Annotated in this window: 62 protein-coding genes (1 of these 62 running past the window's edge); 28 read left to right on the plus strand and 34 right to left on the minus strand. The window is 44.3% G+C overall.

Going from position 1 to position 57212, the window contains the following annotated elements; translation table 11 throughout:
- Window positions 1-227: 227 nt before the first annotated feature.
- Window positions 228-3461, minus strand: a complete 3234-nt coding sequence (locus tag ABD894_RS25610; RefSeq protein ID WP_345213947.1) for an amidohydrolase family protein — start codon at window positions 3459-3461, stop codon at window positions 228-230.
- A gap of 74 nt (window positions 3462-3535) precedes the next feature.
- Here ABD894_RS25610 and ABD894_RS25615 point away from each other — a divergent pair, with 74 nt between their 5' ends.
- The 9 genes from ABD894_RS25615 to ABD894_RS25655 all read left to right on the plus strand — a co-directional run bounded on the left by ABD894_RS25615 (window position 3536) and on the right by ABD894_RS25655 (window position 14757).
- Complete coding sequence (locus ABD894_RS25615; RefSeq protein WP_345213948.1) at window positions 3536-5431, plus strand: RecQ family ATP-dependent DNA helicase; 1896 nt, start codon at window positions 3536-3538, stop codon at window positions 5429-5431.
- Between the two features lie 454 nt (window positions 5432-5885).
- Window positions 5886-6491: a GIN domain-containing protein gene (locus ABD894_RS25620; RefSeq protein WP_345213949.1), complete on the plus strand. Its 606-nt coding sequence runs from the start codon at window positions 5886-5888 to the stop codon at window positions 6489-6491.
- 137 nt (window positions 6492-6628) lie between these two features.
- Window positions 6629-7351 carry a head GIN domain-containing protein gene (locus ABD894_RS25625; RefSeq protein ID WP_345213950.1) on the plus strand — a complete coding sequence of 241 codons (723 nt, stop codon included), beginning with the start codon at window positions 6629-6631 and terminating at the stop codon, window positions 7349-7351.
- 70 nt (window positions 7352-7421) lie between these two features.
- Window positions 7422-8420: a c-type cytochrome gene (locus ABD894_RS25630; RefSeq protein WP_345213951.1), complete on the plus strand. Its 999-nt coding sequence runs from the start codon at window positions 7422-7424 to the stop codon at window positions 8418-8420.
- 81 nt (window positions 8421-8501) lie between these two features.
- The gene (gene tig, locus ABD894_RS25635; RefSeq protein ID WP_345213952.1) at window positions 8502-9854 is read left to right on the plus strand and encodes a trigger factor; all 1353 of its coding nucleotides are present in this window, start codon (window positions 8502-8504) and stop codon (window positions 9852-9854) included.
- Window positions 9855-10055: 201 nt separating this feature from the next.
- Window positions 10056-10760 carry an ATP-dependent Clp endopeptidase proteolytic subunit ClpP gene (gene clpP / locus ABD894_RS25640; protein ID WP_345213953.1) on the plus strand — a complete coding sequence of 235 codons (705 nt, stop codon included), beginning with the start codon at window positions 10056-10058 and terminating at the stop codon, window positions 10758-10760.
- Window positions 10761-10857: 97 nt separating this feature from the next.
- Window positions 10858-12096 carry an ATP-dependent Clp protease ATP-binding subunit ClpX gene (gene clpX / locus ABD894_RS25645; protein WP_345213954.1) on the plus strand — a complete coding sequence of 413 codons (1239 nt, stop codon included), beginning with the start codon at window positions 10858-10860 and terminating at the stop codon, window positions 12094-12096.
- A gap of 286 nt (window positions 12097-12382) precedes the next feature.
- Window positions 12383-13246, plus strand: a complete 864-nt coding sequence (locus tag ABD894_RS25650; protein WP_345213955.1) for an AMP nucleosidase — start codon at window positions 12383-12385, stop codon at window positions 13244-13246.
- Window positions 13247-13395: 149 nt separating this feature from the next.
- Window positions 13396-14757, plus strand: coding sequence for a pyridoxal-phosphate dependent enzyme (locus tag ABD894_RS25655; protein ID WP_345213956.1), 1362 nt, complete (start codon window positions 13396-13398; stop codon window positions 14755-14757).
- Window positions 14758-14878: 121 nt separating this feature from the next.
- Here the strand turns inward: ABD894_RS25655 and ABD894_RS25660 are convergent, their stop codons facing one another.
- From ABD894_RS25660 to ABD894_RS25675, 4 genes are all read right to left on the minus strand, one after another.
- Entirely contained in the window at window positions 14879-15256 is a 378-nt protein-coding gene (locus tag ABD894_RS25660) for a DMT family protein (protein ID WP_345213957.1), read from the minus strand.
- Window positions 15253-16812: an ArnT family glycosyltransferase gene (locus ABD894_RS25665; protein WP_345213958.1), complete on the minus strand. Its 1560-nt coding sequence runs from the start codon at window positions 16810-16812 to the stop codon at window positions 15253-15255. Before ABD894_RS25665 ends, ABD894_RS25660 begins: the two co-directional genes overlap by 4 nt.
- Before the next feature lie 139 nt (window positions 16813-16951).
- Window positions 16952-18259 (minus strand): UDP-N-acetylglucosamine 1-carboxyvinyltransferase, encoded by a 1308-nt coding sequence (gene murA / locus ABD894_RS25670; protein ID WP_345213959.1) that lies wholly within the window; start codon window positions 18257-18259, stop codon window positions 16952-16954.
- Window positions 18260-18372: 113 nt separating this feature from the next.
- Window positions 18373-19098, minus strand: a complete 726-nt coding sequence (locus ABD894_RS25675) for a DUF4290 domain-containing protein (protein ID WP_345213960.1) — start codon at window positions 19096-19098, stop codon at window positions 18373-18375.
- A 255-nt stretch (window positions 19099-19353) separates the two neighbouring features.
- Between ABD894_RS25675 and ABD894_RS25680 the strand changes: the two genes are divergently transcribed.
- The 3 genes from ABD894_RS25680 (at window position 19354) to ABD894_RS25690 (ending at window position 21531) form a co-directional block, all read left to right on the plus strand.
- Entirely contained in the window at window positions 19354-20412 is a 1059-nt protein-coding gene (locus ABD894_RS25680) for a mandelate racemase/muconate lactonizing enzyme family protein (RefSeq protein WP_345214024.1), read from the plus strand.
- A 446-nt stretch (window positions 20413-20858) separates the two neighbouring features.
- Entirely contained in the window at window positions 20859-21077 is a 219-nt protein-coding gene (locus tag ABD894_RS25685) for a UPF0175 family protein (RefSeq protein ID WP_345213961.1), read from the plus strand.
- Window positions 21070-21531 (plus strand): PIN domain-containing protein, encoded by a 462-nt coding sequence (locus ABD894_RS25690; RefSeq protein WP_345213962.1) that lies wholly within the window; start codon window positions 21070-21072, stop codon window positions 21529-21531. Before ABD894_RS25685 ends, ABD894_RS25690 begins: the two co-directional genes overlap by 8 nt.
- A gap of 67 nt (window positions 21532-21598) precedes the next feature.
- Here the strand turns inward: ABD894_RS25690 and ABD894_RS25695 are convergent, their stop codons facing one another.
- From ABD894_RS25695 to ABD894_RS25750, 12 genes are all read right to left on the minus strand, one after another.
- Complete coding sequence (locus ABD894_RS25695; protein ID WP_345213963.1) at window positions 21599-22972, minus strand: dipeptidase; 1374 nt, start codon at window positions 22970-22972, stop codon at window positions 21599-21601.
- A 334-nt stretch (window positions 22973-23306) separates the two neighbouring features.
- Entirely contained in the window at window positions 23307-23477 is a 171-nt protein-coding gene (locus ABD894_RS25700) for a hypothetical protein (protein WP_345213964.1), read from the minus strand.
- A gap of 37 nt (window positions 23478-23514) precedes the next feature.
- Window positions 23515-23733 (minus strand): hypothetical protein, encoded by a 219-nt coding sequence (locus tag ABD894_RS25705; RefSeq protein WP_345213965.1) that lies wholly within the window; start codon window positions 23731-23733, stop codon window positions 23515-23517.
- A 69-nt stretch (window positions 23734-23802) separates the two neighbouring features.
- Window positions 23803-24018: a hypothetical protein gene (locus ABD894_RS25710; protein ID WP_345213966.1), complete on the minus strand. Its 216-nt coding sequence runs from the start codon at window positions 24016-24018 to the stop codon at window positions 23803-23805.
- A 68-nt stretch (window positions 24019-24086) separates the two neighbouring features.
- Window positions 24087-24302 carry a hypothetical protein gene (locus ABD894_RS25715; RefSeq protein WP_345213967.1) on the minus strand — a complete coding sequence of 72 codons (216 nt, stop codon included), beginning with the start codon at window positions 24300-24302 and terminating at the stop codon, window positions 24087-24089.
- A 64-nt stretch (window positions 24303-24366) separates the two neighbouring features.
- The gene (locus tag ABD894_RS25720; RefSeq protein WP_345213968.1) at window positions 24367-24582 is read right to left on the minus strand and encodes a hypothetical protein; all 216 of its coding nucleotides are present in this window, start codon (window positions 24580-24582) and stop codon (window positions 24367-24369) included.
- 68 nt (window positions 24583-24650) lie between these two features.
- Window positions 24651-24866: a hypothetical protein gene (locus ABD894_RS25725; RefSeq protein WP_345213967.1), complete on the minus strand. Its 216-nt coding sequence runs from the start codon at window positions 24864-24866 to the stop codon at window positions 24651-24653.
- A gap of 69 nt (window positions 24867-24935) precedes the next feature.
- Window positions 24936-25151: a hypothetical protein gene (locus ABD894_RS25730; protein ID WP_345213969.1), complete on the minus strand. Its 216-nt coding sequence runs from the start codon at window positions 25149-25151 to the stop codon at window positions 24936-24938.
- Window positions 25152-25214: 63 nt separating this feature from the next.
- Window positions 25215-25445 (minus strand): hypothetical protein, encoded by a 231-nt coding sequence (locus tag ABD894_RS25735; RefSeq protein WP_345213970.1) that lies wholly within the window; start codon window positions 25443-25445, stop codon window positions 25215-25217.
- Between the two features lie 44 nt (window positions 25446-25489).
- Entirely contained in the window at window positions 25490-25630 is a 141-nt protein-coding gene (locus ABD894_RS25740) for a hypothetical protein (protein WP_345213971.1), read from the minus strand.
- 41 nt (window positions 25631-25671) lie between these two features.
- Window positions 25672-25815 (minus strand): hypothetical protein, encoded by a 144-nt coding sequence (locus ABD894_RS25745; protein ID WP_345213972.1) that lies wholly within the window; start codon window positions 25813-25815, stop codon window positions 25672-25674.
- A 36-nt stretch (window positions 25816-25851) separates the two neighbouring features.
- Window positions 25852-26004 carry a hypothetical protein gene (locus ABD894_RS25750; protein ID WP_345213973.1) on the minus strand — a complete coding sequence of 51 codons (153 nt, stop codon included), beginning with the start codon at window positions 26002-26004 and terminating at the stop codon, window positions 25852-25854.
- Window positions 26005-26326: 322 nt separating this feature from the next.
- On the opposite strand from ABD894_RS25750, the gene ABD894_RS25755 reads away from it, so the two are divergent.
- Complete coding sequence (locus ABD894_RS25755) at window positions 26327-27769, plus strand: tetratricopeptide repeat protein (RefSeq protein ID WP_345213974.1); 1443 nt, start codon at window positions 26327-26329, stop codon at window positions 27767-27769.
- Between the two features lie 21 nt (window positions 27770-27790).
- Here the strand turns inward: ABD894_RS25755 and ABD894_RS25760 are convergent, their stop codons facing one another.
- The 3 genes from ABD894_RS25760 to ABD894_RS25770 all read right to left on the minus strand — a co-directional run bounded on the left by ABD894_RS25760 (window position 27791) and on the right by ABD894_RS25770 (window position 31125).
- Window positions 27791-28075, minus strand: coding sequence for a hypothetical protein (locus ABD894_RS25760; protein ID WP_345213975.1), 285 nt, complete (start codon window positions 28073-28075; stop codon window positions 27791-27793).
- Window positions 28076-28285: 210 nt separating this feature from the next.
- Window positions 28286-28639, minus strand: a complete 354-nt coding sequence (locus ABD894_RS25765) for a helix-turn-helix domain-containing protein (RefSeq protein WP_345213976.1) — start codon at window positions 28637-28639, stop codon at window positions 28286-28288.
- 182 nt (window positions 28640-28821) lie between these two features.
- On the minus strand, window positions 28822-31125 hold the full coding sequence (locus tag ABD894_RS25770; RefSeq protein ID WP_345213977.1) for an ATP-dependent helicase: 2304 nt from the start codon (window positions 31123-31125) through the stop codon (window positions 28822-28824).
- A gap of 371 nt (window positions 31126-31496) precedes the next feature.
- Here ABD894_RS25770 and ABD894_RS25775 point away from each other — a divergent pair, with 371 nt between their 5' ends.
- Both ABD894_RS25775 and ABD894_RS25780 read left to right on the plus strand, forming a co-directional pair.
- Window positions 31497-33509 carry a thioredoxin domain-containing protein gene (locus ABD894_RS25775; protein WP_345213978.1) on the plus strand — a complete coding sequence of 671 codons (2013 nt, stop codon included), beginning with the start codon at window positions 31497-31499 and terminating at the stop codon, window positions 33507-33509.
- Between the two features lie 25 nt (window positions 33510-33534).
- Window positions 33535-34032, plus strand: a complete 498-nt coding sequence (locus ABD894_RS25780; RefSeq protein WP_345213979.1) for an FKBP-type peptidyl-prolyl cis-trans isomerase — start codon at window positions 33535-33537, stop codon at window positions 34030-34032.
- A 76-nt stretch (window positions 34033-34108) separates the two neighbouring features.
- Here the strand turns inward: ABD894_RS25780 and ABD894_RS25785 are convergent, their stop codons facing one another.
- Entirely contained in the window at window positions 34109-34795 is a 687-nt protein-coding gene (locus ABD894_RS25785) for a hypothetical protein (protein WP_345213980.1), read from the minus strand.
- 286 nt (window positions 34796-35081) lie between these two features.
- Here ABD894_RS25785 and ABD894_RS25790 point away from each other — a divergent pair, with 286 nt between their 5' ends.
- The 10 genes from ABD894_RS25790 (at window position 35082) to ABD894_RS25835 (ending at window position 45747) form a co-directional block, all read left to right on the plus strand.
- On the plus strand, window positions 35082-35996 hold the full coding sequence (locus ABD894_RS25790; protein ID WP_345213981.1) for a sugar phosphate isomerase/epimerase family protein: 915 nt from the start codon (window positions 35082-35084) through the stop codon (window positions 35994-35996).
- 141 nt (window positions 35997-36137) lie between these two features.
- The gene (locus tag ABD894_RS25795) at window positions 36138-36683 is read left to right on the plus strand and encodes a gluconate 2-dehydrogenase subunit 3 family protein (protein ID WP_345213982.1); all 546 of its coding nucleotides are present in this window, start codon (window positions 36138-36140) and stop codon (window positions 36681-36683) included.
- A gap of 2 nt (window positions 36684-36685) precedes the next feature.
- Complete coding sequence (locus tag ABD894_RS25800; protein ID WP_345213983.1) at window positions 36686-38404, plus strand: GMC oxidoreductase; 1719 nt, start codon at window positions 36686-36688, stop codon at window positions 38402-38404.
- Window positions 38405-38437: 33 nt separating this feature from the next.
- The gene (locus ABD894_RS25805; protein ID WP_345213984.1) at window positions 38438-39886 is read left to right on the plus strand and encodes a Gfo/Idh/MocA family oxidoreductase; all 1449 of its coding nucleotides are present in this window, start codon (window positions 38438-38440) and stop codon (window positions 39884-39886) included.
- Between the two features lie 56 nt (window positions 39887-39942).
- A complete protein-coding gene (locus ABD894_RS25810) occupies window positions 39943-41094 on the plus strand; it encodes a Gfo/Idh/MocA family protein (RefSeq protein ID WP_345213985.1) in 1152 nt (383 codons plus the stop codon).
- 17 nt (window positions 41095-41111) lie between these two features.
- A complete protein-coding gene (locus tag ABD894_RS25815; RefSeq protein ID WP_345213986.1) occupies window positions 41112-42167 on the plus strand; it encodes a sugar phosphate isomerase/epimerase family protein in 1056 nt (351 codons plus the stop codon).
- Window positions 42168-42249: 82 nt separating this feature from the next.
- Window positions 42250-42750, plus strand: a complete 501-nt coding sequence (locus ABD894_RS25820) for a c-type cytochrome (RefSeq protein WP_345213987.1) — start codon at window positions 42250-42252, stop codon at window positions 42748-42750.
- A gap of 41 nt (window positions 42751-42791) precedes the next feature.
- Complete coding sequence (locus ABD894_RS25825; protein ID WP_345213988.1) at window positions 42792-44042, plus strand: nucleoside permease; 1251 nt, start codon at window positions 42792-42794, stop codon at window positions 44040-44042.
- Window positions 44043-44095: 53 nt separating this feature from the next.
- Entirely contained in the window at window positions 44096-44968 is an 873-nt protein-coding gene (locus ABD894_RS25830; protein ID WP_345213989.1) for a sugar phosphate isomerase/epimerase family protein, read from the plus strand.
- An 11-nt stretch (window positions 44969-44979) separates the two neighbouring features.
- Window positions 44980-45747, plus strand: a complete 768-nt coding sequence (locus ABD894_RS25835; protein WP_345213990.1) for a 3-keto-disaccharide hydrolase — start codon at window positions 44980-44982, stop codon at window positions 45745-45747.
- A gap of 102 nt (window positions 45748-45849) precedes the next feature.
- On the opposite strand, the gene ABD894_RS25840 is transcribed toward ABD894_RS25835, so the two are convergent.
- Together ABD894_RS25840 and ABD894_RS25845 are read right to left on the minus strand one after the other, a co-directional pair.
- Window positions 45850-46254 (minus strand): DUF1761 domain-containing protein, encoded by a 405-nt coding sequence (locus ABD894_RS25840; protein WP_345213991.1) that lies wholly within the window; start codon window positions 46252-46254, stop codon window positions 45850-45852.
- Window positions 46255-46357: 103 nt separating this feature from the next.
- A complete protein-coding gene (locus ABD894_RS25845) occupies window positions 46358-47416 on the minus strand; it encodes a nucleoid-associated protein (RefSeq protein WP_345213992.1) in 1059 nt (352 codons plus the stop codon).
- 99 nt (window positions 47417-47515) lie between these two features.
- On the opposite strand from ABD894_RS25845, the gene mnmE reads away from it, so the two are divergent.
- The 3 genes from mnmE (at window position 47516) to ABD894_RS25860 (ending at window position 50969) form a co-directional block, all read left to right on the plus strand.
- Window positions 47516-48898: a tRNA uridine-5-carboxymethylaminomethyl(34) synthesis GTPase MnmE gene (gene mnmE / locus ABD894_RS25850; RefSeq protein WP_345213993.1), complete on the plus strand. Its 1383-nt coding sequence runs from the start codon at window positions 47516-47518 to the stop codon at window positions 48896-48898.
- Window positions 48899-49281: 383 nt separating this feature from the next.
- Window positions 49282-49848 (plus strand): helix-turn-helix domain-containing protein, encoded by a 567-nt coding sequence (locus tag ABD894_RS25855; protein ID WP_345213994.1) that lies wholly within the window; start codon window positions 49282-49284, stop codon window positions 49846-49848.
- A 2-nt stretch (window positions 49849-49850) separates the two neighbouring features.
- On the plus strand, window positions 49851-50969 hold the full coding sequence (locus ABD894_RS25860) for a tyrosine-type recombinase/integrase (RefSeq protein ID WP_345213995.1): 1119 nt from the start codon (window positions 49851-49853) through the stop codon (window positions 50967-50969).
- A 23-nt stretch (window positions 50970-50992) separates the two neighbouring features.
- On the opposite strand, the gene ABD894_RS25865 is transcribed toward ABD894_RS25860, so the two are convergent.
- The 11 genes from ABD894_RS25865 to ABD894_RS25910 all read right to left on the minus strand — a co-directional run.
- Entirely contained in the window at window positions 50993-51322 is a 330-nt protein-coding gene (locus ABD894_RS25865; RefSeq protein ID WP_345213996.1) for a helix-turn-helix domain-containing protein, read from the minus strand.
- A gap of 138 nt (window positions 51323-51460) precedes the next feature.
- Window positions 51461-51688, minus strand: coding sequence for a hypothetical protein (locus ABD894_RS25870; RefSeq protein ID WP_345213997.1), 228 nt, complete (start codon window positions 51686-51688; stop codon window positions 51461-51463).
- Window positions 51689-51742: 54 nt separating this feature from the next.
- A complete protein-coding gene (locus tag ABD894_RS25875; RefSeq protein ID WP_345213998.1) occupies window positions 51743-52369 on the minus strand; it encodes a hypothetical protein in 627 nt (208 codons plus the stop codon).
- A complete protein-coding gene (locus ABD894_RS25880; protein ID WP_345213999.1) occupies window positions 52369-53148 on the minus strand; it encodes a DUF4099 domain-containing protein in 780 nt (259 codons plus the stop codon). The genes ABD894_RS25875 and ABD894_RS25880 overlap by 1 nt, the downstream gene beginning before the upstream one ends.
- A gap of 1 nt (window position 53149) precedes the next feature.
- On the minus strand, window positions 53150-54313 hold the full coding sequence (locus tag ABD894_RS25885) for an ArdC family protein (protein ID WP_345214000.1): 1164 nt from the start codon (window positions 54311-54313) through the stop codon (window positions 53150-53152).
- Window positions 54270-54488, minus strand: coding sequence for a M23 family metallopeptidase (locus ABD894_RS28230; protein ID WP_425563011.1), 219 nt, complete (start codon window positions 54486-54488; stop codon window positions 54270-54272). The genes ABD894_RS25885 and ABD894_RS28230 overlap by 44 nt, the downstream gene beginning before the upstream one ends.
- A complete protein-coding gene (locus ABD894_RS25890) occupies window positions 54406-54705 on the minus strand; it encodes a M23 family metallopeptidase (RefSeq protein WP_345214001.1) in 300 nt (99 codons plus the stop codon). The genes ABD894_RS28230 and ABD894_RS25890 overlap by 83 nt, the downstream gene beginning before the upstream one ends.
- Before the next feature lie 20 nt (window positions 54706-54725).
- Window positions 54726-55133 (minus strand): hypothetical protein, encoded by a 408-nt coding sequence (locus ABD894_RS25895; protein ID WP_345214002.1) that lies wholly within the window; start codon window positions 55131-55133, stop codon window positions 54726-54728.
- A 19-nt stretch (window positions 55134-55152) separates the two neighbouring features.
- Window positions 55153-55560: a hypothetical protein gene (locus ABD894_RS25900; RefSeq protein WP_345214003.1), complete on the minus strand. Its 408-nt coding sequence runs from the start codon at window positions 55558-55560 to the stop codon at window positions 55153-55155.
- 64 nt (window positions 55561-55624) lie between these two features.
- Entirely contained in the window at window positions 55625-56038 is a 414-nt protein-coding gene (locus ABD894_RS25905) for a hypothetical protein (RefSeq protein WP_345214004.1), read from the minus strand.
- Window positions 56035-57212 carry the 3' portion of a type IV secretion system DNA-binding domain-containing protein gene (locus tag ABD894_RS25910; RefSeq protein WP_345214005.1) on the minus strand. 832 nt of this gene lie beyond the right edge of the window, so 1178 of the gene's 2010 nt are visible here — the last part of the coding sequence; the start codon falls outside the window, past its right edge; its stop codon occupies window positions 56035-56037. Before ABD894_RS25910 ends, ABD894_RS25905 begins: the two co-directional genes overlap by 4 nt.

A 57212-nucleotide genomic window follows, 5' to 3' on the forward strand; every position in this document is an offset into this window, starting at 1 on the left:
TTATTATAATTGGGAAAGACCTCATCAAGGTATTAATGGTAAAAAACCTATCGATATGGCCTCCCTAAACAACAAAAAATAAAAGCTAATTCTGTTACCGAATTACATAACCCTTACAGCAATGACGATGGTTTATATAGGAAGCATAAAACACGATGAGATTACTCACACTTATATAGTTATACAACAAAAAATCCCCGCTTTTCAGCGAGGATTTTAATATCAGGTTAGTCACAATCCTGTGTACCGTACAGGTAAGTTTCAGTATTATTTAGCGGGAGGTTGATCATGTTACCGCCGCGATTCATTTGCCACCAGAAACGCAGGCGCGGTTTTTCGCGGTTGCCGGTTTCATTCATTGATTCGGCATCGTACATGCGGCCGTTCACCATCACGTATTTTATGTTTTCGCTGTTGCGGATATCATCCAGCGGGTTTTCATTCAGCACGATCAGGTCAGCAAGTTTGCCTACTTCCAGCGAGCCTATCTCTTTATCCATGCCTAAATAGTTGGCGCCATTAATGGTGGCGCAACGTATAGCCTGCAATGGCGACATGCCGCCTTGTGCCAGCATCCAAAGCTCCCAATGCGCGCCAAGGCCTTGTATCTGGCCGTGCGAACCCAGGTTTACTTTAGTACCGCCATCGGCAATGTATTTTACGTATTTCGATACATCAATGTGTCCGTAATCACCATATTCTGCAGTGGTGCGGCGGCGCGAGCGGGCATCGATGATCGATGTAGGGGTGAAGCTTAGCAGGTGGTCGTTCTTCCAAACCTCACTGCGATCGTACCAGTAATTTTCGCCGAACTGCGTTCCATAGCTAACAATAAGAGTAGGTGTGTAGCCCGTGCGACTGGCGTTCCATAAGCCCTTCACATCCTTATAAACCGGCCAAACCGGGATGTTATGCTCAATGCCGGTATGGCCATCGAGTATCATATTCATGTTATTGAAATAGGTAGAGCCGCCTTCGGGTACCACTTCCATTTGCAGCTCGCGGGCAGCTTCAATAATTTGCTGGCGTTGCTCGCGGCGTGGCTGGTTGTAGCTTTTAACAGAGAACGCGCCAACGGCTTTCAGTCTGCGTAAGCTTGAGCGGGCATCGTCAATACTGTTAATTACGGCTTTAAAATCGCCATCGGCACCGTATAATATGGTACCGGTTGAATATACTCTCGGACCAACCATAGCACCCGATTTCAGCATTTCCGACTGGCTGAACACCATTTCGGTATTGCTCGACGGATCATGCGCGGTAGTTACGCCATAAGCCAGATTAACATAGTAGTTCCAATCCTGCTGCGGCGAAATACCATCCGGACTGGCATGTAAATGCGCGTGTACATCCACAATACCCGGCATAATGGTTTTACCTGCCAGGTCGTAAACCTTAGCGTCATCGGGTATCTGTATATCTTTACCTATAGCGGTGATCTTGTTTTGGCTGATCACTATGCTGCCTTTGTCAATCACTTCCTCGCCTTTCATGGTAATGATACGCACGTTGGTAAAGGCAATTTTGCCTTCCGGCAGATCAGTTTTCAGGCGCAGACCAATATCAGCGGTAGCGGTGGTATCCAACACCGGTGTTTTATCAGGCGATCCATCCGCGTACGGGAAGGCCGCGTTTAACGCGCGGGCATAGTATTTAGGGCCAAGTGTCCACATCAGGTTTTGGCTGTCTTTACTCCAATGCAGGTAAGTGCCTGCATCGCGGGTAAGTTTTACAAGCGGTAAAGCCTTGTTGCCTGCCGATAGATCCTGCGGGTTACCTGCGCTTACCATCGGGGTGATGTAGCAATTGTACAGTTCGGTAAACGCCATCCATTTGCCGTTAGGACTTGGGGCAAACTGCGTGGCATAAGTTGATGTATATAGCGTACGCTCGTGCGCGCCGCTCAAATCCATTATTTTAAATGCCTTTTTGCCGTTCTCGTCGGTTTGGAAATATAGCTTGCTATCATCTTCGGCAAATTGCGGACGGATACCATAACCAATAATAAAAGTAGGGGTGCCGCCATTGGCCGATATGGTGTAGATACCCGGTTTACGACTGTAAGCAAAGCCCAGCATATCGTTGCCTTCGCCCTTGCGGAACACGATAGCATCGCCACGATTATTAAATTTAGGCGTGTAGTAAAAGCCTTTTTCAATGGTGATACGGGTAACTACTTTGGTAGCGAGGTCTATTTTGTTGATCGCGCCTTTTAGCTCATCGGTCCAGTTTACGTAAACAAGTGATTTTCCATCCGGGCTAAAATCAGGATCATATTCCAGATCGGCAGTGGTGGTAATACGCTCGGGTTTGCCATTCGGCAGGTCTTTTACGTAGATGTATCCGGCAGCGTTAAAGGCTACACGCTTGCCATCGGGCGAGGTAGTCAGTTGCCTGATCATCTTGGCCGAAAACTCATCCTGGTAAACCTTTTGCGGAAAGTGAAGCGCGTCAGACAGGGTTTGCTGCGAAGTAACCTCGAACGGAATTTGAGCCGCGTTTAACGAGGTGATATCCAAATTCCAGATCTTTCCTTTAGCGTAAAAGATAATGTTCTTGCTATCAGGTGTCCAGCCGAAGTTTGGGTATACGCCAAAAATGGCCCATGTTTCCTGCTGATCGTGCGACAGGTCATCGTACACCGGCCACTCTTCGCGGGTTTCTAAATTGTGTATGTATAGTACCGATTTTAAGCGCACCCTTTTTACAAAGGCCATCAGCTTACCATCGGGCGATAATTGCGGACGGCATGCGCCGCCGGTACCACCTGTAACGGTTTCAATTTCGCCGGTTGTGCGGTTAATGCGTTTTATGTTGTATATGCCCGCGTTGGGGTCTTTATTATATTGAAAATACGGGCCGGGCGTAACATCCTCGCTCCAATAAACAAATTTGCCATCGGGCGATATGGTTGGTTCGCCTGCATCCTGCTGATCGTTTTTACGGCTGGTGAGCTGAATACCATCGCCGCCGGTTTTGTAGTACATCCACATTTCGCCTGCACCTAACGAGCGTGAGCCGGTAAAGTGCTTGCGCGCCACCAAATACTGCCCATCGGGTGCCCATGCGGCATTATTTAAAAGCCTGAAGTTCTCTTTAGTGATGGAATGTTTGTTATTACCATCGCTGTTCATTATCCAGATGTTGTCGCCGCCCTCTTTATCGCTGGTGTAGCTGATCTGCTTACCATCGGGGCTAAAGCGTGGCTGTACTTCCCAGGCCCGGCCGCTGGCTAAAATTGTAGCACGGCCGCCTTTAACCGGCATGCTGTAAATATCACCCAAGAGGTCGAAAACGATGGTTTGCCCATCCGGACTTACATCTAAATTCATCCAGGTGCCTTCATCGGTAGTAATGGATACCTTTTTTGGCTGTCCGCCGGTGTTCTCAATATTCCATTTTTGGGCATAAATATTAGCCGATAACAGCGTACTTATAATAATCAGGTAAACTTTCTGCATGACGTAAGACGTTTTATGGGTGCGAATTTAATTATATTGAACCATTTTAATAGTTTTGAGATTGCCATATTTAAATGACTATCCACCGAATACTACAACAATACTGGAAACACGACACATTTCGCCCTTTGCAGGAGGAAATAATCAATTCGGTATTGGATGGCCATGATACACTTGCGCTGCTGCCTACGGGCGGTGGCAAGTCTATCTGTTTCCAGGTGCCGGCCATGGCAATGGAAGGGATATGTATTGTGGTGTCGCCGCTGATAGCCCTGATGAAAGACCAGGTGGAAAACCTGAAAGCAAAAGGTATTGAAGCCGTTGCCATAGTATCGGGCATGGGTAAGCGGGAGATAGATATAGCGCTGGACAACTGCATTTACGGTCCGGTAAAGTTTTTGTACCTCTCGCCCGAAAGATTATTATCAGAACTGGTGCGCGAGCGGGTACGTTACATGAAGGTGAACCTGATCGCTATTGATGAGGCACATTGTATATCGCAATGGGGATACGATTTCCGGCCGCCATATCTGCACGTGGCCGATCTGCGCGAGATACACCCCGAAGTACCTGTACTTGCCCTTACCGCGACAGCTACCGGCGATGTAAAGGAAGACATTCAGCAAAAGTTATTATTCGCTAAGGATGCCAAAGTTTTTCAGAAAAGCTTTGAGCGTAAAAACCTGAGCTATGTAGTACAATATACCGAAGATAAGCTGTGTAAGCTGCTCGATATAGCCAACGGAGTAAAAGGCAGCGGTATTATATATGTACGCAGCCGCAAAGAAACGGCCGAACTGGCCAAGTTTTACAATGACAACGGCATAGCCGCCGAAAACTACCATGCCGGTTTAAGTATGGATGAGCGCTCGCGCAGGCAACAGCTTTGGATGCAGAACCAGGTACAGGTTATTGTAGCCACCAACGCCTTCGGGATGGGTATTGATAAGCCTGATGTGCGTTTCGTGATCCATAAGGACATGCCCGAAAGTTTGGAAGCCTATTACCAGGAGGCCGGGCGTGCCGGTCGCGACGAGCAAAAGGCCTATGGCGTGTTGCTGTATAGTGCGTATGATAAGCAAAAGCAGGAGCGGAAATACCAAAACAGTTTTCCATCGGTAGATGAAATAAAGCAGGTATACCACTACCTTGCCAACCAATACCAGCTGGCCTACGGTGCCGGTGCCGGGTTGAGTTTCGATTTCGACATTACCGCTTTTTGCGCCCGCTTTAAGTTGGACATTTTTAAAACGCTGAATTCCCTGAAGTTTTTAGAGCAGGACGAATACCTGTCGTTTAACGAGAGCGTATTTCTGCCGTCACGGTTCAGGTTTATTATATCCAGCGAACGCTTGTACAATTTTCAGATAGCCAATTCGGGTTGGGATGCCTTTGTTAAAACGCTGCTGCGCTCGTACGGTGGTTCGTTTGAGGATTACGTGCATATAAAGGAGTTCGAGCTGGCCAAACGTACCGGCATGAGCGTACAGCAGGTAATAGAAGGCATGCGCCAGCTGCACGATTACAAGATCATCAGCTACCTGCAACAAACCGATCAGCCACAGGTTACCTACCTGCAACCACGCCTTACCGCCGATGAACTGTTCATCAACAAAGCTTACATAGAAGAGCGTAAAGCCATTTACCGCCAAAAAATAGAAGCCGTGCTGGCTTATGCCATCCACAAAAAATGCCGCAGCCAAATGCTGTTGTCGTATTTTGATGAAGAGAATACCCGCAAATGCGGCGTATGCGATGTATGCCTCGAAGAACGCCGCCAGCAAAACGCCGAAGATATTTTAGATATCATCAGCAACCAGATACTGGAACAGCTAAGCAACGAGCCCTCAACCATCACCGCCCTCATAAAATCGATCAACAAAGGCAACGACAAACAAAAGATAGAAGCGCTCCGCCTCCTGCTGGATGCGGGCAGTATCAAGGCTGATGGTGAGCGGTATTATATATGAGGTTCGGGGTTTCAGGTTCCGGGATCGAGGTTTTAGGGGCGAGGAGTCTGGTTTGAGGTTTCGGGGGTGAGGTTTCGGTATACTGTTTTCAGTGTGAAATGCTATTCTCTAAACTGTCATGTTGAGGAACGAAACATCTATCACCATTCTTTTTTCAGCTTTGACAACTTTTTAAAAGTTGTCAAAGCTATATGTCGTAATAATCCCCCAAAACACAACACCCAATTCTCGAACCGGTAATCTGAAACCTCGATCCTCGCCCCCGGAACCTGAAACCTCAAACCCCGAACTTGTAACTCAATTTTCACCGCCAAAATTACCCTGTTTACCGAGGTGTACAGGCTATACACCTAATAAGCCGAATTTCCTGTAACGTTTTAAAATTGGTGTCGTCTTATTGGTGTATTTAAAAACATAAATAACATAAGAAATTAATTATCAAAATATTACGATCATGAAAACTACAATATTAACCATCGCCACAGTTTGTTCATTAGTATTAGGAACAGTAAATTCAACTAAAGCAAACGACAAAGACACCAACGCTACAGTGTTAGCAGATGTAAGGAACATCAACAAAATAGAAGTACGCGGAAACGTTGAGCTATTCGTATCAGACGGTACCGAAGATCAGGTAAAAGTATACAACCGCTACTATGCCGAAAACGCTTTGGTACAAAACAGCAAAGGCGTATTGCGCATCACATCATACACTAAAGAAAAACTGGTAGTATGGGTTAAAGCCAGCGATCTGCGCGCCATTTCAGCTTATGATAACGCAAGCGTAAAATCATTCGGTAAACTTTCTGCTATCGCTTTGGATGTTGACTTGCACAACACTGCTTCTGCAAGCCTTGCCATCAACACCATCAGCGCTAACGTAACAGTAGCCGATAAAGCAAAGGCCGATTTAAGCGGTAATGTAAACGAGTACGCTTTAAACTACGGCCATGCAACAAGTGTTAACTACGCCAAACTGGTAGCTGCTTCACCTGCTAAGATTCAAAAATCAAACAGCCCGGTAACTAAAGTAATCACCAACGAGTTAGCCGCTCTTTAATCCACGCAATCACCTTTACCAAGGTCTATCATATATCAACAAGAAAGCCGTCAATTGGAAATGATGGCTTTTTTTGTGCAAATTAGTGTAACTTCAAGTCAATAATCATCGTCAAAAAAACAAATACACAATTAACTATGAAAAACAGATACCTCACTTCAATCATTATTGCAGCTGCAATTGCGGCAGGCGCGCTAACCTCATGCAACGTTAATTGCGAAAAAGGATCGGGCAGTATGCACACCGAGGTGCGCACCATGAAAGATTTTAAGAAGATAGATATATCCGGAGGTTACAAAGTTACGCTGAAGCAGGATAGCTCATTAACTGTAGCCATTACTGCCGATGATAATCTGCTGCCATACATTAAAACCAATATTGATGGCGGCACCCTTAAAATTGATACCAAGAAAAGTATTTGCACCGAAGGTGATTTTGAACTGGTGATAGGTGTGCGTAACCTCGAAGCCATACGCACGGCCGGCGCGGTTAAAATAATTACCGACGGTAAACTGAATACCAAAGACCTGGAGATCAATCTGGCAGGGGCGGGCACAGTTGAAATGGACTTAAACGCTGCCGATGTACATACCGAAGGCAGTGGTGTTACTACCCTGAAGTTTACAGGACAGGCTACCTCGCATACCGTAAACTTTAGCGGTACCGGTAAGCTGGATGCCTTTGATTTTGTGGTGGGCAGTTATACCATTGAAACATCAGGTGCCAGCGATAACAAGATCAATGTGCTGCGTACGCTGATGCTTAAAACCAGCGGAGCCGCCAATACCGAATACAGGGGCAACCCCGCTACCATTAAAAATGATGAGTCGGGTTCGTCTACCTTAAAAAAAGTTGACTAACGCTGTAACGACTCATGGGTTTGGTGCGTATTGTACCTAACAATCACAACAATAACAAACCAAACCCACAATGAAAAAAGTAAAGAAGTGGATAGCTTATATCCTTGTAGTATTAGTTGTAGTCATAATATCGGCTGTATCATACATCAAAATAGCGTTGCCCAACGTAGGCGAGCCCGAAGCGATCAAAGTACAACTCACCCCACAGCGCATAGCCAACGGTAAATACCTCGCCAACCACGTAGCCGTATGTATCGACTGCCACTCCAGCCGCGACTGGACAACCTTTGCCGGCCCTATTGACAGCAATGTATTAGGCGGCGGTGGCGAACTGTTTGACAGCAGGATAGGTTTACCGGGCGCTATTTACGTGCCCAACATAACTCCCGTAAATTTAAAAGACTGGACGGATGGCGAGCTTTTTCGCGCTATAACAACCGGCGTTACTAAAAGGGGCACGGCCATATTCCCGATAATGCCGTGGCAGGCTTACTCAAAAATGGATAGGGAAGATGTGTATGATATTATCGCCTACATCCGCACGCTTAAACCTTATGGTAAGAACTACCCGGCGCATCAGCTCGATTTTCCGCTGAACCTGATAGTGAACACCATGCCGCAAAAAGCCACCCTGGGTAAACGCCCTGCCGAAAGCGATACCTTAAAATACGGGCAATACCTGGTGCAAAGCGCCTCGTGTATTGATTGCCACAGCCAGGATGATAAGGGCAAACTGCTGCCCGGTTTAGAGTTTGCCGGTGGCAAAGTGTTCAGCCTGCCGGGTGGTAAATTGAGTTCGGCCAATATAACGCCCGATAAGGCGACTGGTATAGGCAACTGGACGAAAGAGCAATTTGTAACCCGTTTCAGGCAGTATGCCGATGGCAGCGCCAAGCCATACAAAGTAGGTAAAAACGACTTCCAGACCATAATGCCGTGGTGGAAATACGGGGGCATGAAAACGAGCGATCTGGAAGCGGTTTACGCGTATTTGAAAACCCTGAAACCCATTAATAACCAGGTGATAAAGTACCAGGCCAATACAATTGCGGCAAACACTAAAAAGTAAATAAAATTTTTCATACTTTTGCGCCTCAAATTTGGTGCGGAAATGCTGCACCTTAGTGATTAATTAAATAATCGGTAAAAGATGAATATTACACAGGAAAAAGTTGATAGCCTGAACTCTATTTTAAAAATTAACATCAACCCGGAGGATTACCAGCCAAAGGTTGAGAAAGCTATAAAGGATCAAGCCAAGAAGGCTAAACTTCCTGGATTTCGCCCGGGTATGGTGCCTGCCGCGCACATCAAAAAAATGTACGGTAAAAGCATCCTGGTTGATGAGATCAACAACCTGTTATCAGATACGCTGAACAAATATATCGAAACTGAAAACCTGGATATATTAGGCCAGCCACTGCCAAAAATTGACGACAGCAAAGAATATAACTGGGATTTTGCCGATAACTTCGAGTTTAACTATGAAGTAGGTTTGGCTCCGGTTTTCGATCTTGATTTTACATCAAAAGATGTATTAACTCAATATGTGATCAAAGTTGATGACGAAACACTGGCATCACGTATCAAAAATATCCGCCGTAGCTATGGCAAAATGACAAATCCTGACGTATCGGCAGATGATGATGTGCTTTATTCGCAATTAGAGCAACTTTCACCGGATGGTAGTGTTTTTGAGGGAGGCATCAATGAAACTGCATCAGTACGTTTAGACCTGATAAAAGATGAAGCCATAAAAACTTCATTAATCGGCTTAAAGAAAGATGATGTAGTGGAGCTGGATATTCAGAAAGCTTATGGTAACGATGCAGCTAAAATTGCTGGTTTATTAAAGATAGACGAAGAAGCAGCGGCTGATTTGAAATCGAACTTCCGTTTAACTGTTAAAAATGTTAACCGTTTAGAGGAAGGCGATCTTAATCAGGAGTTCTTTGACAAATTATTTGGTGAAGGTACCGTAACTACCGAAGAGGAGTTCAGGGCTAAAATTACCGAAGAGCTGGAAAGCATGATGGCGCAGGATGCTGATCGTAAACTACAGGACGAGATTTACAACTTTGCTACCGGTAAAGTTAACTTTGAATTGCCTGATGAGTTTTTGAAACGCTGGTTAAAAACCACTAACGAAAAACTTAGCGACGAAGAGCTTACCGAAGGTTATGCAGAGTTTTCAAAAAACCTGAAATGGACCTTAATTGGTAACAAAATTGTAAAAGAGAACAACATCGAACTGAAATATGACGAGGTTTTCGCTTTAGCTAAACAACGTTTAGACGCGCAATTCAGAATGTACAGCCCTCAGCCTTTAACAGAGGAGCAATTAGGCCAGTACACTGTACAGTTTTTACAAAACAAAGAGAACGCTAACAGGATATTTGAAGAGGTAAAAGGCTTAAAGGTATTTGATTACATTAAAAGCATTGTTACTTTAGATAAGAAAGAAATTTCTTACGCTGATTTTTCGGCCCTGGTAGCTCAGTAAGTAAAACTTACATATCATACTTTCATCAAAAGCAACTTTAACGGGTTGCTTTTGATGTATACAAGCTCCGGTTTTTTGCGGGTAAGGATATCGCACCAAATATTTTACTTTTTACAAACTATAACATAATAATAGTATTTACTAAAAGTATATATTTAACGCCGGGTAAACCGGTTAATTCTTTACATATTATAACACAACATGAGCAATATCGATAGAAACGAATTCAGGAAATACGCTGTAAAACACCACCGCATTAACAGCCTGCATGTAGATAAATTTATTTCAAGTGTTGACAGGGCTTCCCTGCCAATGTCAATGACCCCGTATATCATCGAGGAGCGCCAGCTTAACGTAGCGCAAATGGATGTGTTCTCGCGTTTAATGATGGATCGTATCATCTTTTTAGGTGATGCCATTTACGATAGCAATGCCAACATTATACAGGCGCAATTACTGTTCCTGCAATCGGCCGATGCTAAACGCGACATCCAGATCTATATCAACTCTCCGGGTGGTTCGGTTTACGCCGGTTTAGGTATTTATGATACCATGCAGTTCATCTCTAATGATGTTGCAACTATTTGTACAGGTATGGCAGCCTCAATGGCAGCGGTATTATTGTGTGCCGGTACAGCGGGTAAAAGAGCCGCGTTGCCACACTCAAGGGTGATGATTCACCAGCCATCAGGCGGTGCGCAAGGTCAGCAATCTGATATTGAGATCACTTACCACGAGATCACCAAACTGAAAAAAGAACTGTACCAGATCATTGCCGATCATAGCGGTGCACCGTTCGAAAAAGTTTGGGACGCATCAGACCGCGACCACTGGATGATTGCCGAAGAAGCGAAAGAGTTTGGTATGGTTGATGAGATTTTACGCGGCAACAACGCTAAAAGCTAATCAATTATAAAATAAATTAAAACTAAATGGCAGTTAATGCCGTTTTAACGGAATATAAAAATTAATTATTTTAATTAATTTAGCGAAAAGTATTCAAATGACTAAGAACAGCAAGGAAATCAGGTGTTCATTTTGTGGAGCGGGTAAGCAGGATTCTCTGATGCTGATAGCCGGGCTTGATGCGCATATTTGTGATAAGTGCGTTAACCAGGCTAACGAGATATTAGCAGAAGAGCTGAAAGTGCGTAAGGTGAAATCATCACCGGCAGCACCCTCAATACTTAAACCCCACGAAATTAAGGTACACCTTGATCAGTATATTATAGGTCAGGATGATGCCAAAAAGATATTATCAGTAGCCGTATATAACCACTACAAACGCTTAAACCAGCGTATTGAAAAAGATGAGGTAGAGATTGAAAAATCAAACATCATTATGGTGGGCGAAACCGGTACCGGTAAAACCTTACTGGCAAAAACTTTGGCCAAGGTATTGAACGTGCCATTCTGTATTTGCGATGCCACCGTTTTAACCGAAGCAGGTTATGTAGGTGAGGATGTGGAAAGTATCCTTACCCGTTTACTGCAATCTGCCGATTATGACGTTACTGCCGCCGAAAGGGGCATAGTATATATTGATGAGGTTGATAAGATAGCGCGCAAAAGCGATAACGCTTCTATCACCCGCGATGTATCAGGCGAGGGCGTACAGCAGGCATTGTTGAAGATACTGGAAGGTACTATGGTGAACGTACCACCACAAGGTGGCCGTAAACACCCTGATCAAAAAATGATCACCGTTAATACAAGTAATATCTTGTTTATATGCGGTGGCGCGTTTGACGGTATCGAGCGTAAAATAGCCAACAGGTTGCGTACGCAAACCGTAGGTTACAAATTAAAACGCGATGACGGCGAAGTGGATATGAAGAACCTTTACAGATACATCACTCCGCAGGATCTGAAATCGTTTGGTTTGATACCGGAGTTGATCGGTCGTTTACCGGTGTTAACTTACCTTAACCCGTTAGACCGTGAGGCACTGTACAACATTTTAACCGAGCCTAAAAACTCGTTGCTTAAGCAATACAAAAAATTGTTTGAATACGAAGGTGTAAAGCTCGATTTTGAAGATGAAGTGCTTGAATTTATAGTAGACAAAGCGATGGAATTTAAGTTAGGGGCCAGGGGCCTTCGTTCCATCTGCGAAGCGATAATGATAGACGCCATGTTTGAGTTTCCATCTAAAAAAGATGTAAAAGCGCTAAACGTAACGTTGGATTATGCCCGTGAAAAGTTTGACAAATCAGACCTTAAAAAGTTAAAAGTAGCTTAACATTCACAACATAGCTCAAAGCTATCTTTATTAAAACAAACACGAACCCTGGTGCATTGCCGGGGTTTGTTGTATCCGGAAGTTTTGTTAATGAGTGATTTAGTGATTGGTGAATGAGTGATTGGGTAGAAGTTAATAGAAAAAAACCGGAGCGAGGATCGGTGAAATCAAAACAAACCGGTGAGATCACTCAAAAATAAAATCGGTGAAATCAATAATCATCGGTGAAATCCAAAGAAAATAAAAATCAGGGAAATCAATAAAATCCCTATAATCAAGGTTTAATATGAGTGAAGAAATAGAAATAAAGAAAGACGAAGAGATCGTTGCGAACGCGAAAAAAGTAAAAGAAGTGCAAAGCCCGGTTAAGGCGGGATTGAAAACCAAGGAAGCAATTGTGGCCAACTGGCTGCCGCGCTACACGGGCCGTCCGCTCGATCAGTTTGGTGAATACATCATCCTTACCAACTTCAGCAAGTACATCCAGCTGTTTTCGCAATGGAACGACGATGCACCGGTAATGGGTTTAGATAAGCCCATGCAAAGCGTAACCGCTAACAACATTACCATTATCAACTTTGGTATGGGTAGTTCGGTAGCCGCTACGGTAATGGACCTGTTAACCGCCATTAAACCTAAAGCGGTAGTGTTTTTAGGTAAATGCGGTGGCCTGAAAAAGAAGAACAACGTAGGCGATTTCATTTTGCCGATAGCCGCCATCAGGGGTGAGGGTACCTCAAACGATTATATGCCGGCCGAAGTACCAGCGCTGCCATCGTTCGCGCTGCAAAAGGCGATATCGACCACCATCCGCGATTTTTCAAAAGATTACTGGACGGGTACCTGCTACACCACCAACCGCCGTGTATGGGAGCATGATAAAGATTTTAAACTTTACCTTAAAAAGCTGCGTGCCATGGCAGTTGATATGGAAACCGCGACCATATTTACCACCGGTTTCGCCAACAAGATCCCTACGGGCGCGCTGCTGCTGGTATCCGATCAGCCGATGATACCTGAAGGTGTAAAGACAAGCGAAAGCGACTCAAAAGTAACCGAAGGCTACGTGGAGCTGCACCTTAAAATAGGTATCGAATCGTTAAAGCAGTTGATCAATAACGGCTTAACGGTTAAGCACCTTATATTTTAATATAAATATACAAGCACGGGTTTACCGGCTTGTGCAATAGTTTTTTGCTTTTACTGCTATATCTGTAAGGGATATATCAGGGCAGAAAGCTATTTTTGCCACATAAAATTGATAAACCCTATAGCTTTGCTATACAAATTATAAAGAAGATGTGGTATAACAACATATTGGAAACCATTGGCCAAACGCCCCTGGTTAAGCTGAACAAAGTAGTTAAGGATATCCCCGCTACCGTACTGGCCAAAATAGAAACTACCAACCCCGGTAACTCTATAAAAGACCGCATGGCGCTCAAAATGATTGAGGATGCCGAAAAAAGCGGCAAGCTTAAACCCGGCGGTACCATTATTGAAGGTACATCGGGCAATACAGGCATGGGTTTGGCCATTGCCGCGGTTATAAAAGGCTACAAATGTATTTTCACCAGTACCGATAAACAATCGAAAGAGAAGTTTGATGCCTTGCGTGCCTTTGGTGCCGAGGTGATTGTTTGTCCAACCAATGTTGATCCCGAAGATTCACGTTCATATTACTCTGTATCGTCACGTTTGGAGCGTGAAGTACCTAACTCGTGGAAGCCTAACCAGTACGATAACCTGTCCAACTCACAAGCGCATTATGAGCAAACCGGTCCGGAGATATGGGAGCAAACAGGTGGTAAGGTAACCCATTTGGTGGCAGGCGTTGGTACCGGCGGTACCATATCTGGCATTGCGCGTTATTTGAAAGAAAAGAATCCTGCTATACAGGTATTGGGTATTGATACTTACGGTTCGGTATTTAAAAAATATAAAGAAACAGGGGAGTTCGATAAGAACGAGATTTACCCATATATCACCGAAGGTATAGGTGAAGATTTTTTACCGCAGAACGTTGCCTTTAACCTGATAGATCACTTTGAAAAAGTGACCGACAAGGATGCCGCTCTCATGACCCGCGAGATTGCCCGTAAGGAAGGCATCTTTGCCGGTAACTCAACCGGATCGGCAGTGGCAGGTGTGCTGCAAATGAAGGATATGTTTAAGGAAGGTGATGTGGTGGTAGTAATTTTCCCCGATCATGGTACCCGTTATCTCGGTAAAATGTATAACGACGACTGGCTGCGCGACCGCGGTTTCCTAAAGGATGATAAAATGACCGCCCGCGATATCATCGCCAAAAAAGAAAATGCCGAGATCATCACTATCGACTGTGAGAAAACGGTATTGGAGGCTATCAATACCATAAAATCATTAAACATCAGCCAGATTCCGGTTACCCAAAAAGGTATGGTAATAGGCAAGATCACCGAAAGTGATATACTGGATTCACTGATAGAAAATCCGGGCATCAAATCGCAGCCGATAAAAAACATCTCCACCGCGCCGTTCCCTTTTATCGACCTGAATACGTCTATCGACAAAATATCAGGTATGATCAATAAGGACAACATAGCCGTGCTGGTTGAAGATGATAACGGCAAGATAGAGATCATTACTCAATACGATATTATCAACGCGATATCCGCTTAGTTTAGAGCTGAAAGGATAAAGGTAAAAGCTGAAAGGTGCTGTGCGGATTGTATGGCACCTTTTTATATACTTCTCAACTATAAATACCTTTCAGCTTTATCCTTTCACCTTTCCGCTTAAATCACCACTTCTTAAATATCACAAATACCGCCAATACGATCAGCCCAAATCCCAATAGGTGGTTCCAGGCGAATTTTTCGGTTTTGAAGAATACGGTGGTGAATATCATGAAGATGATGAGCGTAATGGCTTCCTGGATGGTTTTTAGCTGCACAAGGTTGTAGGGGCCGCCATCGCCTTTAAAGCCTAAACGGTTGGCCGGTACCTGGAAAACATATTCAAAGAATGCCAGTCCCCAGCTGATGAGGATGATGGAGACGAGGCCTAAATTCTTTCCCCAGGTAAAATCCTTAAACTTCAGGTGCCCGTACCAGGCAAAGGTCATGAAGGTGTTTGATATGATGAGGAAAATGATGGTTTGAATACCGCGGATGTTCATTGTGATGATATTTCTGTCAGTTCTTTACGGTAATACTCGTTAAGCACAGGTGAGGGGTTAGTAAGCAGGTATATGGCTGTTCCTTTTTCGCGTGCCAAAGGCTCTTCAACCTCACCGGCCTGCTGAAAACTGCCCGAATTACTTTGTAATTTCTTTACTGTTTCTTCATCGTTATCGCCTATGTAAATGATGTAAGCACCGTGTATGTTTTGCGGTGCCCATAATGAGAAACTGCTGTTAAGGCATACCACATCGGGCAGGTTATATTGTTTGCGGTAATGATGAATAGCACCCGCTTGTCCGTAATTTTCGGCGAATATCTGGGTACGTGATCTTTCCTCGGGCGAAAGCGAATGGTATGTTTTGGCCACCTTTTCTGCCATCTCGTCCCAGCCCAGCATGTCGGCATAGTCTTGCGTGGTAGGGTGCTGCTTGCGGTCTTCCCAGGTAGTAATAAAACCAAGGAAAGGCATTTGCTCTTGAGTGAACTTAAAAAAAGCCAGCGTTTGCTTAAGCGGTAATACGGGCAATACTATCGGCAGTAAAATCAAGTTGGGTAGAGCGAAAAATAGCACAACGGCTATCCTTAATGGTCTTTGAGCGGTTTTCATCAGCCTGTCGAAACCATAACCACCGGCAGCAAATAACATGGGGTAAGCACCGAACAGGTAATAATTTTTGCCATCCATCTTCAATAAAAAAATAAAGATGATGATGTAAGCAAAGCCTAAAAACTGGAATTTGCGCAACCTGAACGATAGTAGCAGAAATGCCAAGCCGACAAGCCATACAAATAAAGCAATACCGTTCACCATTAATTGCTGCATAATAAAATCGCCGGCTTTAATGTATTCGAGCTGAGTGCTGCGCAGTTCTTTCATGTGGCCAACCACCGGGAAATGGTGCTGCCATTGCCATATCAGGTTGGGTAAAAAGAGTAACAAAGCTACCGCTATGGCACCTAAAACATGCTTGTTAAGCAATACCTTACGTTGCTTACTAATAAGCAGACCTATGATCAGCGATAGCGCGAAAAAGGCCATGGTATACTTGGTAAGCATGCCCAAACCAATGGCTATACCTGTTAAGTAAATGTAAGCAGGCGCGGAGGTATTGATGTACTTAATAATGAGCCATACGGTTAACACCCACCACAACTGATCGAACACTACGGGCTGAAAAAGGTAACCCGAAGCGGCAAATGCCGGTGCGAAGATCATGGAAAGGCAGGCGAGGGTAATGGCAAATTTACGGCCGCCCAGTTCTACTGTAATTAAACCTGTAAGCCAAATGATAATGCCGCTGCCTATGGTAGTAAAAATACGTGCCGCGAATACGCTGTCGCCAAATACGGCGGTGCTAACTTTAGCCAATAGTGCTATAAACGGAGGTACTTCCTTATAACCCCAATCCAGGTGATCGCCGAGGGCCAAATGCAGCAGCTCATCCCGGTGAAAACCGAAATGACTAATGGCAAGCAAGTTAAGGCCTACCTTAATAACAACAAAAATCAGTATAAAATTACAGTAAGTAGAGCGTCTATTTCTGTAAGGCATGTATAACAGGTTTGGATAAAGGTAATTATTTTATTGTAAAAAATAATAGGTGGGTGGCTGATAGTGCAGACGGCTGTTTGAAGAGCGATCCGGCTAATATCAGCAGCCCACCTATGTAAACAATGTTCTTCTTTGAACCTTATATCCTCACAATATCGGCACCTAAAGCACGCAGTCTTTCGTCGATATGCTGGTAACCGCGCTCAATTTGCTCAATGTTGTAAATGGTTGATTTACCTTTTGCAGATAAGGCCGCGATCAGCAATGAAACACCCGCGCGAATGTCTGGCGATGTCATCGAAATGCCCCTTAACTGTATTTGTTTATCCAAACCGATAACGGTAGCACGGTGCGGATCGCAAAGGATGATGTTGGCACCCATTTCCAGCAGTTTATCTACAAAGAACAGGCGGCTTTCAAACATTTTCTGGTGTATCAGTACCGATCCTTTTGCCTGGGTAGCTACTACCAGTACAATGCTCAATAAGTCGGGGGTAAAGCCCGGCCATGGCGCATCGGCAACGGTTAATATCGATCCGTCAATGAAGGTGTCAATTTCGTAGTGCTCCTGTGCAGGGATGAAGATATCATCGCCTCTTAACTCCAACTGGATACCCAAACGTTTAAACACGTTAGGGATAATACCCAGTTCTTTATACTGCACATCTTTAATGGTGATTTCAGAGCCCGTCATGGCAGCCAAACCGATGAAAGAGCCTATCTCTATCATATCCGGCAGCATGCGGTGTTCGGTGCCTTTTAATTCGGTTACACCTTCAATGGTAAGCAGGTTTGAGCCTATGCCGCTAATTTGGGCACCCATGCGGTTAAGCATTTTGCAAAGCTGTTGCAGGTAAGGCTCGCAGGCTGCATTATAAATAGTGGTAGTGCCCTTGGCCAAAACAGCGGCCATTACCACGTTGGCGGTACCTGTTACTGATGCTTCATCTAACAGCAGGTAAGTACCATGCAGGTTTGAAGCATCAACCTTGTAAAATTCGTCTGTTGAATCGTAGTTGAATTTAGCGCCCAGTTTCTCGAAACCCAGGAAGTGGGTATCCAAACGGCGACGGCCAATTTTATCGCCACCCGGTTTTGGTATCGATGCCTTGCCAAAACGGGCCAGCAGCGGACCAACGATCATGATAGAGCCACGCAAGCTACCGCCCTTTGATTTAAAAGCATCCGACTCAAAAAACTCAAGATCGATGTTTTTAGCTTCAAAGCTATAGGTGTCGGGAGCAAGGCGCTCAACAGTTACGCCCATATCGCCCAGCAGCTCAATTAATTTCTTTACATCTACTATATCGGGGATATTGCTAATCGTTACCTTTTCGGCGGTTAACAATACAGCCGAAATTACCTGTAAGGCCTCGTTTTTAGCCCCCTGCGGTATAATTTCGCCTTTTAACTGTTTGCCTCCCCGTATTTCAAATGCGTTCTTCATATTAGTGGTTGGTGATTTTTTAACGAATAAATATGCTTCCTGTATTCATAACAATGGCCATACCCGGATTGTGTTTACCTCCCGGATACATGCTATCATTATAAACAGTAAAATTAATATTTTCTTGCACCGCCATTGTTGCGGTTGCGGTTATTTTGGTTGTTGTTGTTGCGCGGGTTGTTGTTATTCCGTGGGTTATTGTTATTTCGCGGATTATTATTGTTGGTACGGCCCCTGCCGCCGCCGGTATTTTGGTTAGTGCTCACGGCGCGGTATTCTACCTTGTTCAGGTTAATGCTATCGTCGAGTTTTAACTGCCCGCCCGATAATGCTTCCAGGTCGCTCAATATGCTTTCGTCAGATACCGAATCTTTGTTCCATTGTACATAAGCCATCTTCATAAAGTTGGCTATCGACTGTATCATGTGGCGTTTACGCTCGGGCTCTTCAATGTTCTTAGCCTTTTCAATCATCAGCTCAATGGTTTTGCCATAGTGCTTGTATTTAATACGCTGATGCGGGTAACGCAAAGGCTCGGGCTTCAGGTGGATAGATTCTGGAGTAGGTTTTGGGTATGGCGAATCTACATCAATCTGGTAGTCAGATATAATGTGCAGGTGATCCCATAGTTTATGCTTAAAATCGGCAACATCGCGCAGGTGTGGGTTTAAAAAGCCCATCAGGTCAATCACCACCTGGGCATAGCGGTTACGCTCTTCTTTACTTGGCAGGGCGCAAATATATTTAACCATATTTTGCACATTGCGGCCGTATTCTGATAATATAAGTTTATTCCTGGTTGAGTTATAGTCAAACGTAGGCGGAATTTGTTGAGCCATGTATTTTTGTTAATGAAGCTTTATATTTAACCCTATTGATCTGTTTTAATAATAACAGCGGATCGGCGGCTAAAGTTGATAAGTTATTTTAATTTTCTAATTGTAGTAACGCAAATATAACGCAATTGTGTTAATGTACAAATTTGTTATTAACAGGTTGTTATATATTACTTTATTTTAGCATTTGTAAGGAGATATATTTTGGCAGAGCAAGTAATTGTAAATAAGGTAGATATTTATAGGTTCAGTATCCCGATGGAACCTTTCAGCATAGCCACCGGCACTATGGACCACGCGCAGAACGTATTTATACGTGTACATACCAGCGCAGGCTTTTACGGTGTAGGCGAATGTTCGGCCTTCCCCATGATAGTTGGTGAAACGCAGGATACCTGTCTGGCTATGGCGCGCGAGTTTGCCCGGTTATGGATAGGGCAGGATGCACTGGATATTGCCGCCCGTTTACAGCAACTGCACAGCTTTACGGCCGGTAACACCACTATTAAAAGTGCTTTTGATATGGCGCTGCATGATATAGCTGCCAAGCATGCTGGTTTGCCGCTCTATCAGTTTTTAGGTGGAGAAAAACACCCGGTTGAAACCGATATTACCGTAGGCATAGGCACCCCCGAAAAGATGGCCGAAAAGGCGCTGGCCTTTAAACAATCTGGCGCCACTATATTAAAGATAAAGCTGGGTAAAAACGCAAATGAGGATGTGGAGCGCATTCGTTTGATCAGAAGTGCCGTTGGCGATGAAATGCACATCCGCGTGGATGCCAACCAGGGCTGGGATTTTGATGATGCCGTGTACGCCCTGCAAAGCATCGCCCCCTACAATATTCAATTTTGCGAACAGCCCATGCGTACCTGGTACGATGATCGCCTGCCCGAATTGATGCGGCTATCGCCGGTTAAAATTATGGCCGACGAAAGTGTATATAATCATCATGATGCCCGTAAGCAGATCAACGCCGGGCTTTGCCATTATATCAATATCAAGTTCTCCAAATCAGGCGGAATATTTGAGGCCAAACAGATCCACGATACCGCTGCCGAAAAGGGGATAGCCTGCATGATGGGCGGGATGCTGGAGAGCCGGATAGGTTTGAGCGCTAAGCTGCATTTTGCTTACGCCAGCCCTAATATAAAGTTTTACGATATGGATACCTGCATGCTTGGCCATTTGCAGGACCCATGTGTAGGAGGCGTAACTTACAATGACTACTACTTAAATATTGTAGATACTCCCGGCATTGGGGCCGATGCCGATGAGGCGTTCCTTACTCAATGCGAAAAATTCACCGTGGTATAATTAATTAGCTTCAGCTCTTTCCACAACGTATTGTGTGCGATTGCAGTAATAGCAAATGTACCGTTTAAGTGGTTTCCAGAATACGAGGAACTTTACAAGAGCAGGCCGCCTGACCCTTTCGGTTAAAGCCCTGCCACATCTTGAACAGGTGTGGGTGCTTTTTGCGCGTGTTGTTATTTCATTCATAATTACGCCGATTTGCTGGTATTTATAGATATGATAACGCAACGGCAATATAATTATAAAATGCATAAAAATATAGCTTTTAGGAATATTTATTTATAACAAAATCATAAGCGAAATAATCTGTAGTTAAATAATAATTATAAGTAAATAATAAGTTGTTCTGTTATGCGGTTTTTGTAATAAGTGCGAAATATGATAAGCTGTTCCTAATTCACCGATACTCACTTCTTATTGATTTTATAATTGTTTATCTTTATATCATGACTACAATAACATTACAGATTCCGGATGCTCTTGAAAAAGAACATGATGAAACTGTGCGCCTAATTGCAGCCAAGCTATATGAAGCAGGTAAACTATCTTTATCACAAGCGGCAGAGATGTGCGGAATGAAGAAATGGGATTTTGCCGAAATACTTGTCAATTTCGGGGTGAATTATCTTGACCCAAGTGTTCAGTCCGATTTAGATAATGCCTGAAAAATCTATTGTAATTACTGATGCCAGTTGTTTTATCATTTTAGATAAAATCGATGCGCTGCATCTGCTTCCGATATTGTTCTCTCAAATATTCACCACTCCTGAAATAGTAACCGAATACGGTAAACTACTGCCAAGTTGGGTAATGGTGAAGTCAGTTAAAAATGTCGCTTTGCAAAGTCAGCTTAGTGAAATTGTAGATCAGGGAGAAGCAAGTGCTATTGCTTTGGCCGATGAAATTAAATGCGACTATTTATTAACAGATGACCGGGCAGCCAGGAAGTTTGCAGAACAAAGAGGGATATCAGTAAAAGGCTCAATAGGTGTATTGCTATATGCAAAACAACTGAAAATAATTCCGTTGCTATTGCCTTATTTGAATCTCATTCAGCAAACTAATTTTCGTATTTCTCCGGGTTTAATCCAGCAATTAATTAAGGAAGCAGGCGAATAATTATCTCACAAAAAAAGGCATGATCAATTTTAAGTTAACCATGCCTTTTCTATTTATATAATCTTTCCTATTTCGCGCTCAACTCTGTAAAATGCTTGTAAAACAACGGAATAGTTTCGATGCCTTTATAGTAGTTAAACAGGTCGTATTTTTCGTTTGGTGAGTGCAGGTTATCGCTATCTAAACCAAAACCCATTAGTACCGTTTTAATACCTAATTCAGCTTCAAATAGGGCTACAATAGGGATGCTGCCTCCGCCACGGGTTGGGATAGGCTCTTTACCGAAAGATTCGGCTATGGCCTTTTGCGCCGCCTGGTAGGCAATGCTATTGGTAGGGGTAACTACCGGTTCGCCGCCATGGTGCGGGGTAACCTTTACCTTAACAAAGGGTGGCGTAATTTTCAAAAAGTGATCAGTAAACAGTTTGGTGATCACTTCCGAGCTTTGGTTAGGCACCAAACGCATTGATATTTTAGCGCTCGCTTTTGATGGTAGTACAGTTTTGGCGCCTTCGCCAATGTAACCGCCCCAAATACCGTTTACTTCAAGTGTTGGCCTGGTTCCGGTACGTTCAAAGGTGCTGTAACCGGCTTCGCCCCAAAGTTCATCAACACCAAGGTCGGCTTTGTATTCGTTGTTATCGTAAGGTGCATTGTTAATGGCCTTGCGCTCGGCATCGGTAAGGTCAATCACATCATCGTAAAAGCCCGGGATGGCAATGCGGTTGTTATCGTCGTGCAAAGAAGCGATGAGTTTGGCCAGTATAGTAGCAGGGTTAGCCACCGCGCCGCCGTATACACCCGAATGCAGATCGCGGTTAGGGCCGGTTACTTCTACCTCAAGGTATGAAAGACCGCGTAAACCGGTTTCCAGCGATGGGTGTTCCATGCTGATCATAGCGGTATCTGATATCAATATCACATCGGCTTTGAGGCGGTCTTTATTTTGTTTTACAAAAGTGCCCAGGTTATCAGAACCAACCTCTTCCTCGCCCTCTATCATAAATTTAATGTTGCAGGGTAGCTGATCGGTTTGCATCATCAGTTCAAATGCCTTTACGTGCATATAAAACTGGCCTTTATCATCGCAGGCGCCACGGGCAAAAACTTTACCATTGCGCACGGTAGGCTCAAAAGGAGGGGTGTGCCATAATTCCAGCGGATCCGGGGGTTGTACGTCGTAATGACCATACACCAGTACGGTTGGCCTTGCCGGATCAACTATCTTTTCGCCATATACCACAGGATAGCCTGCCGTTTGGCATATCTCTACATTATCGGCACCGGCATCGCTTAGCTTTTTGGCTACAAATGCGGCGGTGTTTAAAACATCGGGTTTGTATTTAGGATCGGCACTTACCGACGGGAAACGCAACAGTTCAAATAATTCGTCAAGCATACGCTGCTTGTGCTGCTCTATATAATTTTTTATGTTTTGCATAAATCAGTTATTTAGGGCAAATATAGCGGATGTTAACCGGAACTAAAGGCTAAGAAATTTTTAAGAAGAGGAGGTTTTTTTTCGAAAAATACTTTCGAAATGTGGATAACTTTTGATGGGAAATTCTCGTATAAGATTTTTTCTGCACGTTTTTCTCTAAAAAACAGAAATGCAGTATACGTATTTTTAGTGACGATTTACGTCAAAAAATATTATAATATGGTTAAACTCATATTATTTTATTCCTGTACGGAGTAGAATAATAAACGCTTATGAGTATAATGGGCGCGGTTTTTGTACTGTGTACGAAGTTTTGTACTTGTATATACAAGTTTTAGTCGGCCGAAGAGATGTCTGATTTGGGTGAGCTGAAATCACGGGTTGAAAAATGGGTTCTTTCTATCTTGATTTTTTGAGCTACTTCCTTTTTTGTATCCCTGGTAAAAGATAACGCGGCTACGCCCGATGTTAATAAGATGGCGGCTATAATGATGAACTTTTTCATGAGTGGGGTATTAAATTTTTAATGCAAAACAGGGTGATCAATCGGCTTGGCTAATATCTTTTTTGTCTCTTTTAGCATCTGCCTGGCTAATGTCTTTCTTGTCTCTTTTCGCGTCGGCCTGGCTAATATCTTTCTTGTCTCTGGCGTCTGCCTGACTAATATCTTTTTTATCGCGGATGGTTGTAGCGGTGGTATTTGCCAACGATGCTGCAACGGTTGAAAGTATTAAAGCAGCTGATAAAATGATCTTTTTCATGGTGTGCATTATGTGTGTATGCTGTGATGAATTTTGTTGTATATGTTTGTGAAAATGTGTGATCGGTAATTAGTCGGCCTGGCTGATATCTTTTTTATCTCTTTTAGCATCTGCCTGGCTAATATCTTTCTTGTCTCTTTTCGCGTCGGCTTGGCTGATGTCTTTTTTGTCTCTGGCGTCTGCCTGGCTGATATCTTTTTTATCGCGGGTGGTAGTAGTGGTGTTGGCTAAAGAAGCTGCAACTGTTGAAAGGATAAGAGCGGTTGATAATATGATCTTTTTCATGATGTTCGTTAAATGTGTATTATGTGATGTAGTATGTTATATCTGTTGTGAAAATGTGTGATCGGTAATTAGTCAGCTTGGCTGATATCTTTTTTATCTCTTTTAGCATCTGCCTGGCTAATATCTTTCTTGTCTCTTTTCGCGTCGGCTTGGCTAATGTCTTTTTTGTCTCTGGCGTCTGCTTGGCTGATATCTTTTTTATCGCGGATGGTAGTAGTAGTGTTTGCTAAAGAAGCTGCAACTGTTGAAAGGATAAGAGCGGCTGATAATATGATCTTTTTCATGTTGTTTTTTTATGCGTTGTGTTCGTAGTGGTATGTGTTGATTAAGCTGAGTTGTGTGTTGTAATTAGTCGGCTTGGCTGATATCTTTTTTATCTCTTTTAGCATCTGCCTGGCTAATATCTTTCTTGTCTCTTTTCGCGTCGGCTTGGCTAATGTCTTTTTTGTCTCTGGCGTCTGCTTGGCTGATATCTTTTTTATCGCGGATGGTAGTAGTAGTGTTAGCAAAAGAAGCTGCAACTGTTGAAAGGATAAGAGCGGCTGATAATATGATCTTTTTCATGATGTTCGTTAAATGTGTATTATGTGATGTAGTGTGTTATATCTGTTGTGAAAATGTGTGATCGGTAATTAGTCGGCTTGGCTGATATCTTTTTTATCTCTTTTAGCATCTGCCTGGCTAATATCTTTCTTGTCTCTTTTCGCGTCGGCTTGGCTGATGTCTTTTTTGTCTCTGGCGTCTGCCTGGCTGATATCTTTTTTATCGCGGATGGTAGTAGTGGTATTTGCTAAAGAAGCTGCAACTGTTGAAAGGATAAGGGCTGCTGATAATATGATCTTTTTCATGTTGTTTTATATGTGTGTATGTGTGATGTAAAATGTGTAGTATGTATTGTGAAAATGTGTGGTCAGTAATTAGTCGGCTTGGCTGATATCTTTTTTGTCTCTTTTAGCATCTGCCTGGCTAATGTCTTTTTTATCTCTCTTGGCGTCGGCTTGGCTGATGTCTTTTTTGTCTCTGTAATCTGCCTGGCTGATGTCTTTTTTATCGCGGTTGATAGTAGCGGTATTTGCTAAAGAAGCTGTAACTGTTGACAGGATTAGGGCGGTTGATAAGATGATTTTTTTCATGATGTTGTTGTATAAATAGGGGGTGTGATTATCTGTTAATTTTGTGTGTTATATAAGGTGTAATTAGTCGGCCTGGCTGATGTCTTTTTTGTCTCTTTTAACATCTGCCTGGCTAATATCTTTCTTGTCTTTTCGGGCATCAGCGCTGCTGATATCCTTCTTGTCTTTGTAATCGGCACTACTGATATCCTTCTTGTCGGCCGCTATAATAAAGAGGTTGTTTCCCGCCGGTGCGAATGATGACAATACACCTGTTGTAAGTAATAAGGCGGCTGCAAGGGTTAACTTTTTCATGCTATTATTTTGTATTTAATATTTTAAATATGTATTATTATTTATTAATCAGCCCAGCTGATGTCTTTTCTGTTGTTCAGCAGGTTTTGAATAGGTACTACCAGCTTCACTTTTTCTTCTTTTTTGCACGACGTTAAAATGCCTGTGCTTAGTATGGTTGCGGCTATCAGTATGTACTTTTTCATGTTGTTGTATATTTTATATTATCGTTTTGTATATTAATTAGTTAATCTGCCCAGCTAATGTCTTTTTTAAAGCTGCCCATATCTTTTGAAAGGGGGAGTACCGGCTTAATCACCTGTTCTTTTTTGCATGAGGTTAATATGCCTACGCTTAAGATCAATGCTGCTGCTACAAACTTTCTTTTCATGATATTTTTGTTTTAAACGATACCGAATAATATTTATTAATCAGCTGAGCTGATATCTTTTTTGAACCCAACGAATTTTTGTAAAGGTGCTTCAAGCCTCTTTATCTCTGGTTTGATGGGTGAGGTCGCATTTAATGAATATGTCACTAAAGTCAACGTTATTGCTGTTAAATAAATTAAATTTTTCATTTAATTATACTGTTAATTATTAGTTAATGAATAGCCTGTGTTTCTTTAACTCTATACACCTTTTTGGGGTAGTATAGGCAGGTTTCCTGCTGTGTTATCTTGTGTTTTTTTACAAGCTTAACCGCTTAGGATATATATAGTATTATTTATTATTTTATTATATAACCTGTTGTTTATCAAACATTTAACTACACAAATATAGGTATGTTTTTCTAAAACAAAACTTTTTTTAAAAAAAGTTTTCAACAGGTTTTTAGCGTGAATTTTTGTATTATATTGCTAACTTTATATCTTTCACCATAATAGCACGTAATAGCAGTTAATGAACAAACTCCTGGTTTTTTTGGCTTGGTTAATATCTTGTGGTTCTGTATACGCAAGCGCGTCTTACGGTGCTTTGGCCCAGGATACCAATGCTGTTATCGCGTTAAATAAACAGGCCTTTGAAAGCCGCGAACGCGATCCGGAGGAAACCATTAGTGAGGCCCAAAGGGCGCTTGATATGGCCGGGAAACTCGACTATACGCGCGGTGCGGGCGAGTCCTATCGTGTAATGGGTATAGGGTATTCTTATTTGAACGAGGCCGAGAAAGCTATTGATAATTATATGAAGGCATTAACCGCCTTCAGTAAGATAAATGATTTGCAAAGTGAGGCTAAAGTATATAACAATATAGGTAACCTTTACCGCGATATTGATTACGAGCAATCCTTCGTATACCTTAGTAAAGCTTTGGTAATAGCGCAAAAACTGAACGATAAAGATCTCATCGCAAAGCTCTACCTTAATATAGGTAACATCAAATACAGGCAAAAGAGTTATAACCAGGCCCTGGGTTACTATGATAAAAGTAACGTGCTGTTTAAGGAGCTGAATGATGAGAAGAATCTTATTAAATGCCTCCATAACCGCGGGGTGATCTATTTTAACCTCAATAAGTTTGATATAGCCGAAAAGTTGCTACTGGAGGCCAATAAGCAGGCTAAGGAGAAAGATTTGAATGAAATTGTTGCCAGTGTTAACTTAACCCTGGCATCGTTGTATGTAGCCCAAAATAAATTTATGCAGGCCGAGGATGTGGTACAGGAAGGTATTACCTATGCCGACATTATAAAGGATAAGAAATTCGCTTACGATTATCAGTATACCTCATACCAGTTAGAGTATAAGCGCAAGAACTACGAAAAGGCGCTGCATTACCTTCGCGATATTTACCGACAGGATAGCACGGTACACAAGTCAAACGAATCAACTAAAATAAACCTGCTCCAAAAGCAGTTTGAGCAGGAAGCGCGCCAGCGCCAAAGCGATCTTTTATTACAGCAGCGTAAATACGACAGGGTAAGGTTTGTGGGTGTAACCACAGTAGCCGGTTTATTGCTGGTAGTTATAGCCCTGTTGGTGGGCAATGTTAAACGCAAGGCCAAAACCAATGCCCAGCTTACCGATCTTAACCTCGAAGTATCCCGCCAAAAAGATAACCTCGACCGTATCAATCATCACCTCGAGGAGATCATTGATGAACGTACTAAGGACCTTCAGGTTAAAAACAAAAAGCTTTCCGATTACTCATCATACCTCTCGCACCAGATCCGTGGGCCTATAGCTACGCTTAAAGGCCTCATGAACCTCGAAAAAGAAGGTTTGGTAGATCAGCATGAGTGTATTGATATGATGGATAAATGCGTATCTGAAATTGATGAAAAGATAATCGAGATGAGCGATATGCTGCATAACCCGGCCAAAACCGGTATTTCATCATAGGGTAGGGGGGGTACCCGGCCCTTATGGCCAGGTAGGGTGTATCTGCGCCTCAAATAAGCCGAGGTAGCTGCAATACCACGATATCATTTGCAGTATCAGTAATTCTCGGTGTTTATGGTAGCCTTTGGTTTCAAACGCCAGTACCTCTTTATCTGTAGTAACAAAAAATCTCTTTTCGCCCTCGCTTGGCTTAAAACGCGATTTCAGCAGGTCAAATGCCTTAACCTTCAGCTTGCTTTGCGGGTCGTGGATCATTCCATCTTTGGCCGCCTCGTCGTTCGATATTGAAATTAAGTAATTTGACATGTTCTTTCTCTTGATGTGCCAGCATAATACAATATCTACTCCAAAACGGCCAAAAGATGCTATTAGATGAATATGTGAGAAATTTTGAGAAAAAAAAATCTTGTTTTTTCTTATATCTAAACATTGTTAATCAATATTTAATTTAAGTAAAAACAAGATTGTTGTCAAAAACAGACGTGTGTCAATTTCTGAACACATTAGCAGAATAAATTACGCGTTTTTGTTGCGCAATTCTTCGTATAGTAATATCACCTTACGTTGCAGGGTAGCAATTTCGGTTTCGCGTTCTAATAATTTCTTTTGTGCTACGCTTAGGTTTGAAGGTTCCGGCTCGGCCTCTTCAATATCATAAGCCAGCAGGTACACTACAGCCACTTCAAATATATTGGCTATTTGTTCAAGGCGCGACAGGTTAATGTCAGTAACACCGGTTTCTATTTTAGAAAAGGCCGGTATAGAAATACCTAAACGGTTTGCTACGTCTTCCTGGCTCCAGCCACGTTGGTGGCGCAATATCCTGATATTTTTGCCAATAGATTTGTTAGTCTTTTTTTTCTCGCTCATGTCCTTCTAAATGTTTACTCAATAGTTTAATTAGGGAAAGGGTAGTCTTATCATATTAACTACCCAAACTATATGCCACATTTAAAAATTGCTTAAATGAACATTAAATGTTAATCTAAACTTAAGCGGGGAATTTTATTCGGGGAAATTAATCCCCGAATAGGGTAAATGGGGAAAAGTAATTAACTGATGATAAATAGTTTTGCAAATTTCAACAGTAACTGCTTCTGGCCTATCTCTTTAAAAAATATGGTAGCCTTAATGTCGGGTTTATTGCCTTCCAAACTTATTACTTTGCCAAAACCAAAGCGTTCGTGCTCAACTTCCATCCCAACTTGCAGGTTTGATGTATCCGACGGCTTAAAATTAGGCGACGGTACGTGTGCCTTGGCCAATACCGAGGTTGTTTTAACCGGAGGCGCTGTAGCTGCTTTAGGTTTAGAAAAAGAATCGCCGCTGCTGCTGGTATTGCTTTTGCGGGTCCAGGCGTTCCGCTCATCATCAAAAAACGAGCCGCTGCCTGCCGATGGGGCCGGTTTAGCTGTAAAATCGAGTTCAAGGTAACGGGCGTCAATCTCATCTAAAAAACGGCTTGGCTCGCAGTTGATCAGTGTACCAAACTTAAAGCGTGAGGTTGCATAGCTAATGGTAAGCTTATGTTCGGCACGGGTAACGGCTACATAAAATAAACGACGCTCTTCTTCCAGGTCGCTGCGCGAGTTAAGCGACATTTGCGACGGAAACAGGTTCTCTTCCAAACCTACCACATGTACACGCGGGAACTCCAAACCTTTTGAGGAGTGGATGGTCATTAAAGAAACGGTATCCGCGTCTTTGTTTTTATCCTTATCGTCGTTGGTAAGCAGGGCAATGTCCTGCATAAATACGTCGAGGCCTTTCTCTTCAATATCTTCACGTTCCGAAAACTCTTTTACACCGTTCAGCAACTCCTGTATGTTTTCGTAACGGTTTAATCCTTCAACTGATTTATCCTCGTACAAGTCTTTCAATAAGCCCGAATGCTGCGCTATGTGCAAGGCGGCATCGTAAGCCGTCATGGTTTTGGTAACCACTTGGAAGCTTTGTATCATGGTGGCGAATATACCCACCGATGCCGAGCTGCGCCCGTCTAAAAACTTCGCCGGGTTCATGATCACCTCGAAAGGGGTAATGTTATTTTGGCCCGCGCTTAATATAATACGGTCGATAGTGGTATCTCCAATGCCCCTGCGCGGGTAGTTGATCACACGTTTCAGCGCTTCCTCATCATTAGGATTAAAGGTAAGCCTGAAGTAAGCCACCAGATCTTTGATCTCCTTACGCTGATAAAACGAAAGACCACCGTATATTTTATAAGGTATGTTCAGCTTACGCAAGCCCTCCTCCATGGAACGTGATTGCGCGTTGGTACGGTAAAGTATCGCGAAATCGTTCCATTTAAGCCCGTTGGTGGTACGCTGCTGCATAATCTCTTCCGAGATGATCTTACCCTCTTCATTATCGCTGAAAGCACGGATCACTTTGATCTTATCGCCGGTTTCTTTTTCCGAAAATACGTTCTTTTTAAGCTGCTCTTTATTGTTCGAAATGATGCTGTTGGCAACGCTTACAATGTTTTGGGTTGAGCGGTAGTTTTGCTCCAGCTTAAATATCTTCAGATCAGGGTAATCCTTCTCAAAGTTCAGGATGTTTTGGATGTTGGCACCACGAAAGGCGTAGATACTCTGCGCATCGTCGCCTACCACACAAAGGTTTTCGTTTACGGCTGCCAGTTTCTTCACAATTAGGTATTGCGAAAAGTTGGTATCCTGGTACTCATCCACCATCAGGTATTTAAACTTGTGCTGGTATTTATTAAGCACTTCGGGATGATCTCTTAATAGTTCGTTGGTTTTAAACAGCAAATCATCGAAATCCATAGCGCCCGCACGGAAACAACGGCTGGCGTAGGTTTCGTAAATTTTACCCATCTGGCCACGGCCGCTGGTAAAATCTTCGGCCTGTATCTGCTCGTTTTGCTGGTAAGCCTGCCACGATACCAAGTTGTTTTTGGCTGCCGATATACGGTTGAGCACAAAGTTTTGGTTGTACAGCTTATCATCAAGGTTAAGCTCCTTTAATATGGCGCGTATTACGCTTTTGCTATCGTCGGTATCGTAAATGGTGAAGTTGTTGGGGTAGCCAATTTTATCGGCCTCCACCCGTAAAATTTTGGCGAATACCGAGTGAAAGGTACCCATCCATATATTTTTGGCTTCGTTGCCAACTACCTTATTAATACGCTCGCGCATTTCGCGTGCGGCCTTGTTGGTAAAGGTAAGTACCAGTATGTTAAACGAATCGACACCCTTACGTATAAGGTGTGCAACCCGGTAAGTAATTACACGTGTTTTGCCCGATCCGGCACCGGCAATAATCATTACCGGCCCCTGAATTTGCTCAACCGCGGCACGTTGTTCTTTATTTAAGCCCTCTAAATAATCCAAATTTCTTTCCCTCTTTTCTAACAGGCGAAATTAAGGTTTTAGGGGCGAAAGCTAAATCAGAATTTATAGAAATTTTGTCTGAACCAGAATTTATGGAATTTAGTTGTCTGAACCAGAATTTACTGAATTCAAGAATTTACAGAATGATGTATTTTGCCCTCTTTGCGCAGCAGAGAGGGTGATCCAGCGAAGCGTAGATCGGGTGAATCCCCTCAACGTCTTGCATCCTGAATCTCAACTCTTGCATCTTCCTCCCCACAATCTACAAACTGATGATCGAAAAATAAAATATAAGCGGCAGATTTGCGGCTGTAAAAACAAAACACCTGTTCGCGTTTTATTAAATTATACAACAATACAATCTGCACTGCATGAATCATCTGGCTAATTCAACATCTCCTTATTTATTACAGCACGTTAATAACCCGGTCGACTGGTATCCCTGGGGGCCGGAAGCTTTGCAAAAGGCTAAGGACGAGAACAAGCTGATATTGGTAAGTGTAGGTTATTCGGCCTGCCACTGGTGCCATGTAATGGAGCACGAGAGCTTTGAGGATGAGCAGGTGGCTGCGGTGATGAACGAGTATTTTGTATGTATAAAGGTTGACCGCGAGGAACGCCCCGATGTAGACCAGATCTATATGAGTGCCGTGCAGTTGATGACGCAGCGAGGCGGCTGGCCGCTCAACTGTATTTGCCTGCCCGATCAGCGGCCTATTTATGGTGGTACCTACTTTCGTAAGAACGATTGGGTTTCGCTGCTATTTAACCTGGCTGATTTTTATAAAACAAAGCCCGACGAAGCCGAGGATTATGCCGTGCGATTGACCGCCGGTATCACCCAGTACGAAACAGTTGATTTCGTACCCAAGCAAGAAAAGGAATATACCAAAAGTGATTTACAGGCTATTATAAACAACTGGAAGCGGTATTTTGATAAGGAGGAGGGCGGCATGGGTTCGTCACCAAAATTCCCGATGCCGAATAACTGGCAATGCCTGATGCGTTACGCGCATTTAATGCACGATGATGATATAAAACAGGCCACCCTGGTTACGCTCAACAAAATGGCGTTCGGCGGAATTTACGACCATGTAGGAGGGGGCTTTGCCCGGTATTCGGTTGATGGTCGCTGGCATGTGCCGCATTTCGAAAAGATGCTGTACGATAATGCCCAACTGGTGAGTTTATATGCCGAAGCTTACACCTGGCAACCCAATGAAATATATAGGGCGATAGCCGATGGCATGATCACCTTTGTAATGCGCGAACTTACCTCGCCCGACGGTGGTTTTTATTCGGCGCTTGATGCCGACAGCGAAGGGGTAGAGGGCAAATTCTATACTTTTACCAAAGCAGAAATTGAAACTATTTTAGGTGACGATGCCGACCTGTTCTGCATATACTATAATATAACAGCAGATGGCAACTGGGAAGAGGAAGAAACTAACGTGTTTTTCCGTAACCGTACCGATGCCGAATTGGCGGCTGACCTGGGCCTAACGGTAGAAACCCTGACTGCTAAAATTGATGCCGCGCGCCAAAAAGTATTCGAGGTGCGCAGCCACCGTATCCGCCCCGGACTGGATAATAAGATCCTGGCCTCATGGAACGGGCTCATGCTGAAAGGTATGTGCGATGCCTACCGCGCTTTTGCCAGGCCGGAGTATTATGAATACGCGCTGTCAAACGCCAGCTTCATTATCAATAACCTGATAAATGCCGATAGCCGTATCTCAAGAGTATACAGGGAAAATGTTACAGGTGGCGATGGGATAGCATTTTTAGATGATTACGCCAATATTATAGATGCCTTTATCGCCCTGTATGAAGTATCGTTCAATGAAGAATGGCTTACCCATGCCCGCAAACTGGCCAACATCGCGATAGCAAATTATTACGATGCGGAGGGAGGCATCTTCTTTTATACCGCTGCCGATGATGAACAGTTGATAGCCCGCAAAAGCGAGATAATGGATGGCGTTACGCCTGCATCAAATTCTGTAATGGCAAGGGTGCTAAAAAAACTGGGTTTGCTGTTTGATGACGAGCAGTACCTTGAAATATCGGCGCAGTTATTGCGCAATATTATGCCGCACCTGGCCAAATACGGTTCGTCATACTCCAACTGGATAATGCTGCTTACCGATGAAGTTTTTGGTGTGTATGAAATAGCCGTTACCGGTAACGAGGCCGAAGAGCGCCGTAAAGAGCTGGAGAAAACATATATTCCTAACAAAATTATGTTGGGAGGAAACGCAGGAAGTTTACCTTTGCTGCAAGACAAGTTTATTGGTAAAACACAGATTTTTGTATGTAAAGACAAAACCTGTGCCTTGCCTGCCGGTAATACTGAAGAGGCTTTAAAACAAATTGAGGCCTAATTTTTTATATTATAAAATAATCGCAATGAAAATTGAACCAAAACACGTAGTGTCATTAACCTACGATCTGTATGTTGATAATGACGGCACTGAAGCTTTAACAGAAAGCGCTACGCAAGAGCAGCCATTAACTTTCTTGTATGGTGCAGGGCAAATGTTGCCAAAATTTGAGGAAAACCTAAGCACGCTTTCAACCGGCGATGAGTATGATTTCCGCTTATCGGCTGAGGATGCTTATGGCGAATACGACGAAGAAGCAGTAGCTAATTTGCCAAAAGAAATGTTCAGCGGTACAGATATTCCTGAAATTGGTACCATTATCCCTTTACAGGATAATAACGGTAACCGTTTCCAGGGTCAGGTTGTATCGGTAGCTGAAGATGCGGTTATTGTTGATCTTAATCACCCGATGGCCGGTCAGGAACTGCACTTTAAAGGCTCTATATTAAATGTACGCCCTGCCACTGAAGAGGAATTATCACACGGTCACGCGCATGGCCCGGATGGTCATCACCACCATTAATAGTTAATTTACTTTAATACATAACAAAAGAGGCGCCTTACAAAAGCGCCTCTTTTTATTTTTATAACGTTGTATTTTAAAATACGAGCTTACCGCTATTATTAATGCGGCATTTTAAAAGCACCGTAGATGATATGGCTTCGCCATTATAATAAGCCGGGATAAATATTTTATCCCCTTCGCTTATATTTTTCAGGCTCATTTTGGCTACCTTATCATATCCCGGCGCAGTAACATGTACTTTATAATCTGCCAAACGCCCACCCGGGCTTACCAGTAGCTCTATCACTACGCTAAATTGCCCCATGTAGGTGCCCTTAATATCTTGCGGCAAATAAAAGTTTCTAACATAAGGCAGGTAACCATAATAACTGCCGCCTACAATTATCGGCTTTGTCACGGTGTCTTTTTCGGTAAATTCCTTATCAACAACGTAAACTACATTTTTGGCACTATCGGTAGGTGCTTCGTAAAGTACCTTTTGTATATCGTAATTGTAGTTTTGCATTAAACGGCCCTTTTTATTAAAAAAGTGCCATAACCCGGTTTTCTTGCCTCTGGTATAATGGCCGCTGGCGAAAGCTATGTTTTTGCCATAAATGCACTGATACAGTCCGTCGCGTACTTCATTGGTCGAATCTTTAAGGATGCTATATTTTTCGGTAACATTGTCGCCCAACTTATTTTTTACCTCAACAGTTTGCTGGGCGAAGCCGGTGCTTATACATAATAACAGGATGCAGGCTAAATAGATCTTTTTCACAGGAGTAGTTCTCAATATGTTGTATTAACATCGCAAACGTGCCGATGTGTGTGCCGGTTAAAATTAATTGGCTAATATGGCAAAAAATATACCTACCAGCCCACTAATTGCAAACTGTTTGACCTTGAAATGACGGCAAGGTTTAACTGTAAATTATCGTGCTGATAAATTTTTATAAAACATGATAGTTTTTTAGCATTTGTTAATAATTATGAGGCATATACGTTAGAATTTTTAATGCTAATACTTACCTTAGACCGTTGCTAATACCGCGACACTGCCAATTATGAACAATTTTAACCGAAGAGATTTTTTAAAAAGTGCGGCTGTTTTAGCTGCCGGGGCGGCTGTTTTGCCATCAATAACATTTGCTGCCGATAATAAGATACAGCGTTTGGTGCTGCAATTATATACCGTGCGCGATGATATGAACAAGGATGCCGCCGGTACCCTTAAAAAACTGGCCGCGCTGGGTTATACTCACGTAGAACATGCCAACTACAACAACCGTAAGTTTTATGGCTACCCGGTTAAAGAGTTTAAAACATTGCTGGATGACCTGGGCCTGAAAATGCCAAGCGGCCATACCACCATGACCATCGATCATTGGGATAAAACCAAGAATGATTTTACCGATAGCTGGAAACAAACCGTAGAAGACGCCGCCGAAATAGGTCAGCGCTTTGTGATCAGTCCGTCGTTAGGCGGCGGTTTGCAAATGACAGCTGAATCCATGAAACCTTTTATGGATCAGTTTAATAAAAATGGCGAACTATGCCAAAAGAGCGGCATGAAGTTCGGTTACCACAACCACGATTTTGAATTTACCACCAAAATAGGCGATATCACCCTGTACGATTTTATGCTGCAAAATACCGATCCTAAACTGGTTACCCAGCAACTGGATATCGGCAACATGTTTACAGTGGGCGCGCAAGCTTTAGATTATATCAATAAATATCCCGGCCGTTTCGAGCTGATGCACGTTAAGGACGAGTTGGTGCTGGCCAAAGAGCCCAAAGTAAAATACGAGAACTGCGTATTGGGTAAAGGTATAGTGCCGCTGAAGGCTATATTAAAGGCGGCGCGTAAAACGGGCGGTACCACGCACTTCGTTATAGAGCAAGAAGAATACCAGGGACTTGGCCAAACCGAAAGCGCAGGTATCGACCTGAAAGTGATGAAAAAGTGGGGTTTTTAATAGCGTAACTTATTTATGGCATATACATTTTTATAAATAAAGTTATTATGTTTGAAGGGCCTGTAGGGCGAAAAAATAGTATTATCAACCGTTGATACTGTATTGGTATCATTTTTTTAACCAACGTACTGAATTATTTTAATGGATAGGCGCATAGCTTTAAAGAATTTGGCATTGATAATTGGCGGAGCAACCTTGTTCCCGTCGGATATGCTGGCAGGTGGTAAAACGCTTATCCAACTCAAAAATATTACCATAAGCCCTGCGCAGGAGAAACTGCTGGCCGATGTTGCTGAAACCATTATACCCAAAACAACCACACCGGGGGCTAAAGACCTCGGCTTGCATTTGTTTGTATTAACCATGCTTGATGATTGTTATGGCAAGCAGGATCAGCAGGCTTTCATCACAGGTTTGGGCGAACTTTCGCAGCTAATTGCTAAAACGAGTACAAAGCCATTCGCCCTGTGGCCTGCCAAACAGCGCGAAACATTATTGCTGGGGATAGATAACGGCAACTATTCGCCCGAGCTGAAGAAATTCTTCTGGATAGCAAAAGATAAAACAGTGCAGTGCTACACGCAATCAAAATATTTTATGACCAAGCGTGTGGTTTACGAATTAATACCGGGCCGTTACCTCGTTAACGTACCTGTTAAACCGCCATTAAAGGGAGCATCAAAATAAGTATGGCTAATTTAAATATAGATAGCGTTAAGGAACGCACTTTTGATGCCATCGTTATAGGATCGGGCATAAGTGGCGGATGGGCGGCAAAGGAGCTGACCGGCAAGGGGCTTAAAACCCTGGTGCTTGAGCGCGGCCGCGATGTAAAGCATATCATTGATTACCCCACAACCAATAAATACCCATGGGAGTTTGAGCACCGCGGCGAAATGCCGTTAGCCGTGCGCGAAGAAAACCCCATAGTAAGCCGCTGCTACGCTTTTCATGAAGACGCGGCGCACTTTTTTGTAAAAGATAAAGAACACCCTTATATACAGGAAAAACCTTTCGACTGGATTCGCGGCTACCAGGTAGGCGGTAAATCGCTGCTGTGGGCAAGGCAAACCCAACGCTGGAGCGACTTCGACTTTGAAGGCCCTGCACGTGACGGTTTCGCTGTAGACTGGCCTATCCGTTATAAGGATATTGCCCCATGGTATAGCTATGTAGAGAAATTTGCAGGTATATCAGGCAATAAAGACGGTATCCCCGAATTACCCGATGGTGAGTTTTTGCCGGGCTTTCCGCTAAATACGGTAGAGAACTATTTCAGCAAGCACGTAAAATCAAAGTACCAGAACAGGCACGTGATCAGCGCGCGCTGCGCCCACATTTCGAAACCCGAGCCTATCCATTTGGAGCAGGGCAGGGTGCAATGCCAAAAACGGGTGTTGTGCCAGCGTGGTTGTCCGTTTGGCGGGTATTTCAGCAGTAATGCTTCTACCTTGCCATGGGCGCAAAAATCGGGCAACCTTACCTTAAGGCCATTCTCGGTAGTGCAATCCATCATTTATGATGACCAAAAAGGCAAAGCGACCGGGGTTCGCATAATAGATACCAATACTAAAGAAGAAATTGAATACTACGCCCGCATCATCTTTGTAAATGCGTCGGCAATAAATACTAATCTCATATTGCTCAATTCAAAGTCAAGCCGTTTCCCTAATGGCTTTGGTAACGATAGCGGTGTGCTGGGTAAATATGTGGCGTTCCACCTTTATACGGCCAGTATCAATGCCGAGGTAGATGGTTTTAAAGATATGACCACAGAAGGCCGCAATCCGGCCGGCGGTGGCTACATTCCACGTTTCAGGAATGTGTATAAGCAGGATACCAACTTTTTGCGCGGCTATGCTTCGGGCTTTGGCGCTTACCGTTCATCGGGCAGCCATGCCGAGGGTATAGGCGCGGGCTTTAAAGAGGCATTGGGCAAGGTAGAACTTGGTCCGTGGTATGTAGGTTCGCACATGATGGGCGAAACCATCCCGAAGGAAAGCAATTATGTAAAGCTGGATGATACCCAGAAAGATGCCTGGGGAATCCCGCAGCTACGTATCTCGGTTGATTACGACGATAACGACGAAAAAATGCGTACCGATTACGTGGAGCAAATATCAGAGATGTTTACTACCGCCGGGTTTAAAAATATCAGCGTAAATAAAACAGTAGGCAAAGCGCCGGGACTTGATATCCACGAAATGGGCGGTGCCCGCATGGGGCTCGATCCTAAAACATCGGTACTCAATAAATGGAACCAGGTACACGCCGCGCCAAATGTTTTTGTTACCGATGGCGCGTGTATGACATCCACTTCGTGCCAAAACCCTTCGCTTACTTATATGGCATTTACCGCCCGCTCGGTTGATTATGCGGTAAGCGAAATGAATAAAGGAAATTTATAATGTGTAAATCTTTAAAAATATAACGTCTTTACCATGTTAAAAAAAACAGATGAAACTTCAAGAAGGAATTTCTTAAAGACAGGGGCTGTTGCCGCTGCCAGCTTTATGATCGTTCCGCGCCACGTATTAGGTGGCAAGGGCTTTACCGCGCCGAGTGATAAACTAATTGTTGCCGGTGTAGGTGCCGGTGGTAAGGGTAGCAGCGATATCGAAAACTTTTACAAAAGCGGCAAGGCCGAAATCGCTTTCCTGTGCGATGTGGACGACCGCGCCGCGGCAGGTACCGTTAAAAAGTTCCCAAAAGCCAAGTATTATAAAGACTGGCGCAAACTGTTGGATAAAGAAGCCAAGCACATTGATGCCGTATCGGTTTCAACGCCCGATCATAACCACGCCATCATCGGCCTGGCAGCAATGCAGTTAGGCAAGCACGTTTATATTCAAAAACCGCTTACACATGATATTTACGAGGCCCGCGCTTTAACCGCCGCCGCTAAAAAATATAAAGTAGTAACCCAAATGGGTAACCAGGGTGCATCTGGCGATGGTGTAAGGCAGTTACGCGAATGGTATGATGCAGGCCTGATAGGCGATGTTGATACCGTTTACTGCTGGACAGACCGCCCGGTATGGCCGCAAGGTATTACATGGCCTACAGGCAAACCTGCTGTACCAAAAGAACTGGATTGGGACCTGTGGTTAGGTACCGCGCCTTATAAAGATTATATTGATAAACTGGTGCCTTTTAACTGGCGCGGATGGTGGGATTACGGTACCGGCGCCCTGGGCGATATGGGCTGTCACCTGATGGAAGCGCCTTTCAGAGTGCTTAACCTGGAGTATATAAAAGAGGTGCAATCAAGTGTGGCTACCCCTTATGTTGATAACTGGCAACGTGCTTACTTCCCTGATAGCTGTCCGGTATCAACCCATGCTACGCTTACCTTCCCTAAAACCAACAAAACTCAAAAAGATGTTACCGTACACTGGATGGACGGTGGTATACAACCGGAAAGACCTGCGGAATTAGGCCCTAATGAAACCTTTGGAGATGGTGGCAACGGTATGCTGTTCATCGGTACTAAAGGTAAAATGATGGCCGGTACTTACGGTATCAACCCGCAATTATTGCCAACATCGCGCACTAAAGAAGCCAACGTGCCTAAAACACTCGCCCGTGTACCGGGTGGCGACAATGGCCACTACGCGCATTGGGTGGAGGCTTGTATTGCCGGTTACGGTAAAATTGAGCTAAGCTCTCCGTTTGAACTGGCCGGTCCGCTTACTGAGGCGCTGTTAATGGCTAACCTTTCTATCCGCGGGCATAACGTTGAGGTTAAAAACGCGAAAGGCGAAGGCAGCTTCCCGGGTCGCGACCTGAAACTGGTTTGGGATAACCAAAACCTTAAAGTAACCAATTTTGACGCGGTTAACCAGTTTGTAAAAAGAGAGTACAGGGAAGGCTGGAAGTTTGGCGCTTAATTGAGCAGCAAACCTCTATTGAAATTGAACCTGTTTAATAATTGTTAAAACTGAAGATGAAATTAAAGTTAGGAATGATCGGCGGCGGCCAGGGTGCCTTCATAGGTGCCATACACCGCATTGCCGCTCGTATAGATGATCAATATGAACTGGTTGCAGGCGCTTTCAGCAGCAACCCCGAAAAATCACAGGCCAGCGGTTTACTGCTGGGCCTTAAACCCGAGCGTGTTTACAGCTCGTACGAAGAGTTGATTGAAAAGGAAAAGCAATTGCCCGAAGATGAGCGTGTACAGGTGATCAGTATTGTTACGCCAAACCATGTACACTTCGCGCCAACCAAACTGGCGCTGGAGAATGGTTTCCACGTAATATTGGATAAACCGATGACCTTTTCCCTGGCAGAAGCTAAAGAGCTTGAAAAAGTAGTTAAGGCCAGCGATAAACTGTTTTGTTTAACGCATACCTACACCGGTTATCCAATGGTGAAAGAAGCCCGCCAGGTGATTAAATCGGGCAAGCTGGGCGCTATCCGCAAGGTATATGTAGAGTATCCGCAGGGTTGGTTAAGCACCTTTTTAGAAGGGGAAGATAACAAGCAGGCCTCATGGCGTACCGATCCGGGTAAAAGCGGTATAGCGGGTGCCATTGGCGATATCGGCACACATGCCTTTAACCTGAGCGAATACGTTACCGGTTTACAGGTAACCAAAGTAAATGCCGATATTAACATTGTGGTAGAAGGCCGCAAGCTTGACGATGATGGCGCTGTAATATTGAAATATAACAACGGCGCAAGCGGCGTACTCACTGCTACCCAAATTGCAGCAGGCGATGAGAACAACGTTAAGATCCGTGTATATGGCGAAAAAGGCGGCTTAGAGTGGCAGCAGGATGATGCCAACACGCTTTTGATAAAATGGCTGGATAAACCTACCGAAATATGGCGTACAGGCGGTGCTTACACCAGTAAATTTGTAACTACCAACATGCGTGCGCCTGCCGGTCACCCGGAGGGGTACCTGGAAGCATTTGCCAACTTGTATAAAAACTTCGCGCTTACTATTAAGGCAGGCATCGAGGGTAAAACACCGGAGCCGGAGATGCTTGATTTTCCGGGTATTGAGGATGGCGTAAGGGGCATGGCATTTGTTGAAAATGTGATCGCTTCGGGCAAATCTGATAAAAAATGGACCGATTTTGTTATCTAATCAAATAAATACCAATTATGAAAACCATTAAAGGACCGGCAATTTTTTTAGCACAGTTTGTAGGTGCCAAACCGCCGTTTGATAACTTAAAATCTATTTGCGAGTGGGCAAAAGGCCTGGGTTATAAAGGCGTGCAATTGCCTACTAACGATCCGCATTATATCGACATACAAAAAGCGGCAGAAAGTAAAACTTATGCCGACGAAATTAAAGGCATTGTGAACGAAGCCGGGTTAGAAATAACTGAGCTTTCAACACACCTGCAAGGCCAACTGGTAGCCGTTAACCCGGCGTATGATCAGTTGTTTGACGCTTTCGCGCCCGATGCTTATAAGAACAACCCTAAGGCACGCCAGGAGTGGGCGGTGCAGCAACTGAAATACGCTGCAAAGGCTTCGCAAAACTTAGGTTTGGATGCGCATGTTACCTTCAGCGGTGCCTTGATTTGGCAAACCGTATACCCATGGCCGCAAAGGCCTGCCGGTTTGGTTGATGCCGCTTTTACCGAGCTGGCCAAACGCTGGGAACCTATCCTGAATGTATTTGACGAAAACGGTATCGATCTTTGCTATGAGATCCATCCGGGTGAAGATTTGCACGACGGTATTACGTATGAAATGTTCCTCGAAAAAGTGAACAACCATAAACGTGCCTGCTTACTGTACGATCCGTCGCACTTTGTGCTGCAATGCCTTGATTACCTGGAGTACATTGATATTTACCACGAACGTATAAAAATGTTCCACGTTAAGGATGCCGAGTTTAATCCTACAGGCCGTCAGGGTGTGTATGGCGGTTACCAGAACTGGGTTGATCGCGCGGGCCGTTTCCGTTCGTTAGGCGATGGACAGGTTGATTTTAAAGCCATCTTCAGTAAACTTACTGCTTACGATTTCCCGGGATGGGCAGTGCTGGAGTGGGAGTGTGCCTTAAAGCACCCTGAAGACGGCGCACGTGAAGGAGCCGAATTTATAAAGAACCACATTATACGTGTAACTGACCACGCCTTTGATGATTTTGCATCAGCCGGAGGCGATGATAATTTTAATAACAAACTTTTAGGATTATCATAATGGTTTGATTATTGCCTGTTATAGCAAAGGGCACGTTTGTAGCCCTTTGTTATAAACAGAATAGTCAATTAAAATTTACCTTATGAAAAAGACATTTGTAATTCTTGGCCTTTGTTTTTTATTAGCGGCCTGCGGCGGCAGTACTGAAACCGGCAGCAACAGCAATGATACTACCGCGGTAGACCATACCGAAGTTGACGATGCGGATACCCCTGCAACCGATACTGACACCGTACTTGCAAAGCCCGAAGAGAAACCCGAAGCAGCCGAAAAACCGGAAGCGCCTGAAAAGAAAGAGAAGCCTGAAAAGGCGGAAAAGTCTGTAGGATCAGCCAAAGGCGCCGATTTGGTGAGTAAAAGCGATTGCCTTACCTGCCATAAGTTAGATGTCAAAATTGTTGGTCCGGCTTATGCCGATGTGGCCAAAAAGTACAAACTAACGGCCGAAAATATTGATATGCTGGCCAAAAAAGTAATTGACGGCGGTAAAGGTAACTGGGGCGAAATACCAATGTCGCCGCACCCCAATGTATCAACAGCCGATGCTAAGGAAATGGTAAAATACATCTTGTCAATTAAGTAAATTATATACAATTTAAACCGATTAAATAAACCCAAATCAGAATGACCTTTTTAACCCGTTTCAAACTATCGACCATGATGTTCCTCGAATTTTTTATTTGGGGTGGCTGGTTCGTAAACTTAGGTACTTTCCTTATTAAAAACTTCAAATCGTCAGGTACGGAGGTTGGTACAGCATATTTAACACAATCAATTGGAGCGATAGTAGCACCGTTTATTATAGGTCTGATAGCTGATAAGTTTTTTTCGGCACAAAAAATATTAGGGGTACTTCACCTTATAGGGGGTGCCTTGTTATGGCGCGCGTCTATGTCGGCCGATTTCGCGTCGTTTTACCCGAATATTTTACTTTACATGATCTTGTATATGCCAACTTTGGCACTGGTAAATTCAGTGGCTTTCAGGCAAATGAAAAATCCGAGCAAAGAGTTTCCGCCGATCAGGGTATTAGGTACCGTAGGATGGATCTTTGCAGGCTTTTTAGTAAGCTGGTTAAGCTGGGATAAATTAGGTGGCGAAGAAGCGCTTGTAAATACTTTCAAAATGTCGGGCACGGCCTCAATCATTTTGGGTTTATTGAGCTTTGCATTACCTGCCACTCCGCCGGTTAAAAAAGGCCAAAAGGTAACCATAGGCGAGGTGTTAGGCTTAGATGCCATCAGCTTACTGAAAAATAAATCATACCTGTTATTCTTTATATCGTCAGTAGCTATTTGTATACCATTGGCATTTTATTACGGTTTCGCTAACGTGTTTTTGCAAGATGCAGGCGTTAAAGGCAGTACCATTACACAATCGTTAGGGCAGGTATCTGAAACCTTGTTCATGCTTTGTATACCATTCTTTTTTGTACGCTTAGGTGTTAAAAAAATGTTGGGTATCGGTATGTTCGCATGGGCTTTAAGGTATGTGTTATTTGCTTACGGTAATGGCGAAGCCAACTACTGGATGCTGTTGATCGGTATCGTTTTACATGGTATCTGCTATGATTTTTTCTTCGTTACAGGTCAAATTTATACCGATAACCTTGCAGGTGAGCGTTTCAAAAGTTCGGCACAAGGCTTTATCACATTGGCAACTTACGGTGTAGGTATGCTGATAGGATCTTTAATATCAGGTAAAGTATACGATGCTTATACCACCGGCGATGTACACAACTGGCAATCAATATGGTTAATTCCGGCTGGTATAGCGGGTGTGGTGTTAGTGTTGTTCCTGTTATTATTTAAAGATAAAAACCATACCGAAACACAACCGGGCGTTGACACGCAGGATGCCGAAGTTATTTTATAATAACCCGGTTTAAACTAAAGCAACAGAATTATATCAAACACATTAAATTGAATATGACAAACAGAAGGACATTTTTAGCCCAGGCCGGTTTAGCCGGCGCGGCTATGTTAATAGCCCCCAAAATGCTTTCGGCAAAGGGTATAAACAAAGTTGGTTTGCAACTTTACAGTCTGCGCGATTATTTGCCAAAGGATGTTAAAGGCGTTACTGCTAAAGTGGCGCAAGCCGGTTATAAAGAGGTTGAAACTTATGGCTACTCTAAAAAAGATGGTTTTTGGGGACTGGATGCCAAAGCTTACGGCGAGTTGCTGAAAGCTAACGGACTGGTATCGCCAAGCGGCCACTATGGTTACGAATCATACTTCCGTACAGGCAGTACCGAAGAGTTGGATAGTTACATTGAAGCCGCACACACTATCGGCCAAACTTATGTAATATTACCTTGGATGAGCGGCGATTTGATCGATACTGCTGATAAATGCAAAGCCATAGCTAAAAAGTTTACTACTGCTGCGGAATACCTCAAAAAGGCTAACCTGAAATTCGCGTACCATAACCATAATTTTGAGTGGAAACCGGTTGACGGAACTACTTTTTACGATGTGATATTAAAAGAAACAGACCCTGCCGTAGTAAAGCTGGAACTGGATATGTACTGGGTGGTACGTGCCGGACACGATATTGCCGATATACTGGCCAAAAACCCGGGCAGGTTTGAACTTTGCCACGTTAAAGATGCCGATAAAAGTAATGTTGAACTGAATACCGAAGTTGGTAAAGGCTCTATCGATTACAAGGCTATGTTGGCTAAAGCAGGTAAAGCCGGTGTAAAACACTTTATTGTAGAGCAGGAAAACTTTACCAATATTGATGCTTATGTAAGCATTACCGAGAGCTGCAAATACGTAAAAACATTATCAGTTTAAATTTTAAAGAAGTGAATTATAAATTAGCATTAACAATATTGCTGGCAGGCAGCAGCTTCGCGGCTTTCGCGCAGGATGCCAAGCCGGAAGATACCGAAGTATGGTCGCCGGAAGTAAAGGTGGTTACCCCGGGTAAAACAACAGCCGACGCGCCTTCAGACGCGATCATTTTATTTGATGGCAAAAACCTGGATGAGTGGTCATCAGCCGATGACAACAGCAAACCCGCTAAATGGACTGTTGGCAAAGGCATTGTAACCGTAAATAAAAAAGAAGGCGGTATTGTAACCAAACGCAAATTCAATAATTACCAGTTGCACATTGAGTGGCAGGTGCCAAAAAACATTACCGGCAGCGGCCAGGCCCGTGGTAACAGCGGCGTGTTCCTTGCCTCAATAGGTAAGGGCGATGCAGGTTACGAGTTACAGGTACTGGATTCATATCAAAACAAAACGTATGTAAACGGACAAGCAGGCAGTATTTACAAACAGTTTGCGCCATTGGCTAACCCGATTAAACAACCGGGCGAATGGCAAACTTATGATGTGATTTGGACAGCGCCAACCTTTAACGAGGATGGTTCGGTAAAAACAACGGCACATGTAACCGTATTTTTTAACGGTGTGCTGGTACAAAATAACACCGAACTGTTGGGCCCAACGCAATATATTGGCAAGCCACATTATGTAAAACATGGTGCAGCGCCAATCTACCTGCAATCGCACGGTGACCCAAGCGAGCCGGACAGCTTCCGTAACATCTGGATCAGGGAACTGTAATTGGTCATTAGGCCGTAGTCATTGGTCATTCGAAAGGTATTAGCTTTTGAGGAGCCGATCATAATAAAAAAGGAGTTGCATTGTTATGCAGCTCCTTTTTTATTATCGCCATGCGCCAATGATGGCACCCATAATAGTTAGGCCAACCAGGCTGTAACCGCCGTTAATGAATATCAGTCGCCAGCTTTTAAGCTCGAACAGGCTGTGTATAGCAATGGCGCTGAACGTCCATATCCCGGCGAGGAAACCGGCCGTAGCGCCCCAGGTGAGGTCTGTCTTGGCATCTGCCAAAAACATAGCTAAATTGACCGACATCAGCACAGAAAAGAAGAAAGTAAAACCGAAAATTTTGCCCTTTGACCCGGCAGCAACTTCTTCGTTGGTCAGCATGTTATCGGCCAGCCAGGCTTTGCCGAATACTGATGGTGCATACCAAACAGCACCCAACGCGAATGCCGAAATACCGGCCACCACTACGGCGAGCCAGTTGATAGTTGAAATGTCCATGAGATAAATAATTAAGGTTATATAAATATAAACAGAATTATTTATCTCATGATAAAATGAATGACTTGATTAACAGTTGTTTATTTGGATGGGTGACCGTAGATTAATGCTCTTCTTTAAAATAAACTTTATAGAAATTCATGCCTTTATCCTCATCAACGCCGCGCTGTATTAGTTCTTTATCGCCGTGAATATAAATGTGGAAGTTCTTATCGAGTTTCAATACTGTTTTATAATCTTTAGCCTGCTTTTTTACCGCGTTGGTTGATATCTCAAAACTATCATGAATAGGCATCTCAAACTCTTCAACATACTGCTGTTTGTAGTTTTTGAACGATTCTATAGCTTCCGGGTTACCGATCACCTCGCCTGCAAACTCATCCATATCAAAGGTTTCCTTCTCCTTAAAATACTTCATTGATCGGTTCAGCAGATCTATTTTATCGGCTTTGCTCAACTCAAACTCATCATCCAGCTTTTGGGTAACAAAGTTTTTGTAAATGCTCAGCGTATTATTGGTTTGGTTAAAGTTATCATTACGGATCTTCAATTGCAGAAAGTCATCCTTCCAGTAAATGGCGGTATCCTGGTTACCATTGGTTTTATCAACCACTGCCACTTTATAGCCATTTTCCTTTTCTACATTAAAAATAAGGCAGCCTTTATCTAGCTTATTAATGTTGATGGCGTTCTCCTCGTAATCCATACTGAAACCGCCTTTGTCCGGAAATACTTTAAGGTAAGTTTCTTTAGTTTCTGATTTGAAAATGCCTATCGCGTCCAGCAGTTCGCCCTCAATTTGTACCTGGCTAAAATACGCCACATACAATTCGCCCGACTTAATTTTGGGGTGATTGGAGATGCTGTACAATTGCTTGGCTATCTTCTCCGATGAATCATGAAACTTGCTTTTATCCTCAAATGCCTGCGTAGCGAAATGATAAATTTCGTTCAGGTTGGCATCGCCGCTGTTGTGCATCAGGTGGTAAACCTCGTTACTTTTTTCAAACGGGGTTAAAAAATACTGCATCAGTAAACGCGGTATCAGTTCATCCTTTAATTCGAGCGGATGTTCTGACAATGAGTACATTTCGTTTTGCGATTGGTTGCCCACATGGTGCACCGAAATACTATCAAGCGAAGCTTCAAAAAAAGTTATCATATCGGATACCAATTACGCTATTTTTTTTGACATGAATGTTGCCAATTAATTAACGAAATTTGCGCCTTATAAGAAGCCCTTTGTAGGCTATACATAAAAATGAGATCAGACTTGAGCCAACCCGTACATCCCGAAGAAACTATTGTTGCACTGGCCACTCCAAATGGGGTAGGGGCCATAGGTGTCATCCGTCTTTCTGGCTATGATGCTATCAATATTGCCAACCGTGTTTTTAAAGGGAAGGATTTGAGCAAACAGGCCTCGCACACCATACATTTGGGCCATATTGTTGATGGCGATATGATTTTGGACGAAGTGTTGGTATCGTTGTTCGTTGGTCCGCGTTCGTACACCCGCGAAAACGTGGTGGAGATCTCCTGCCATGGGTCTAACTATATTTTGGAGAGTATTATCAAGCTGCTGATAAAAAGCGGCGCGCGCTCAGCTAAGCCTGGGGAATTTACCCTGCGTGCGTTTCTGAATGGTCAATTAGATCTATCGCAAGCCGAAGCGGTAGCCGATCTGATTGCATCTAACTCCAAAGCATCGCAACAGGTTGCCTTACAGCAGTTAAGGGGCGGATTTAGCAATCAGTTACAAAGTCTGCGCGCGCAACTGGTGCAATTTGCATCGTTGGTTGAGCTGGAGCTCGATTTTTCGGAAGAAGATGTTGAATTTGCTAACCGCGACCAACTGAAACAACTGGTACATGATACCACGATAGTGATCGGCAGCCTGATTCGTTCTTTCGAGTTGGGTAACGTGATCAAACAGGGCGTAAATACTGTAATAGCCGGCAGGCCAAACGCAGGTAAGTCGACCTTGTTGAACGCGCTGTTAAACGAGGAAAGAGCCATTGTGAGCCACATCCCCGGCACCACCCGCGACACCATTGAAGAGGTACTGAACATTAATGGCATTAACTTCCGGATGGTTGATACCGCCGGTATCCGCGAAGCTACCGATGCCATTGAGCAAATAGGAGTGCAGCGCACCATGGAAAAGATAGATCAGTCGGCACTGTTGGTTTATGTTTTTGATGCATTACAAATTACTGCCGAAGAGTTGAATAGTGATATAGAAAGTCTGCAACGCCCCGGTGTAACCATGTTGGTAGTCGCCAATAAAATAGACTTGCTAAGCGAGGATCAACTTACTGCAATATCACCGGATGCCATATTGATATCGGCCAAAGAAAAACAACACATAGACGAGCTGAAACAAAAGATATACCACGCCGCCGTAAAGCAACAACTCACCGGCGACGAAACCCTCGTAACCAACATCCGCCACCTCGAAGCCCTCCAAAAAACCGAAGAAGCCCTTGTACGCGTACTCAACGGCATAGACACCTACATCACCTCCGACTTTTTAGCCATGGACATCAAACAAGCCCTCCATTACCTCGGCGAAATCACAGGTGCTGTTACTACAGATGACTTGCTGGAGAATATATTCAGTAAGTTTTGTATCGGCAAGTAGAGCAGCAAAGTATCGCAAAGTAAAGATATAACAAAACAAATAAACGCCTCGCTATCAAATAGTTGAGGCGTTTTTTTTTGCGTTATTTCTTGGTCGTCACGTGTTGTTTGGATTATTTTTGTAACTGAGTTGTAACTGAAAATAGGATTTGTAACTGATGAAAAAAACTAGTGAAATGAAGGGTCATGAAAACCCTTATAAGCTCTTAATGATGCTTAATTACTCTTATATGCTCTTATTGACCCTTAATTTGGGTAGAAGACAACCGGTAACTTCGATTTTGAACTTAAATCGAAATATTCGATGGGAAGATAACAGGGGAGATAACTACTGATGACGACATTAAATAATTTTTTTTAAATACGAACCGAGGATTTTAAAAGATGAGTTCCAATATTCGAATTAAGCGGATTTGCCTGCACTGCAATACTGCATTCATTGCAAAAACTACTGTGACCAAGTATTGTGGTGACGATTGTTCAAAGCGCGCATATAAAGCCAGGATCAGAAATGTGAAAGTGGAGGAGAGCAATCGGGAAATGAGCCAAATTTCGACCCGCACGACAATTTTTATTGCTGATAAGAATTTTCTTACCGTTAAGGATGCTGCGATATTATTGAATAGTTCAGCTAAAGCCATCCGCCGGATGATCAATGACGGCATGCTAACGGGAATCAATTTTGCTATGAGAAAAACACTGATACGGCGGGTCGATATTGACAGATTATTCGAGACTGAACGGTTAGCACAGAACGATGCTAGCGAGGGGAGAGGAAAAAGCTATAAAATTAAAGAATGTTATACAATTGCGGAGGCTGAAAAGCGGGCGGGTATGTCAGGCAAAGCATTTTACGCTTTTATAAAAAGAAATAATATTCCCAAGATCCAACAGGGGAAGTTCGTTTATGTGCCCAAAATTAAGATTGATAGGATTTTTAAAGGTTTATAAGTATGAATGTGAAATTAAGAAAGAGATTATTGGCTACTGGTAAAAATTCACTTTTCCTAGATTATTACCCAGGTTTTTTACACCCTGATACAGGTAAACTAACCCGATTTGAATTTTTAGATCTACATACGTTTGAAAATCCCAAAAATGAGATCGAGAGAAATCATAACAGGCAAACGAATGCGCTCGCTGAGAATGTGCGGGCTATGCGCCAACTGGAAGTTCAAAATAAGCGTTTCGGATTTATATCTGACGAAAAAAGAAACGGCAGTTTTGTCGATTATTTTCGAAAGGCCGCAGCCAAGAATGTGGGATCGAATTTCGATAACTGGCAGATGGGCGTTCGGTATTTTATCAGTTATGCAGGGGAGGATTTCAGGTTCAGTGACCTCACGTTATCTTTTTGTGAGGAATATAGAGACTATATGTTGTCCGGCCCTTCAATAAATCGGCGAAAAAAACCAATAAGTGTAAACACTGCAGTTAGCTATTTTGGAAAATTCCGGGCGATGCTTAAACCGGCGTTTAAAGCTCAACTGATTACAACGAATCTCAGGGAAATGGTTGACGGGATAAAATCGGAAGAGACCCATCGCGAACACTTATCACTTACTGAATTTAAACGTCTCATTCGCACAAAATCAGCTAATCAAGATTATAAGAAGGCGGCAATCTTCTCATGTCTTACCGGACTCAGATTCTCAGACATTAACGCGTTAAAATGGGGGCAACTGAGGGGGGAGGAAGGTGAATATGAAGTGCAGTTCAGGCAGGAGAAAACAACCGGCGCAGAATTGCTGCCTATCTCGGATCAGGCATTTCAGCTGTTGGGGGAAAGAATGGATGACGATAATCGCATTTTTGGCGGATTGAATTATAATTCTGTCAGAACCTGGTTGCCGGAGTGGCTTAAAGGTGGGGGTATCACGAAAAAAATCACCTTCCATTGTTTCCGACACACTTATGCAACACTGCAATTAGCCGCAGGCACAGATATTTATACGGTCTCAAAAATGTTGGGACACCGCAATGTGAAGACAACGCAAATTTACACCAAGGTTGTTGACGAAAAGAAGCGGGAGGCGGCGAACCGGATTGTTGTGAGTATTGAGGGTTTTTGATTGGAGAAGGGGAGAATAATGGTTTAGATTTCAAACCGAAATTTTGATTTCGATTTTTCCACTAGCTCTCTGGCGGATTTTCTTTTGCCTGTGGAGAGATATTCAATCAGGTCTTTTTTATGAAAATATAACCGTTTTCCTGGTTTATGCACCGCGATTTCCATTCTGCTGACTTTACTGTACAAGGTAGGAACGGTGAGATTCAGGAATGCCGCTGCTTCCTGTACGGTTAATAATATGTCCTCCGTTTCTTTGCCATGCACGAGCTTGTCCAGGAGTTGCTCGATTTTGTCAAGCCGGCAGTTGATTTGTTCAATAGCAGCTGGAACATGTTCAAATGTGATTTTCGTCATTGTTCTTTTCTGGGTTATGCGTCGCGGCAGACTGATGCCTTTGTTGCAACCATTATTTGAATAAAAAAAGCCTCGCTGACGAACAGCAAGGCTTGATATTATAGGGAAATATGTAAGAGGGCGATGTATATAAGTTTATCAAAAACGAACGTGCCGGCTCCTTTCACGCATATACTCTTCAAACATGCGCTCATGGTATCGTTTTTTCGCATCTCTTTTCATACGTACATTCCAGCGCCAGAAAAAAAGTCCCCATACCCCGAAAGCCACGGCGAAAAGAGGAAATGGATTAAGCACACTTAGCGCACCGAACAATGCTCCGGTGGAGATGAAACAAGTAATGAAAAAGTGAATTAGTGTTTTCATGATTTGATAGCTAAATATACTAAATCTGTTAGTATTCTACAAATGCTTCGTTGTTTATTTTTCACAAATTTGTGCACATTTTTCAGGTCTGACCTGTGCTGCGATACTCAATTGTTCGAGAAAGCTGTTCGCTGACGCTGGTTTTTTGGTTCGGATTCTCGTCCTGATACCTAAAACCCTTTCGACTTTGCCCAGAGTGATCGTTTCGGGATCGAAAATGTGTGAATTCCCACGATAGCTCATCTTAACCATCGCATCGGTATATGTCATCTTTATCACTTTATTACAAATGCGGGCAGCAATAAAGACATCGCACAGTCTTCCTAAAAGGTCTTTGCCCAAAACGAGCGTGAACTTTCTGTTTTTATAGCGCAGGCGAATCCATTCCAGTTGCCAGGAATGGGGCAGATTACCAATGGCAATAAAAAGGAGGTTATACGGCTTGCTGTACAGATGACAGTTGAGTGTCAGGTAGGCGACAGCCTCCATTGCAGAGAATGTAATGATCACTTCCGGGCTTTGGTGATTACCCGCTGTCCAAAGGTTTTTAGTGGTCGGCACCCTGTGAAAGGTCTCGCCGAAATGTTCATGATCGTCGCCGAAGGTGAACAGCGAATCTTCGATATCAAACCAGGACCGGATGTCCGTGGGGACACCCAGCCTGGTCAGCAGGTCCGCCATCAGCGTGTCGCCCCGCCGCGGGTATAGCCACGAGTCACCTGTTCGGGAACTAAGGTATTACGTTGGGCTTCGGCATCTTTTACGGCATTGTGGTAGCCGGGGCTGAGTTGCTCCGCCATTTTGAGGTCACGTTTTTTATTGAACAAGGCGTTCAGTCCTTCGTACATCAGGTAGGACATGCCGCCATCCACCACGATGGAGGCAATGATAGCCAGTTTATTGGAGCGGATACCCTGCGGTTCGGCCGCCGCGTACTGGAATACCGTTTTATCGGGCAGTTCCACTTCTTTTCCTTTCCGGTAGTCCTCTTTTTGGGCGGGGGTCAGGAACTCGCCGTTGACCATATCCGGTGCCAGGATCTTATCCGTATCACTGATGATGAACTCGCGTGTTTCCGCGTCATATTCGACCAGTAATTCCTTCGTGTTCCCTTTATCATCCTTTGTGATCTTTTGCAGGTACCCGGTGCTACCCTTGATGAGCTGGTCGGCTTCTTGTTCGTCGATGTAATCCGGCCGCTGCGGTTTACGGTAGATCGGGTGAATGCGCAGTTCGGTGCCGCCTGCCGGGTTATGAAATAGCGAGAGCTTGGCGTCCATCGATTTGATCTTGATGTTTTCCGCTTCCAGGTTCTGCAGCTGCATGAGCCCGGTCCTGCGACCCGACAACAGGTTTTTCAGGTCGTCGATGTTGAGCAGCAATTTTTCGCCCGCTGCCAGGCCTATGGTCTCCAGTTCCTTGTACGGAAGATCCTTTTCTTTAAATGTGGTGAGCTGCATCTTATCTGCCTATGGTTCTTGTTTCGGTTTCTTCCTGCCCCTGTGTGATGATTTCCTGCGCAGCGGGGTTCTTTTTGGCTTCGACAAGCGAATTATACAGGCCGTCGGTTGCTTTCAGGTTGAATTTTGACCCTTCCGCGTCCTCCATCTTGAAGGTTTTGCCCTTCTGATCGATGACCTTATAGACATTATTGTTGTAGGCGATCTCGTCGCCTTTTTCGAGGTTAACAACCAGGGACGCTTCGTGCCTGATCTCCCGTTTCGGGTCGAAGTCCAGAATAAAATCATGGATCTTTTGTGCGTCGGCAGCGGCACGGAACAATTCGAACGGCTCCTCTTTCAGGATTTTGACCCAGTTGTGCACGTAAGCCGCATGCTGGCCGAAGTTATGCCCGATCTCCAGCTCGCTGCCGAGCATAAGCGAAGCAATTTCTGCGCGTAGCTCTTCGCGGGCATATTGTTCGGAGCCGAACCGGCCTTCCATGAGCCTGTCCAGGCGGCTTTCATGACCGCTCCAGTGTCCCAGTTCGTGGAGGGCCACGGCATAGTATTTCGTTTCGTTATCAAACTGATCCTTTGCCGGCAGCTGGATCTGGTCCTTTGTTTTGTTGTAATAGGCCTCGTTGCCGCCATGATTGATCACTGCCTGGCTCGACGATAAGAGTGCTTCGGCTCTTTCCAGCGGTGCCCATTGCTGCTCGCCCTGTTTCTCCTTCATATATTCTACGAGCGGAGGAATGCCTTTGATCTGTTCAGCATTGAACACAAATGCGGTGGTCACCACTGGTTTTTCCAGCTCTGTAACGCGGGTCATGGTCTTGCCTTCTTCGTCTTTGATCTTGTTGCCGTCCACATCGCGTATGGCCTGCATATCGGAAGTTTTTACGAAGCTGATAATACTGGCTTTCGCGCCCTTTTCCACGGAATAGCCTTCCTTATTGGCCTGACTCATGGTCATCCAACGTGGATCGTCAAAGTTTTGCATGCCCAGCCAGAGGGCGTTCATACCTTTGTAGTTTTTCCCGGTGGTAGGGTTGAAGGGGATAGTAAACGCGGGGACATCCTTGTCTGTCCAGGGTTTCTGGAATGGCGAGGTTCCTGCTTCGAGTTCGGCGATCAGCTTATTGGCGACCACCTCGTGTAATGGTTTGAAATTTTTGCTCATGATATGTATTGATTAATTGATACAGGAAATTGACAGGGTCAACCGGTTGCCGGTTGACCATTATGCCCAGGTGCAGGTGTTCGCCTGTCACTTTACCGCTTTGGCCGGTGATGCCGATCGGTGTTCCCGTTGATACGCTGTCTCCCCGAAAGACCAGGGGTGTTAAGATGACCATAGGTAATGGTCACGGGGCCGTGTGCCATTTTGATGAATATGCCAAGCTGCGGGTTGTAACCGATGGCCGCTATCCGCCCATCAAGGATGGAAAACACCGTATCGCTTCTGGCCTTCAGGTCGATCCCCAGGTGGCAGGCGTATTTGCCAGTGAGCGGGTGAACGCGATGGCCGAAGGCGGAGTTGAGGTGCAGGTATTTGAGCGGCAGGCAGAACAACAGGCAGCAAATGAGCTGCTTTATCGTGCAACGGACCTTTCCTGGCTGGTGCCGATTACCGCAGAAACGGCCAGCAGGGCATTGTCGCGGATATTGGGATTGTTGGCGGCTATTTGCAATGCCTGTACGACATCGGCCGGCCGGCCGCGGTCCTGCAGGATGCCGACCTTGTAGAGATCTTTGAAATCCGCGACCTGGATATGCGTGTTGTTTTTCAGGTCGTTGAGCAGATCAGCCTTATTTTTAAGGATCAGGACGGCGTCCGATGCGTACCGGCTCTCCCGGCCGTTTTCAAAGCGGAGATAAACGTCATCTGACCGGTTGTCTGCGTAAGTGATGATGCCGACCTGGCCCTGCATGGCGGAAGGGTCGGTTCGTATTTCCGGGTGTACAAGCGCAAGTGTGCCTGCTAAGGTTGTATTTTCCATAAATTTATGTTGTTAGTTGTTACCTGCCTATTCTTCGCTTTGGCGTGACATCCAGCACTTCATTCAGACGGACGGTCGCCCAGCGATGGAGTTCAGGGTCATCCCGCAGGCGTTCAAAGGCTTCCCTGATCGATTGAGCGGATCCTTCTTGCTGGAAGCCGGCTATTATTTTCAGCTCCAGGGGTACGGGTGGCAATAAATAACCCTTCCTGTTTTCCGCCAGCTCATTTAATTCTGCCGGTGTTCTCAGCATAAACAAAATTTGGGGGCTGAATGAAAGAAGGTCGCCGTCTTCAAACCTCACCCATACTTCGTTTTCAGCCAGATCAGTCGCCTCGATCAGCCCAACCTTGCCCACTGATTCGGAATACCAAAGGACCGGGCTAACCATGACCATTAAGCCTAAGGTGTCTTGTTCATTCATCATATTTTTAGGTTTTGTTCGGAATGGTACCGTGAGTTATATTGGACCTTCTTAGTTGAAATGAAGATCAGCGGCCGCGTGCGCGTGACTGGTTCATGCCCAGGCTGTCTTCAAGGGATCTCAGCCCGAGTTCCCTCACCACCGGCCGGTTTCTGGCCATTTCCAGGGCGGTTTTTACCTGTTCGGGAAAACCGTAATTCTGGAAGAGCGTGATATTAAACAGATCTTTTCGTTCGGCAAGTGTCAATGTGCCTTTATCATTTTCGAGTACCTGGTGGATATCTTCGGGTTTCTTAAGTACCAGCAGCGCATCGGCGCCGTACCTGCCTAATTTGCCATCGGGAAAGTCCACGAAAAAGTCGTTGCCCGAAATATCGACGGAACGGATCGTGCCGGTCATACCGGTTTTTTCTGCTGGATCATCGTACAGTTCCGGGTGCACCATAACGGTGCGGCCCTCCATTTTTAAGTGTTCATTCATCTATTGTTTCCTTTCATGGTGCCCTTGGGCATTTCGGGCGGTTTAGCGGTCGTGTATTGCCGGACGATCTCCTGGATCTCCATGTTGATGCGATTGAAGTTGGCCCGCAGTTTTTCGTCCTTTTTACCCTCAAAGGTGTAATAGACGGGGAGCGAAGGGTAGGCCATTTCCTCTTGCGTAATGGCTTTCATATCCAGGTTTACCCGGCAATGCACTGCCGAGGTGGAAAACTCCCCGGTGTAGGTTTCCTGCGCATCGGCTGCGATCATACCGACCAACTCGCCCGCGTTTAGGGAGGCGATCTTACCCGCAGGGATCAGCGGTTCGAGTTTTTCGTTCAGCGAGGTCGAAGTTTTATTCCGGTCGATGGACAGCCCTTCGCCGAGTTGCTTGGACTTGCCGAACAGGCGTTCCAGCCATTCGAGCGTTTCCTTATTCCTGACGGAACCGGAGAGCACATTGCCGATAACGGCGGTAATGGTCGCCGAGGTGTCTTTACCGTACTGTTGATTGAACTGCGGGAGTTCCTGCAGGCCCATGAGTACGGCGACCTTATTGCTGCGCGCGGTCGCGATCAGGTTTTCCACCTTATGGATAAACAGGGTGGGTACCTCGTCCACGATGAGTGCCGATGGCCGGTTCCCCTTAGAGTTGATCAGCTTGGTCAGGCGATTGATGATGATCGAATAGCAGGCAGAATTGATGTTCTGCGTGTTGGGATCGTTTGCCAGCACCAGTATGGACGGGTTTTCCTTAGCGGAGATCTTCAGGTTGAAATCATCGCCCGAGAACACCCAAAAAGTTTCTTTGGTGGCCATGCGGCTGATAAAAATCTTCAGGGTACCGATCTGTCCTTCCAGCTGGTCAAACGCTTTCGCGTTGAAGGCTGTCATAAAGGGCGACAGGAGCGGCTTTAGTTCAGGTTCGGTCATCAGCGCGTTGAAGATCTCCTCGTAGCTGCGGTTCAGCAGGGCCAGCACATGGGGCAGGCTGGAGAACTTTCCGTCGGCATAGCGGCTCATAAAATAGACGCAGGCAGCCAGGAAGTTGATGGCGGACTGGGTAAAGAACTGGTCGCTGCCCCCTGATTTATCCCCTTTTTTGAGTGCTTCTACTAATGCCTCTGCCGTTTCAGAGGCATCCGCCAGGGTTCGGATGTATTCCGATTTCCATG

It is taken from the genome of Mucilaginibacter gynuensis (assembly GCF_039541195.1).
In the GTDB taxonomy this organism is placed as follows: Bacteria; Bacteroidota; Bacteroidia; order Sphingobacteriales; family Sphingobacteriaceae; genus Mucilaginibacter; species Mucilaginibacter gynuensis.

Bases quoted from the DNA above. Each gene is read 5' to 3' on its own strand.
- ABD894_RS25830 (WP_345213989.1), top strand. From the start codon at position 44,096: ATGACAAACAGAAGGACATTTTTAGCCCAGGCCGGTTTAGCCGGCGCG.
- ABD894_RS25680 (WP_345214024.1), top strand. From the start codon at position 19,354: ATGGAACCTTTCAGCATAGCCACCGGCACTATGGACCACGCGCAGAAC.
- ABD894_RS25730 (WP_345213969.1), bottom strand. From the start codon at position 25,151: ATGAAAAAAATCATCTTATCAACCGCCCTAATCCTGTCAACAGTTACA.
- ABD894_RS25735 (WP_345213970.1), bottom strand. From the start codon at position 25,445: ATGAAAAAGTTAACCCTTGCAGCCGCCTTATTACTTACAACAGGTGTA.
- ABD894_RS25750 (WP_345213973.1), bottom strand. From the start codon at position 26,004: ATGAAAAATTTAATTTATTTAACAGCAATAACGTTGACTTTAGTGACA.
- ABD894_RS25610 (WP_345213947.1), bottom strand. From the start codon at position 3,461: ATGCAGAAAGTTTACCTGATTATTATAAGTACGCTGTTATCGGCTAAT.
- ABD894_RS25760 (WP_345213975.1), bottom strand. From the start codon at position 28,075: ATGTCAAATTACTTAATTTCAATATCGAACGACGAGGCGGCCAAAGAT.
- ABD894_RS25905 (WP_345214004.1), bottom strand. From the start codon at position 56,038: ATGAATGAACACTTAAAAATGGAGGGCCGCACCGTTATGGTGCACCCG.
- ABD894_RS25880 (WP_345213999.1), bottom strand. From the start codon at position 53,148: ATGCAGCTCACCACATTTAAAGAAAAGGATCTTCCGTACAAGGAACTG.
- ABD894_RS25700 (WP_345213964.1), bottom strand. From the start codon at position 23,477: ATGAAAAAGTTCATCATTATAGCCGCCATCTTATTAACATCGGGCGTA.
- ABD894_RS25840 (WP_345213991.1), bottom strand. From the start codon at position 46,254: ATGGACATTTCAACTATCAACTGGCTCGCCGTAGTGGTGGCCGGTATT.
- ABD894_RS25765 (WP_345213976.1), bottom strand. From the start codon at position 28,639: ATGAGCGAGAAAAAAAAGACTAACAAATCTATTGGCAAAAATATCAGG.
- ABD894_RS25865 (WP_345213996.1), bottom strand. From the start codon at position 51,322: ATGACGAAAATCACATTTGAACATGTTCCAGCTGCTATTGAACAAATC.
- ABD894_RS25775 (WP_345213978.1), top strand. From the start codon at position 31,497: ATGAATCATCTGGCTAATTCAACATCTCCTTATTTATTACAGCACGTT.
- ABD894_RS25755 (WP_345213974.1), top strand. From the start codon at position 26,327: ATGAACAAACTCCTGGTTTTTTTGGCTTGGTTAATATCTTGTGGTTCT.
- ABD894_RS25665 (WP_345213958.1), bottom strand. From the start codon at position 16,812: ATGCCTTACAGAAATAGACGCTCTACTTACTGTAATTTTATACTGATT.
- ABD894_RS25720 (WP_345213968.1), bottom strand. From the start codon at position 24,582: ATGAAAAAGATCATATTATCAGCCGCTCTTATCCTTTCAACAGTTGCA.
- ABD894_RS25685 (WP_345213961.1), top strand. From the start codon at position 20,859: ATGACTACAATAACATTACAGATTCCGGATGCTCTTGAAAAAGAACAT.
- ABD894_RS25800 (WP_345213983.1), top strand. From the start codon at position 36,686: ATGGCTAATTTAAATATAGATAGCGTTAAGGAACGCACTTTTGATGCC.
- ABD894_RS25710 (WP_345213966.1), bottom strand. From the start codon at position 24,018: ATGAAAAAGATCATATTATCAACCGCTCTTATCCTTTCAACAGTTGCA.
- tig (WP_345213952.1), top strand. From the start codon at position 8,502: ATGAATATTACACAGGAAAAAGTTGATAGCCTGAACTCTATTTTAAAA.
- ABD894_RS25895 (WP_345214002.1), bottom strand. From the start codon at position 55,133: ATGGAAAATACAACCTTAGCAGGCACACTTGCGCTTGTACACCCGGAA.
- ABD894_RS25695 (WP_345213963.1), bottom strand. From the start codon at position 22,972: ATGCAAAACATAAAAAATTATATAGAGCAGCACAAGCAGCGTATGCTT.
- ABD894_RS25855 (WP_345213994.1), top strand. From the start codon at position 49,282: ATGAGTTCCAATATTCGAATTAAGCGGATTTGCCTGCACTGCAATACT.
- ABD894_RS25650 (WP_345213955.1), top strand. From the start codon at position 12,383: ATGAGTGAAGAAATAGAAATAAAGAAAGACGAAGAGATCGTTGCGAAC.
- ABD894_RS25615 (WP_345213948.1), top strand. From the start codon at position 3,536: ATGACTATCCACCGAATACTACAACAATACTGGAAACACGACACATTT.
- ABD894_RS28230 (WP_425563011.1), bottom strand. From the start codon at position 54,488: ATGGTCATCTTAACACCCCTGGTCTTTCGGGGAGACAGCGTATCAACG.
- ABD894_RS25795 (WP_345213982.1), top strand. From the start codon at position 36,138: ATGGATAGGCGCATAGCTTTAAAGAATTTGGCATTGATAATTGGCGGA.
- ABD894_RS25740 (WP_345213971.1), bottom strand. From the start codon at position 25,630: ATGAAAAAGTACATACTGATAGCCGCAACCATACTAAGCACAGGCATT.
- murA (WP_345213959.1), bottom strand. From the start codon at position 18,259: ATGAAGAACGCATTTGAAATACGGGGAGGCAAACAGTTAAAAGGCGAA.
- ABD894_RS25790 (WP_345213981.1), top strand. From the start codon at position 35,082: ATGAACAATTTTAACCGAAGAGATTTTTTAAAAAGTGCGGCTGTTTTA.
- ABD894_RS25825 (WP_345213988.1), top strand. From the start codon at position 42,792: ATGACCTTTTTAACCCGTTTCAAACTATCGACCATGATGTTCCTCGAA.
- ABD894_RS25875 (WP_345213998.1), bottom strand. From the start codon at position 52,369: ATGGCGGACCTGCTGACCAGGCTGGGTGTCCCCACGGACATCCGGTCC.
- ABD894_RS25655 (WP_345213956.1), top strand. From the start codon at position 13,396: ATGTGGTATAACAACATATTGGAAACCATTGGCCAAACGCCCCTGGTT.
- ABD894_RS25780 (WP_345213979.1), top strand. From the start codon at position 33,535: ATGAAAATTGAACCAAAACACGTAGTGTCATTAACCTACGATCTGTAT.
- ABD894_RS25745 (WP_345213972.1), bottom strand. From the start codon at position 25,815: ATGAAAAGAAAGTTTGTAGCAGCAGCATTGATCTTAAGCGTAGGCATA.
- ABD894_RS25705 (WP_345213965.1), bottom strand. From the start codon at position 23,733: ATGAAAAAGATCATTTTATCAGCTGCTTTAATACTTTCAACCGTTGCA.
- ABD894_RS25690 (WP_345213962.1), top strand. From the start codon at position 21,070: ATGCCTGAAAAATCTATTGTAATTACTGATGCCAGTTGTTTTATCATT.
- ABD894_RS25815 (WP_345213986.1), top strand. From the start codon at position 41,112: ATGAAAACCATTAAAGGACCGGCAATTTTTTTAGCACAGTTTGTAGGT.
- clpX (WP_345213954.1), top strand. From the start codon at position 10,858: ATGACTAAGAACAGCAAGGAAATCAGGTGTTCATTTTGTGGAGCGGGT.
- ABD894_RS25625 (WP_345213950.1), top strand. From the start codon at position 6,629: ATGAAAAACAGATACCTCACTTCAATCATTATTGCAGCTGCAATTGCG.
- ABD894_RS25805 (WP_345213984.1), top strand. From the start codon at position 38,438: ATGTTAAAAAAAACAGATGAAACTTCAAGAAGGAATTTCTTAAAGACA.
- ABD894_RS25900 (WP_345214003.1), bottom strand. From the start codon at position 55,560: ATGATGAATGAACAAGACACCTTAGGCTTAATGGTCATGGTTAGCCCG.
- ABD894_RS25715 (WP_345213967.1), bottom strand. From the start codon at position 24,302: ATGAAAAAGATCATATTATCAGCCGCTCTTATCCTTTCAACAGTTGCA.
- mnmE (WP_345213993.1), top strand. From the start codon at position 47,516: ATGAGATCAGACTTGAGCCAACCCGTACATCCCGAAGAAACTATTGTT.
- clpP (WP_345213953.1), top strand. From the start codon at position 10,056: ATGAGCAATATCGATAGAAACGAATTCAGGAAATACGCTGTAAAACAC.
- ABD894_RS25820 (WP_345213987.1), top strand. From the start codon at position 42,250: ATGAAAAAGACATTTGTAATTCTTGGCCTTTGTTTTTTATTAGCGGCC.
- ABD894_RS25725 (WP_345213967.1), bottom strand. From the start codon at position 24,866: ATGAAAAAGATCATATTATCAGCAGCCCTTATCCTTTCAACAGTTGCA.
- ABD894_RS25860 (WP_345213995.1), top strand. From the start codon at position 49,851: ATGAATGTGAAATTAAGAAAGAGATTATTGGCTACTGGTAAAAATTCA.
- ABD894_RS25660 (WP_345213957.1), bottom strand. From the start codon at position 15,256: ATGAACATCCGCGGTATTCAAACCATCATTTTCCTCATCATATCAAAC.
- ABD894_RS25620 (WP_345213949.1), top strand. From the start codon at position 5,886: ATGAAAACTACAATATTAACCATCGCCACAGTTTGTTCATTAGTATTA.
- ABD894_RS25630 (WP_345213951.1), top strand. From the start codon at position 7,422: ATGAAAAAAGTAAAGAAGTGGATAGCTTATATCCTTGTAGTATTAGTT.
- ABD894_RS25810 (WP_345213985.1), top strand. From the start codon at position 39,943: ATGAAATTAAAGTTAGGAATGATCGGCGGCGGCCAGGGTGCCTTCATA.
- ABD894_RS25675 (WP_345213960.1), bottom strand. From the start codon at position 19,098: ATGGCTCAACAAATTCCGCCTACGTTTGACTATAACTCAACCAGGAAT.
- ABD894_RS25870 (WP_345213997.1), bottom strand. From the start codon at position 51,688: ATGAAAACACTAATTCACTTTTTCATTACTTGTTTCATCTCCACCGGA.
- ABD894_RS25885 (WP_345214000.1), bottom strand. From the start codon at position 54,313: ATGAGCAAAAATTTCAAACCATTACACGAGGTGGTCGCCAATAAGCTG.
- ABD894_RS25845 (WP_345213992.1), bottom strand. From the start codon at position 47,416: ATGATAACTTTTTTTGAAGCTTCGCTTGATAGTATTTCGGTGCACCAT.